Here is a 57546-nt window from a genome sequence, read left to right as displayed (position 1 = left end):
CTGCATGCCCACGATCCCCGGCGCGGTCGGGGCGTTCCGCCGCGACGCGCTGAACCGGATCGGCGGCATGAGCGAGGACACCCTCGCCGAGGACACCGACGTCACGATGGCCCTGCACCGGGACGGCTGGCGCGTCGTGTACGCGGAGAACGCCCGTGCCTGGACCGAGGCGCCGGAGTCCGTGCAGCAGCTCTGGTCGCAGCGCTACCGGTGGTCGTACGGCACGATGCAGGCCATCTGGAAGCACCGCCGCGCGGTGATCGAGCGCGGCCCGTCCGGCCGCTTCGGACGTGTCGGGCTGCCGTTCGTCGCCCTGTTCATGGTCGTCGCCCCGCTGCTCGCCCCGCTCATCGACGTCTTCCTGCTCTACGGGCTGGTCTTCGGCCCGACCGGGCAGACGGTGGTCGCCTGGCTCGGCGTTCTCGCGGTGCAGGCCGTCTGCGCCGCGTACGCCTTCCGGCTCGACCGGGAGCGCATGACCCATCTGCTCTCGCTGCCCCTCCAGCAGGTCCTCTACCGGCAGCTCATGTACGTGGTGCTGCTCCAGTCCTGGATCACCGCTCTCACCGGCGGCCGGCTCCGCTGGCAGAAACTCCGCCGCACGGGGGCCGTGGAGGCGCCCGGTTCGATGCCGAGCCAGAGCCGGCGCAGCACCGACCGGAGGCCCGTCGCATGACCCGTCCCAGCCAGCCCTCCGCGTACCCGCAGCAGCCGCCGGAGCCGCACACGGTGCCGTTCCCGGTTCAGCCGCAGGCCGGGACGCCGCTGTCCGGCCAGGGGGAGTGGGCCCGGCCGACCGGACCGGTGCCCTGGACGCAGGCCCCCGCACCCGTGCCGCCCGCACCGGAGCCCGAAGCCGCGCCGCCCGCCGCGGCACCGGGCCGGGACCGCTATCTCGACCTGCTGCGCGCGGTGGCGCTCGTCCGCGTCGTCGTGTTCCACCTCTTCGGCTGGGCCTGGCTGACCGTCGTCTTCCCCTCCATGGGCGTCATGTTCGCCCTGGCCGGTTCGCTGATGGCCCGGTCGCTGGCGAGGCCCGCGTGGAGCGTCGTCCGCAGCCGGCTGCGGCGGCTGCTCCCGCCGATGTGGGCGTTCCTCGCGGTCGTCGTCCCCGTGGTCTTCCTGCTCGGCTGGAAACCGGTCCGCGAGGAGGGCATCTGGTGGTTCCTCAAACTGGGCTGCTACCTGCTCCCGGTAGGCACACCCCCCTTCCCGTGGGAGAACGGCTCCGAGGGCGGCTTCCTGGAGACCTCCTGGGCCGAGCAGGCGATGGGACCGCTCTGGTACATCCGCGCCTATCTGTGGTTCGTGCTGGCCTCACCGCTGTTGCTCAAGGCCTTCCGCAGGCTTCCCTGGGTGACGCTGCTCGCCCCCATCGGTCTCACCGCCGTGATCGGCACCGGACTGGTCACCGTGCCGGGCACCGCGGGCGAGGGGCTGGTCGACTTCGCCGTGTTCGGCTCCTGCTGGATCCTCGGCTTCGCGCACAACGACGGGCTGCTGCGGACCGTCCCGCGCTACCTCACCGTCTCGATGGCGACGTTCCTCATGGCCTTCGCGCTCTGGTGGGCCTCCGGGCACCTCACCGAGGAGGGCTGGAACCTCGACGAGATCCCGCTCGCCCAGGCCACCTGGTCGCTCGGCTTCTGCGTGATCCTCCTGCAGTACGCGCCCTCCTGGCGGCAGCTGCCGGGCCGGCTGGCCGGCTGGGACAGTCTGGTCACGCTCGCCAACAACCGGGCCGTGACCATCTACCTCTGGCACAACCTGCTGCTGATGGCCGGATTCCTGCTCATCGACCAGCTGTGGAGCGTGCCCTGGGTCGGCGACCACCTCGGCACCTACATCGAGGCCTCGGACAACGCGCTGGCGCTGATCGTCGTCTGGCCGCTGATCGGGCTGATGATCCTCTCCGTCGGCTGGGTCGAGGACGTCGCCGCCAAGCGCCGTCCGAGGCTCTGGCCCAACGGACAGTCGCGCAAGGCCGGTGCCGGGAGCCGCGCGGCCGCCGTGCCCGGTGGTACGCGCCGGCGCTGAGCCACGTCTCACCGGGCCCCTCCCGGCCCGGTGAGAGCAAGGTTGCGCACCGGTCACCTCGCGGCACCACACCGAAACGCGCGCTGACTAGCGTCGGGGACAACACCCCGACCACCCGTGGAGGCGCGTGATGGCTGGCCGTTGGATCGAGCACTGGGAACCCGAGGACGAGACGTTCTGGAAGGAGAAGGGCGAGCGGATCGCCCGCCGGAACCTCTGGTTCTCCGTACTCTCCGAGCACATCGGGTTCTCCATCTGGACCCTGTGGTCGGTGATGGTCCTGTTCATGGGGCCGGAGTACGGGGTGGACCCGGCCGGGAAGTTCTTCCTGATCTCCACCGCGACGCTGGTCGGGGCCCTCGTGCGGATCCCGTACACCTTCGCCGTGGCCAGGTTCGGCGGCCGGAACTGGACGGTGTTCAGCGCGTTCACCCTGCTGGTGCCGACGGTCGCCGCCTTCATGGTGATGGAGCCGGGGACCTCGTACACCACCTTCGTGGCCGTGGCCGCGCTGACCGGCATCGGCGGCGGCAACTTCGCCTCCTCCATGACGAACATCAACGCCTTCTTCCCGCTGCGCAAGAAGGGCTGGGCGCTCGGGCTGAACGCGGGCGGCGGCAACATCGGCGTGCCCGTCGTACAGCTCATCGGGCTGCTCGTGATCGGGACGGCGGGCGCCATGCACCCGCGGATCGTGCTCGGCGTGTACATCCCGCTGATCGTCGTCGCCGGACTGTGCGCCGCGAGGTTCATGGACAACCTGGCGCCCGTGCAGAACGACACCGGGGCCGCGAAGGACGCCGCCCGCGACCCGCACACCTGGATCATGGCGGTGCTCTACATCGGCACCTTCGGCTCCTTCATCGGCTACAGCTTCGCCTTCGGGCTCGTCCTGCAGACCCAGTTCGGCCGGACCCCGCTGCAGGCCGCCTCGCTCACCTTCATCGGCCCGCTGCTGGGCTCGCTCATCAGGCCGGTCGGCGGCTGGCTGGCCGACCGGTACGGCGGCGCCCGGATCACCCTGGCGAACTACGCGGCGATGGCCGTGGCGACCGGTGTCGTCGTCTACGCCTCCGGCATCGAATCGCTCACCGTGTTCCTGATCGGCTTCACCGCGCTGTTCGTCCTCACGGGGCTCGGCAACGGATCGACGTTCAAGATGATCCCCGGCATCTTCCACGCCAAGGCGATCGCCCAGGGGCTGCGCGGCGAGGAGGCGGCGGCCCAGGGGCGCCGGCTGTCCGGCGCGGCGATGGGGCTCATCGGCGCGGTCGGGGCGCTCGGCGGGCTCGCCATCAACCTCGCCTTCCGCCAGTCCTTCCAGACCTCGGGCACCGGAACGGCAGCCTTCTGGTCCTTCCTCGCCTTCTACGGAGTGTGCTTCGTGCTCACCTGGGCGGTATACCTTCGCCGCACCGCGGCCGTCCCGGCGAAGCCCCAGCTCAGCTACGCCGAAGTGTGATGATGGCCTTGCGATGTCGGGTGACGTAACGGGCGGGAAATACGGGTGAACCGAGCCTGTCACGCTTCGTTGGCAGGCTCGGACCTCCGCACCATTGAGCAGCAGCGGGACGAGAGCCGGGTAGACCATATGCACGACGACGAACAGCACGGGCCCCTCGCGGGCTTCACGGTCGGTGTCACCGCCGCACGCCGGGCGGAAGAGCTCTCCACCCTGCTGCGGCGGCGGGGCGCCACCGTGGTGCACGCGCCCGCCCTGCGGATCGTGCCGCTCGCCGACGACAGCGAACTGCTCGCCGCCACCAAGGAACTCATCGACACCGTCCCCGACGTGGTCCTCGCGACCACGGCGATCGGCTTCCGCGGCTGGATCGAGGCCGCCGACGGCTGGGGCATCGGGGAACAGCTGCTGGACACCCTGCGCGGCGTCGAACTGCTGGCCCGGGGCCCCAAGGTCAAGGGCGCGGTCCGCGCCGCCGGGCTGACCGAGACCTGGTCACCGGCGTCCGAATCCATGGCGGAGGTGCTGGAGCGGCTCCTGGAGGAAGGCGTCGAGGGCCGCCGCATCGCCCTCCAGCTGCACGGCGAACCCCTCCCCGGCTTCGTCGAGTCGCTGCGCGCGGCCGGCGGCGAGGTCGTCGGCGTCCCCGTCTACCGCTGGATGCCGCCCGAGGACATCGCCCCCCTCGACCGGCTCATCGACATCACCGTGGCGGGCGGCCTGGACGCGCTCACCTTCACCAGCGCCCCGGCAGCGGTCTCCCTGCTGCGCAGGGCCGAGGAACGCGGCCTGCTGAACGAGCTGACGGCCGCCCTGCAGGGCGACGTCCTCTCGGCCTGCGTCGGACCGGTCACCGCCCTCCCGTTGCAGGACCGCGGGATCGACACCGCCCAGCCGGAGCGCTTCCGGCTCGGCCCGCTCGTCCAGCTCATCTGCCGCGAACTCCCCTCCCGGGCGCGGACCCTGCCGGTCGCCGGCCACCGGGTCGAGATCCGCGGCCACGCCGTCCTGGTCGACGACGAACTGCGGGCGGTACCGCCCGCCGGCATGGCCCTGCTGCACACCCTGGCCCGCAGGCCCGGCTGGGTGGTGGCCCGCGCCGACCTGCTGCGCGCTCTGCCCGGCAGCGGCACGGACGAGCACGCGGTGGAGACGGCGATGGCCCGGCTGCGCACCGCGCTCGGGGTGCCACGGCTGATCCAGACGGTCGTCAAGCGCGGCTACCGGCTGGCCCTGGACCCGGCGTCCGACGCCAAGTACGCGGACTCCTGAGGGCGCCGGCGAGCCATCAGGTACGAGGCCCGCAGCAGGAGCACGAGGGCGGCGGTGCACAGGACCGCCCGTACGGCGTTCCAGGCGACCCACGCGTCCTCGAACCGGTCGCGTACGGCGGCCGGGTCGGCGATGCGTGCCGGGTTCCCGGCCCGCGCGAGCTCCTCGTTGAGCGGCACGTTGACGCCCGAGGTGAGCAGGAAGGCCACGGCGTACACCGCGAGCGCGGCGAGGATCCAGCGGCGGGGAACGGGGGACCGGCGCTGTTGCCAGGCGGCGGCCGCGGTGAGGAACAGCGCGCCGAGGAAGCCGGCGAAGAAGACCGGGTTCTCGATGACGTCGTTGATGTTCTGCATCACCTCGACGAAGGTCCGGTCGTCGCTGCGGCCGAGCGCGGGCATCACCGCGCACGAGAAGACGTAGAAGGTGCCCGCCATCAGGCCGGTGGCGACGGCGGCGGCACCGAGGACGAGGTGGTGGAGCGCGGAGATCGGCCGGTCGGGCCCGCTGGTTGTCATGGACCCAGTCAAGTGGCCCGGCCCGGCCCGCTCCATGGTCCAGACGCGCAGTTGCCTTCGCGGGCGTCCAGGCGGCGTCCGGCGTCCGGACGCCGTGCCGCGCCGGATAGCGTGCGGAGATGAGCGACGACATCCACCGGGTCGACGCGGAGGTGCGGCTGCGCTCCGCGGCCCTCACCGACGCCCGGTCCCTCGCCGAATCGCTGAGCCGCAGCCGCACGTACATGCGCCCCTGGGAGCCCGTGCGTCCCGACGCCTTCTACACCGAGGAGGGGCAGCGCGAGCGGCTGGCCGGTGCGCTGGCGGACCGTGACGCGGGGCGCGCGATGCCCTGGGTGCTCTGCGACGCGCAGGACCGGGCGATCGGCACGTTCACGCTCAACGGCGTGGTGCTCGGGCCGTTCCGCAGCGCCGCCCTCGGCTACTGGGTGGACGTGGACTTCGCGGGGCGCGGGCTGGCCACCGCCGCGGTGCGGCTGATCTGCGAACTGGCCCGGGACGAGCTGCGGTTGCACCGGATCGAGGCCGCCACGCTGCCGTACAACGAGGCGTCGCAGCGCGTGCTCGCCACATGCGGCTTCGAGGAGATCGGCCTGGCCCCGGGCTATCTCCACATCGACGGCGAGTGGCGTGACCACCGGCTCTTCCAGCGCGTCCTGCACGACGGCCCGGTGACCGGGGCGCCGGCGGTGTCCGGAGCCTCTTGAGGCTGTCGGGTCGGGGCCGCAGCCGGGTCCGGTGTCTGTTGAGGCTGTGGGGTGGGGCGGCAGGCGGGTCCGGTGCCTGTTGAGGCTGGTCGGGTCGGGCCGGGCCGCAGGTGGGTCTGGTGCCTGTCGAGGCTGTCGGGTCGGGTCGGGTCGGGTCGGGCCGGGCCGAGGCGGGTCCGGTGTCTGCTGAGGCCTGTGGGTCAGGCGGCCCGCCGCTCGTGGCGGTGGCCCCCCCGTGGCCACCGCACATGTGCGGGCAGCATCTCCGCGAAGCCGTACCCGGCCTTCTCCGCCACTCGGCACGACGCCTCGTTGTCCGCCCGGTGCAGCAGTTCCAGCGTGACGAGTCCGTCGGCGGCGAACGCCGTGAAAGCCCAGCCCGTCAGCGCTTCGAGAGCCTGCGGGGCGATGCCGCGGCCGCGTACCGGCGCCGCCGTCCAGTACCCGACCTCGGCTTTGTCCGAGTCCGGCGCGGGGCGCACAAGGACGACGTTGCCGACCGGCCGCTTGCCGAGCGCGACGTCCACCACGGCGAAGCTGTGGCGCAGCCCGGACGCCCGGCCCTCCTCCTGGTCCCGCAGCCAGCGCTCCGCCGCCGCCTCGTCCGCCACCGGGGCGCGCGACCCCGCCTGGATCGCCGGGTCTCGGTACGCCTCAAGCAGGGCCGGGAGGTCGCCCGGCACCCACGGGCGGAGCCTCAGGGAACCGGACATGAGGCGGGCGGCGCGTGACGGGTTGCTCATCGGCCCATCGTATGAGGGGAGTTGTCGCGGACCGCGCGCCAGGGGTTACGGCAGGGAGCCGCGCGGGGCACTCTGGTGGGGACGGCGACCGGACCCGAGGCGGGGGCATGCGCATGGCGACGCGCAAGGGCTCGTACGACTGGCGGTTCGACTCCGGACGGCTCTGCCTCGACCTGGTCGCGACGGGCGCCGGAGGCCCCGGCACCGCCGACCCGCTGGACCGGCCCGAGGGGCTCGCCGACTGGCTGGTGGCCGCCGGGGCCGTACCCCCGGGCACCCTGCTCGGCGGCGTGGACGACCACTGGCTCGTGCGGTTCCGGCAGCTGAGGAGCGCCGTCGACCGGCTGCTGACCGCGCAGCTCGGCGGACGGGGAGCCGACGGCGCGCTGGAGCGCGTCAACGCGCTCGCAGCGGGCGCACCGCCCGGCCTGTGCGCCGTGCGCGCCGGGAACGGCGCCCTGGTACGCGGCCTGAGCGCCGAGCCCGGCTGCGGCGCGCTGCTGGCCGCGGTGGCGCGGGACGCCGTGGAACTGCTCACCGATCCGGTCGCCCTGGCCGGACTGCGCCGCTGCGAGGGCGACCACTGCCGCCGCGTCTACCTGGACACATCCCGCGGCCGGCGCCGCCGCTGGTGCTCCAGCGAGGTCTGCGGCAACCGCGAACGGGTCGCCCGGCACCGCAGGCGCCACACCGAGCCGGCCGCTGTCTCCGCGGACCGCGAAGCCCCGGATCCGTAGGGCAGGCCCGGCCTCCGGGCGAAGGCCGGCCGAAAGAATCTTGGAGCCGCGTTGAATGGTTCGCCCCGCATCCCCGTATCGATGGCCAAGGAGCTCGACAGGGTCTCGACCGGGAGGTTCGGGTGCGCAAGGATGCGGCCGTGGCCGATGACCGTCCGCACAGGGCCCGGCATCGCAGTGGGCCGCCCCCGTCACCCTCCGCCGTCCCCGACGAGGAGCTGATGCGGGCGCTCTACCGCGAACACGCCGGACCTCTGCTCGCGTACGTACTGCGCCTCGTCGCCGGCGACCGCCAGCGCGCCGAGGACGTGGTGCAGGAGACGCTCATCCGTGCCTGGAAGAACGCCGGTTCGCTCAACAGGGCCACCGGTTCCGTCCGGCCCTGGCTGGTGACGGTCGCCCGGCGCATCGTCATCGATGGCCACCGCAGCCGGCAGGCCCGGCCGCACGAGGTCGACCCGTCGCCACTGGAGGTCATTCCCGCGGAGGACGAGATCGACAAGGCGCTGTGGCTGATGACGCTCTCCGACGCGCTCGACGATTTGACCCCGGCCCACCGGGAAGCATTGGTCGAGACCTACTTCAAGGGCCGCACGGTCAACGAGGCGGCCGAGGTGCTCGGCATCCCCAGTGGCACGGTGCGGTCCCGGGTCTTCTACGCACTGCGTTCCATGAAGCTCGCACTCGAAGAGAGGGGGATCACGGCATGAGCGACCAGGAATGGGAGCCCTTCGGGCCCCGGCCGGCCGGTCCCTCCGGCCCCACAGGGCCCCTCGCAGGCCCTTCCGGGCCCTCCTGGCCCGCCGGTCCCTTCGCCCCCGCCGACGGGGGCGTGGACGAGGCAGGACACGACGCGGCGGGGGCCTACGTCCTCGGCATCCTCGACGACGCCGAGAGCGCCGCCTTCGAGGCGCATCTGGCCCGTTGCGCCCGCTGCGCCGCCCACCTCGACGAGTTCGCCGGCCTGGAGCCCATGCTCGCGCTGCTCGCCGAGTCCCCGGCCGCCGTGTCCGGCGCCCGCCCGGTCCCGCACGTCCCCACTCCGCCGGGCCCCCGGGTGCTCGACACCCTGGTCGACGAGGTCGCCGCCGGGCGCGCCCGGCGCACGCGGCGCGCAAGGTATCTGGTGGCGGCGGCAGCGGCGCTGATCATCGGCGGCCCGGTGGCCGCGGTGCTGGCCACCGGCGGCGGCACCAGCAGCGTGGAGGCGGCCGACCCGCACCCCACCAGCCCCGCCGAGGACGCCTTCTTCCACCACATGAAGGAGAAGGCGCAGGCCACCGACCCCGTCACCGCGGTCGACGCCACGGTCGGCATGGAGCCGAAGGCCTGGGGCACGCACACCGTGCTGGAGCTGAAGAACGTGAAGGGCCCGCAGAAGTGCCGGCTGATCGCGGTCTCGAAGACCGGCGAGGAGGAGGTCGTCACCTCCTGGTCCGTACCGAAGTGGGGCTACGGCATCAAGGGCTCCAGTCACCCCTCCGCCGGATACCCGCTCTATGTACACGGCGGGGCGGCCATGGACCGGGCCGACATCGACCACTTCGACGTCCGTACGTTCGACGGCGAACGGCTGGTGAGCGTCGGCGTCTGACCGGTCCGCGGGGCCACCGACACGCAATCGATATCCCGGCGCGCGAGATCGATGCCTGCGGCAGGTGCGCGACGGCCCCCCTTCGCATAGGGTTGACGGCTGCCCAATGCACGTCAGAAGGGGGCCTCGGTGGCCGCGCAGGATGCCGCTGTCGATTCGTTGCGGGACCGGGAAATCGGTGTCGAGCAGGAACATCTCGACCGTGTTTACCACCGCCTTGAGGAGAAGATCCACGAGGCGGAATTTCTCATGAATGACGCCGTCAAGCGCGGCCAGGTGGGTACACCGGGAGCGCTCGCCGAACGTGACGCCCAGGTGTTCCGTGCCGGAATCCACCTCAACCGGCTGAACAGCGAGTTCGAGGACTTCCTCTTCGGAAGGATCGACCTGCTGCTCGGCAAGGACGGTGAGCGCGGCCCGGACGGCGCGTTCACCTCCGTCGAACCGGCCGACGACGCCGTACGGGAGGACAGCACCGCCGATATCGCCGAGACGCTGCACATCGGCCGGATCGGGGTCCTCGACTCCGACTACGCGCCGCTGGTCATCGACTGGCGCGCCCCGGCGGCCGCACCGTTCTACCGCTCGACGCCGAAGGAACCGGGCCGGGTCGTACGCCGCAGGGTCATCCGCTCCAAGGGCCGCCGGGTCCTCGGGGTCGAGGACGACCTGATGCGGCCCGAGCTGACCGCGTACCTGGGCGGCGACACGCTCCCCGTCATCGGGGACGGGGCGCTGATGGCGGCGCTCGGACAGGCCCGCAGCCACACCATGCGGGACATCGTCTCCTCCATCCAGGCCGAGCAGGACATGGTGATCAGGGCCCCCGCGGCCTCCGTCACCGAGGTCTCCGGAGGCCCCGGCACCGGCAAGACCGCGGTCGCCCTGCACCGGGCCGCGTACCTGCTCTACCAGGACCGGCGGCGGTACGCGGGCGGCATCCTCGTCGTCTCACCGACGCCGCTGCTCGTCGCGTACACCGAGGGCGTGCTGCCCTCGCTCGGCGAGGAGGGCCAGGTCGCGATCCGTGCGGTCGGCTCGCTCTCCGACGAGGCGGCCGGCACCGAGGGCGCCACCACCTACGACGAACCGGCCGTGGCGCGCATCAAGGGCTCCTCCCGGATGCTCCACGTGCTGCGCAAGGCGGCCCGCGGGGCGCTGGAACAGCCCGTGTCCCGCCCCGCCCCGTCGCAGGACGGCCAGCTGGCCTTCGGCGAGGCGGAGGAGGCCACTCAGGAGGCCGCTACCCCCACCCGGCTCAGGGTGGTGGCCTTCGGCGCCCGGGTCGAACTGCACGAGGACGAGCTCCGGCGCATCCGCAACAACGTGCTCAGCGGCACCGCACCGGTCAACCTGCTGCGTCCGCGCGCCCGCAAACTGCTGCTCGACGCGCTGTGGAACAGGTCGTCGGGCCGGGGCCGCTACACCGATCAGGAGCTGGCGGCCGAACTGCGTTCGTCGTTCGACGAGGACGTCTCCACCGAGACGCCGTTCATCGAGTTCCTGAACGCCTGGTGGCCCGAGCTCACCCCGCGCGGGGTGCTCGCGGCCATGGCCGACGAGAAGCGGCTCGCCCGGTGGGCGCGCCGCACCCTCAACCAGGGCGAGGTGCGCCGGCTCGCGCGCTCCCTGAAGCGTCTGGACGCGGAAGGCCGCGGTCCGCTGTCGGTCCACGACGTGGCGATCCTCGACGAGCTGCAGACGCTGCTCGGGGCGCCGCACCGGCCCAAGCGCAAGCGCGAGTTCGATCCGCTGGACCAGCTCACCGGTCTGGAGGAGCTGATGCCGCAGCGCGAGGAGACCCAGTGGGAGCGGGCCGAGCGGCTCGCGGCGGAGCGCACGGAGTACGCGCACGTCATCGTCGACGAGGCGCAGGACCTCACGCCGATGCAGTGGCGGATGGTCGGCCGCCGCGGCCGGCACGCCACCTGGACGATCGTCGGCGACCCGGCGCAGTCCTCCTGGTCCGATCCGGACGAGGCGTCGGCGGCCCGTGACGAGGCGCTGGGCAGCCGCCCGCGCCGGAACTTCACGCTGACCGTCAACTACCGCAACCCGGCGGAGATCGCCGAACTCGCCGCCAAGGTCCTGGCGCTCGCCATGCCGGGCATGGAGTCCCCGGCCGCGGTCCGCTCCACGGGCGTGAAGCCGCGCTTCGAGACCGTACGGGACGGAGATCTGGCCGGGACCGTGCGCGAGGAGGCGCGGCGGCTGCTCGGCGAGGTGGACGGCACGGTGGGTGTCGTCGTCGCGATGAACCGGCGGGCGCAGGCCCGTGGCTGGCTCGCGGAGCTCGGCGAGCGCGTGGTCGCGCTCGGCAGCCTGGAGGCCAAGGGCCTGGAGTACGACGCCACGGTGGTCGTCTCGCCCGCGGAGATCGCGGACGAGTCCCCGGCGGGGCTGCGGGTCCTGTACGTGGCGCTGACGCGGGCGACCCAGCAGCTCACGGTCGTCTCGGGGGAGCGGGACCTGCCGGACGAGGACGGGGTGCCGGACCTGCTCAGGGACTGACGGGCCCGGCACGGGAGCCTTTTTTCGGTCAACCCGCGCTGGGGGAATCACTTCTCCGGGGTCTTTGTTAGCCTGGAGTCGGCACCGGCTCGATCCAAGCCCCCGGGCCCAACCTTCGTCGCTTCGAGCGACCACTTGCCGCGAGGCGAGCATGGCGGGTCGGTGCCGCTCAACTGAAGAAGACAGACCCGCGTCACCCTCCGGTGGCGCGGGTCTGTTTCTGTTTACGGCTCCGGATCTTCCGTTTACGGCTCCGGATCCAGGCCCGGCAGGGGTTCCGCGACACCCCTCATATCTCGTATGGTGGAAAAAACTTTCCGAAACGTGGCAGTCATTAGCGGCTACCCGTCGGTAGGTGCGAATATCGGAAGGCGTGTCCGGCAGCGACAGATCCGGCTACGCATAGCAATGAAGCTAAGGAAAGCGAAGGACTCGGCCATGGCAACGGCGCCCAGCGTCTCGTACTCGATGACGGTCAGGCTGGAGGTGCCCGCGAGCGGCACAGCGGTCTCCCAGCTCACCACGGCCGTGGAGTCCTCCGGCGGTTCGGTCACCGGCCTCGACGTGACCGCTTCCGGCCACGACAAGCTGCGGATCGACGTCACGATCGCCGCTTCCTCCACCTCGCACGCGGACGAGATCGTCGAAGGTCTGCGGGACATCGAGGGCGTCGTCCTCGGCAAGGTCTCCGACCGTACGTTCCTGATGCACCTCGGCGGCAAGATCGAGATGGCGTCGAAGCACCCCATCCGCAACCGTGACGACCTCTCGATGATCTACACCCCCGGTGTGGCCCGGGTGTGCATGGCGATCGCCGAGAACCCCGAGGACGCCCGGCGCCTCACCATCAAGCGCAACTCCGTCGCAGTCGTGACGGACGGCTCCGCGGTGCTCGGCCTCGGCAACATCGGCCCGATGGCCGCGCTGCCCGTCATGGAGGGCAAGGCGGCCCTCTTCAAGCGCTTCGCCGGCATCGACGCCTGGCCGATCTGCCTGGACACCCAGGACACCGATGCCATCGTCGAGATCGTCAAGGCGATCGCCCCCGGCTTCGCGGGCATCAACCTGGAGGACATCTCCGCGCCGCGCTGCTTCGAGATCGAGGCCCGGCTGCGCGAGGCCCTCGACATCCCCGTCTTCCACGACGACCAGCACGGCACCGCCATCGTCGTCCTGGCCTCCCTGACCAACGCGCTGCGCGTGGTGGGCAAGGCGATCGGGGACGTACGGGTCGTCATGTCCGGTGCCGGAGCGGCCGGCACGGCCATTCTGAAGCTGCTCATCGCAGCGGGCGTCAAGCACGCCGTCGTCGCCGACATCCACGGTGTGGTGCACGCCGGCCGCGAGGACCTGGTCTCCGCCCAGGCCGACTCGCCGCTGCGCTGGATCGCCGACAACACCAACCCGGAGTCCGTCACCGGCACCCTCAAGCAGGCCGTCGTGGGTGCCGACGTCTTCATCGGCGTCTCCGCCCCGAACGTCCTGGACGGCGACGACGTGGCGGCCATGGCCGAGGGCGCGATCGTGTTCGCGCTTGCGAACCCGGACCCCGAGGTCGACCCGGCGATCGCGCGCCGGACGGCGGCCGTCGTGGCCACCGGCCGCTCCGACTTCCCCAACCAGATCAACAACGTCCTGGTCTTCCCGGGCGTCTTCCGCGGCCTGCTGGACGCTCAGTCCCGCACCGTCAACACGGAGATGATGCTCGCCGCCGCGCGCGCCCTCGCCGACGTCGTCGCCGAGGACGAGGTGAACGCGAACTACATCATCCCGTCCGTCTTCAACGACAAGGTCGCCGGAGCGGTCGCGGGAGCGGTCCGGGACGCCGCGAAGGCCGCCGGCTCGGCTGTGACGGGGCCCACGTCCGTCTGATGTCCGGCGCGTCGCGGGTCGCGGCGCCCCAAACGCCCCTTTAGGGTGGGCGGGCGACGCGTCCCGCGGAGCCCCGCATCAGGTGCGGACCGCTTTTGGGGAGTCGACGGAACGTCACCACGACGAGGCAGTGGTGCTTTTCGTGTGACTCCGGAGGGTGCCGGATTGGCTTTCCCGCCGCAGGTGGGGGCAGGATGCTTTCCCAAGGACTTCGTCCGGGGGAGACCCCACGGGGCGCGAACGTCTAAAAACGGACCCGGGTCCGGGGACTGTCCGAGGGCCCTGGCAGCATCGGCTTCGATCTCACGCCTCACAGGCAAGAAGAACACGGGAGTAACAACATGAACCGCAGTGAGCTGGTGGCCGCCCTGGCCGACCGCGCCGAGGTGACTCGCAAGGACGCCGACGCCGTGCTGGCCGCGCTCGCCGAGACCGTCGGTGAGATCGTCGCCAAGGGCGACGAGAAGGTCACCATCCCCGGTTTCCTGACCTTCGAGCGCACCCACCGTGCCGCTCGCACCGCTCGTAACCCGCAGACCGGCGACCCGATCAACATCCCGGCCGGCTACAGCGTGAAGGTCTCCGCGGGCTCGAAGCTCAAGGAAGCCGCCAAGGGTAAGTAACACCCCTGAGCACGACGAAGGGCGGTCACCCCGACCAGGGTGGCCGCCCTTCGGCGTACGGGCCGCAGAACGCCGTTCCGGGGCTCTTGGGGCCTTTCGTTTGGATCAGGCCGGATCCGAACGAAAGGCCCAGGGGCATCCCGGGGGCCGTGGACCCCCGGGAAGGAACCCCTCGTCAGACCAGCGAGCCGCCCGGCAGCTCCACCTTCGCGCCGAGCTTCTCCAGCTTGTCCATGAAGTTCTCGTAGCCGCGGTTGATCAGGTCGATCCCGTGCACCCGGGACGTCCCCTGGGCCGCCAGGGCGGCGATCAGGTACGAGAAACCGCCGCGCAGGTCCGGGATGACCAGATCCGCGCCCTGCAGCTTCGTCGGCCCGGACACGACCGCGGAGTGCAGGAAGTTGCGCTGGCCGAAGCGGCAGTCGGAGCCGCCCAGGCACTCGCGGTAGAGCTGGATGTGCGCGCCCATCTGGTTCAGCGCCGAGGTGAAGCCGAGCCGGGACTCGTACACCGTCTCGTGGACGATCGACAGGCCCGCGGCCTGCGTCAGCGCCACGACCAGCGGCTGCTGCCAGTCGGTCTGGAACCCGGGGTGCACGTCCGTCTCCAGCGCGATGGCGTTCAGCGCGCCGCCCGGGTGCCAGAAGCGGATGCCCTCGTCGTCGATCTCGAAGGCGCCGCCGACCCGGCGGAAGGTGTTCAGGAACGTCATCATCGAGCGCTGCTGGGCGCCGCGCACGTAGATGTTGCCCTCGGTCGCCAGCGCGGCGGACGCCCAGGAGGCGGCCTCCAGGCGGTCCGGGATCGCCCGGTGGGTGTACCCGTCGAGGCGGTCGACACCGGTGATCCGGATGGTCCGGTCGGTGTCCATGGAGATGATCGCGCCCATCTTCTGCAGTACGCAGATGAGGTCCTCGATCTCCGGCTCCACGGCCGCGTTCGACAGCTCGGTGACACCCTCGGCGAGCACCGCGGTCAGCAGCACCTGCTCGGTGGAGCCGACCGACGGGTACGGCAGCCGGATCTTGGTGCCGCGCAGCCGCTGCGGGGCCTCCAGGTACTGACCGTCCGCCCGCTTCTCGATCGTGGCGCCGAACTGCCGGAGCACGTCGAAGTGGAAGTCGATCGGCCGGCCGCCGATGTCGCAGCCGCCGAGTCCCGGGATGAACGCGTGGCCCAGCCGGTGCAGCAGCGGGCCGCAGAAGAGGATCGGAATGCGCGACGAGCCCGCGTGGGCGTCGATGTCGGCGACGTTCGCACTCTCGACGTGGGTGGGGTCGAGGATCAGCTCGCCCGGTTCGTCACCCGGACGGACCGTCACACCGTGCAGCTGCAGCAGCCCGCGCACGACCCGCACATCGCGGATGTCGGGCACGTTGCGCAGCCGGCTGGGCCCGCTGCCGAGCAGCGCGGCGACCATTGCCTTCGGCACCAGGTTCTTGGCGCCTCGGACGCGGATCTCGCCCTCCAGCGGGGTTCCGCCGTGGACAAGCAGGACATCGTCTGTGCCGGTCATGAATCTCGCGTTCCGGAGTGGTCGGGCAGGGGGCCAACCGAAAGGGTAATGGCCAGGCACCCCCCTTCCGTAAGGGAACGGGGGGTGTACGAACGTCATGAATCCGCCACAACACGCTGTGCTGCCCGGATCTTGCGGAGGGTTACCGTCCGGATCGGCCGTCCCGCCGTGCGCTCCTCGTGCACCCGTGCGCCCTGAGCTGCGCTCGGGCACCCAGGGCGACGACCGGGTCACTTGGCCCCCACGGAGGACGAAGATGCGGGATCATTTCTGCCATGACCGAGGTGTCCTCGCTCACAGGGCGGCTGCTCGTGGCCACACCCGCCCTGGCGGACCCGAATTTCGACCGCGCGGTGGTGCTGCTCCTCGACCACGACGAGGAGGGCTCGCTCGGCGTGGTCCTGAACCGCCCGACCCCGGTCGGCGTCGGCGACATCCTCGCGTCCTGGGCGGAGCTGACCGGTGAGCCGGACGTCGTCTTCCAGGGCGGCCCCGTCTCACTGGACTCGGCGCTCGGCGTGGCGGTGATCCCCGGCGACGAGGGACCTCTGGGCTGGCGCCGGGTGTACGGGGCGATCGGCCTGGTGGACCTGGAGACGCCTCCGGAGCTGCTGGCCGCCGCGCTCGGCTCGCTGCGGATCTTCGCCGGTTACGCGGGCTGGGGCCCCGGCCAGCTGGAGGCGGAGCTGTCCGAGGGGGCCTGGTACGTCGTCGATTCGGAACCCGGCGACGTCTCCTCACCCCGTCCGGAAAGTCTCTGGCGGGCGGTCCTGCGCCGTCAGCGCAGCGAACTGGCCATGATCGCCACCTATCCGGACGACCCTTCGCTGAACTGATGCCCGGGCTTTCAGTACGCTTGGCGGTTATGAGCACTCTTGAGCCCGAGCGCGGGTCAGGCACCGGAACCCTCGTGGAGCCGACACCGCAGGTGTCGAACGGCGACGGCGACCACGAGCGCTACGCCCATTACGTTCAGAAGGACAAGATCATGGCGAGTGCCCTGGAGGGCACCCCCGTGGTCGCACTGTGCGGCAAGGTCTGGGTACCGGGGCGCGACCCCAAGAAGTACCCGGTCTGCCCCATGTGCAAGGAGATCTACGAGTCCATGGGCGCCGGCGGCGACAAGGACAAGGGCAAGGGCGGCAAGGACAAGAAGTAGTCCCACCCGCGCCACGGAACAGCCCGGAAGAGCCCCCGGGGCACGCAGTCGCGTGCCCCGGGGGCTCTTCCGCGTGCGGGGCCGTGGCTCTTCTCCGTACGGGACCGCCGGCGTTGCACGGGGTGCGTCCGCGGGTCACAGAGTGGTGGAGACCACTTGTCGGCGCCCTGGTCCGGACCTACGCTCCTGCGAGTTGTGCAGAACGAAACGTGCGTTGCACATGACGCAACGCCTACCGGTAGGGGTTCCGGATGAAGTTTTCTGCCCGCATTGCCGCCCCGGCCGCGGCCCTCGTGCTGGCCGGCCTGACCGCCACCGCCTGCGGTGCGCCGCAGACCTCGGACAGTGGCACCGGGAAGGACGAGAAGACCGGCACGCTGCGTGTCTGGCTGTTCCAGGAGGTCGGCAACAAGCCCAAGGAGAAGGTCGTCGACGCCGCGGTCGCCGGGTTCACGAAGGACCACAAGGGCGCCAAGGTCGAGATCGAGTACATCCCGGTCGAGACCCGCGCCCAGCGCGTCAAGGCGGCGTTCAACGACCCGAAGAGCGCCCCCGACCTCATCGAGTACGGCAACACGGACACCGCCGGCTACGTCAAGGACGGCGGACTGGCCGATGTGAGCGCGGAGTTCGCCGCCTGGGACGACGCCGAGGACACCGACCCGACGGCCAAGGAGTCCGTGACGGTCGGCGGAAAGGTCTACGGGGCCCCGCTCTTCGTCGGCGTACGGGCGCTGTACTACCGCACCGACGTCTTCGCGGAGCTGGGGATCGAGGCCCCCAAGTCCCAGGCCGAGCTGATATCCACGGCGAGGAAGATCCACGAGAAGAAGCCGGACCTGTACGGGCTCGCCGTCGGCGGCGCCTACACCTACGGCGCGATGCCGTTCATCTGGGCCAACGGCGGCGAACTGGCCGACGGGAGCGGGTCCGCGTACAAGGCGGCCATCAACAGCGACAAGGCCCGCAAGGGCATCGAGGCCTACACCTCGCTCTTCGGCGACACCAACTGCCCGGCCGCCAAGTGCGCCGCCATGGGCGGCAACGCGACCGTCACCGCCTTCGCCGCCGGCAAGGCCGCGATGGCCATCGGCGGAGACTTCAGCCACACCGCCGTCGAGGCCGGCACGGTGAAGGGCAAGTACGCAGTCGTCCCGCTGCCGGGCCTGGCCGAGGGTTCCGTCGCCCCGGCGTTCGCGGGCGGGAACAACATCGGAGTGCTGAAGAGCACCGGGCACCGCACCCTGGCCGTCGACCTGATGAAGGCGCTCACCGGCAAGGAGACCCAGGCGAAGATGTTCGACGCGATGGGCTTCCTGCCGACGTACGCGGACGTGCGGGCCGACGCGGCCAGGCGCGAGCCGTTCGTCGGACCCTTCGTCGAAACGCTCGGCGCGGGCACCAAGTTCGTCCCCGCCTCACCGGCCTGGGGGCAGATCGACTCCTCGCTGATCCTGCCGACGATGTTCCAGGAGATCGTCAGCGGCCGTAAGGACGTGGCGAAGGCCTCGGACGACGCGGCGAAGAAGATGGACGCGGCGTTCGCCGACGCGGGCTGACGATGACGGCGAACAGCACGGCGTACAAGGCGCCCACCGCACCCGGCACGGACGGCCCCCCTCTCCGCCCGCTCCGGCGCCGCCGCCGCCCGGCCTCACCCGCCGGGCGGCCGGGCTGGACCCCCTGGCTCTATCTGCTGCCCGCACTCGTCCTGCTCGGCGGGCTGCTGGTCTACCCGATCTACCAACTGGGCCTGATCTCCTTCCTGGAGTACACCCAGGCGCAGGTCAGCGGCGGCGAACCCGCCACCTTCCAGGGGTTCGGCAACTACGCCACGCTCTTCCGGGACAGCCAGTTCTGGCAGGTGCTCCTGGCCACCGTGGTCTTCGCCGCGGCCTGCGTGCTGGCCACCCTGTTCACCGGATGCGCGCTGGCCGTCCTGCTGACCCGGGTACGGGCGGTGCCCCGGCTCGCGCTGATGATGGCCGCGCTCGGCGCCTGGGCGACACCCGCGATCACCGGATCGACCGTCTGGGTCTTCCTCTTCGACGCCGACTTCGGACCGGTCAACCGGGTGCTCGGGCTCGGCGACTTCTCCTGGACGTACGGGCGCTACAGCGCCTTCGCGCTGGTGCTCCTCGAAGTCCTGTGGTGCTCGTTCCCGTTCGTGATGGTGACCGTGTACGCGGGAATCAGGGCGATCCCCGCCGAGGTGCTGGAGGCGGCCGCGCTGGACGGCGCCTCGCAGTGGCGGATCTGGCGGTCGGTCATGGCGCCGATGCTGCGGCCGATCCTGGTCGTCGTCACCATCCAGTCGGTCATCTGGGACTTCAAGGTCTTCACCCAGATCTACGTCATGACGAACGGAGGCGGCATCGCCGGCCAGAACCTGGTGCTCAACGTGTACGCGTACCAGAAGGCGTTCGCGTCCTCGCAGTACAGCCTCGGCTCGGCGATCGGCGTCGTGATGCTGGTGATCCTGCTGGCCGTCACGCTCGTGTATCTGCGCCTGATGCGGCGCCAGGGGGAGGAACTGTGAGCCTGCCGTCCGTGTTGCGCGTCCGCCGGCCGGGCCGGCTCGCCGCCGAGGCCGCTGCGCTGCTGATCGCCGCCGCCGTCGCCTTCCCGCTGTACTGGATGGTGCTCTCCGCCCTCAAGCCGGCGGGCGAGATCCAGTCCGCGCATCCGCGGCCGTGGACCCTGTCACCGTCCCTGGACTCCTTCCGCCGGGTCTTCCAGCAGCAGGACTTCGGGCGCTACTTCCTCAACAGCCTGCTCGTCGCCGGGACGGTCGTCATCGCCTCCGCGCTGATCGCCTTCCTGGCGGCGACGGCCGTCACCCGGTTCAGATTCCGCTTCCGCACCACGCTGCTGATCATGTTCCTGGTCGCGCAGATGGTGCCGGTCGAGGCACTGACGATCCCGCTGTTCTTCCTGATGCGGGACTTCGGCCAGCTGAACACGCTCGGTTCGCTGATCCTGCCCCACCTCGCCTTCTCGCTGCCGTTCGCGATCTGGATGCTGCGCGGCTTCGTCAAGGCGGTCCCCGAGGCCCTGGAGGAGGCCGCGTACATCGACGGGGCGAGCCGTACCCGCTTCCTGTGGCAGATCCTCTTCCCGCTGGTCTTCCCCGGCCTGGTGGCGACCAGTGTCTTCTCGTTCATCTCCACCTGGAACGACTTCCTCTTCGCGAAGTCCTTCCTCATCAGCGACACCTCCCAGTCGACGCTCCCGATGGCGCTGCTGGTCTTCTTCAAACCCGATGAGAACGACTGGGGCGGGATCATGGCTGCCTCGACGGTGATGACCGTCCCCGTGCTGGTCTTCTTCGTACTCGTACAGCGACGCCTGGTCTCGGGACTGGGCGGAGCGGTTAAGGACTGACGTCATGAACTTGGATCTGATCCCGGCCCCCGTGCGCGCCGGCGACCGGGGCCGGTGCGGCTTCGTGCTGGATGCGTCCACCACCATCACGGCGGCTCCCGGCACGGGGTCCACCGAGCGCTGGCTGCGCACCACGCTCGGCGCGGCCTTCGGTCTGCCGCTCGCGCCGGGCGGCGAGGGGACGGCGCGCGCCATCCGGTTGCGCGTCGACCCGTCGTTGGCGTCCGAGGGCTACCGGCTGACCACCACGCCCGACGAGAGCGTCGAGATCACCGGCGGCGGCCCCGCCGGGGTGTTCTGGGGTGCGCAGACGCTGCGTCAGCTGCTCGGGCCCGATGCCTTCCGCCGGGCGCCGGCGGGCGGCTCCACGGCCGCGTTCGGGTTCACGGACATCGAGGACCGGCCCCGCTTCGGCTGGCGCGGCCTGATGCTCGACGTGTCACGGCACTTCCTGCCGAAGGACGACGTCCTGCGCTACCTCGACCTCCTCGCCGCCCACAAGCTGAACGTCTTCCACTTCCACCTCACCGACGACCAGGGCTGGCGTGTCGAGATCAAGCGCCACCCGCGCCTGACCGAGGTGGGCGCGTGGCGTTCGCGTACGAAGTACGGCCACCGGGCCTCCGAGCTCTGGGACGAGACTCCGCACGGCGGTTACTACACCCAGGACGACATCCGCGAGATCGTGGCGTACGCCGCCGAGCGGCACATCCGGGTCGTCCCCGAGATCGACATCCCGGGCCACTCGCAGGCCGCCATCAGCGCCTATCCGGAGCTGGGCAACACCGACGTCGTCGACACCGCCGCCCTGACCGTCTGGGACAACTGGGGCGTCAACCCGAACGTGCTCGCGCCCTCCGACCACACCCTGCGCTTCTTCGAGGGCGTCTTCGAGGAACTGCTGGAGCTCTTCCCCGCGGAGACCTCGCCGTTCATCCACGTCGGCGGCGACGAGTGCCCGAAGGACCAGTGGAAGCAGTCGCCGGCCGCCCAGGCCCGCATCAAGGAACTCGGGCTGGCCGACGAGGACGAGCTCCAGTCCTGGTTCATCCGGCACTTCGACGGCTGGCTCACCGCGCGCGGCCGGCGGCTCATCGGCTGGGACGAGATCCTGGAGGGCGGTCTCGCCGAGGGCGCGGCCGTCTCCTCGTGGCGGGGGTACGCGGGCGGCATCGCGGCCGCCGAGGCCGGGCACGACGTGGTGATGTGCCCGGAGCAGCAGGTGTACCTGGACCACCGTCAGCACGGCGGCCCCGACGAGCCGATGCCCATCGGGTACGTCCGCACGCTGGAGGACGTCTACCGCTTCGAACCCGTACCGCCGGCCCTCTCCGACGAGGCGGCCCGGCATGTGCTCGGCACCCAGGCCAACGTGTGGACCGAGGTCATGCAGAACCGGGCCCGTGTCGACTACCAGGTCTTCCCCCGCCTCGCGGCCTTCGCCGAGGTCGCCTGGTCGGCCCTGCCCGCCCCCGCGGACCGGGACTTCGCGGACTTCGAGCGCCGGATGGCCACGCACTACGCGCGACTTGACGCGCTCGGTGTCGACTACCGGCCGCAGAGCGGCCCGTTGCCGTGGCAGCGGCGCCCCGGAGTCCTCGGACGCCCGATCGAGGGAACACCCCCGAACGTGTGAGTCCGGACGCGGTCCGGCTGCCGCCACCACGGTCCCCGGGGACCGTGGTGGCGGTGCCGTTCGCGGCGGAAGATCCCCTCGGGGAGCCGTCACTCACCGGGGGCGGACAAGTCGTACAAGAACGTGGAACAGTGGCAATACGCGCTCTGTGCCGAAGAGGTGCGAAAAGGGACCATTCCCCTGACCGGGGACGGATATGCCCTTCGCGGACCCTCGCGTCGGACCGGTCCGAAGATGTGCCAGAGTTGCCACGTCCGGGCTCTGAGCACGTACCGTACGGCGAAACAGGCCGGACGCCGGGACACCGGGAAGGGGCAGCTGGGTTGACCACGCACGCACCGCAGGCGACGCAGTCCGTCACGCTGCCTGCCTCGCTGGACGAGGCCGTGGCGGCACTCGGCGCCATGCCCGCCGCCGTCCCCGTGGCAGGCGGCACGGACCTGATGGCGGCCGTCAACAAGGGGCTCCTGCGCCCCTCCGGACTGGTCGGCCTCGGCAGGATCAGCGAGCTCCGCGGCTGGCACTACCAGGACGGCCACGCCCTGCTGGGCGCCGGCCTCACCCACGCGCGCATGGGGCGGCCCGACTTCGCCGCCCTCATCCCCGCGCTCGCCGCGTCCGCGCGCGCGGCCGGCCCGCCCCAGATCCGCAACGCCGGGACGCTCGGCGGCAACATCGCGACCGCCGCGCCGACCGGTGACGCCCTGCCGGTGCTCGCCGCCCTGGAGGCCGAGCTCGTCATCGCCGGTCCCGACGGCGCACGCCGCGAGATCCCGGTCTCGCACCTGCTGGCGGGCCGCGAGATGCTGGAGCCCGCCGAGCTGATCGGCTTCGTCCGCGTCCCGCTGCTGCACGCCCCGCAGGTCTTCCTCAAGGCGACCGGACGGACCGGCCCCGGCCGTGCCACCGCCTCCGTCGCGATCGTGCTCGACCCGGCCCGGCGGGGAGTGCGCTGCGCGGTCGGCGCCATCGCGCCGATGCCGCTGCGGCCGCTGGAGGCCGAGCGCTGGATCGCCTCGCTGATCGACTGGGACGGCGAACGCGGCCTGGCCCCCGACGCGCTGGCCGCCTTCGGCGAGTACGTCGCCGCGGCCTGCATCCCGGACCAGGCACCACCTGCCGACGGGGGAGAGGCGCCACCGCTGCCCCCCGCCGTACTGCACCTGCGGCGCACCGTCGCCGCGCTGGCCCGACGAGCGCTGGGGAGGGCACTGTCATGAGCAACGAGGACCACGCCGACCGGCGCGGGGGCTGGGAACCGACCCCGCAGGGCGGTGAGTACGACGCCGAGGCGACCGCCTTCGTCCACCTGCCGCCCGAGGACCTGGCGAACGTCCCGCTGGCCGCGCCCGGCCAGGGGTACGTGCCGCCGATGATCCTGCCGCTGACCCCCGCGGCCGGCCTCGACCCGGCGGCCACCGGCGGCTGGGTCGTCCAGACGCCGAACCACCAGGACCAGCCGAACCACCAGGACCACCAGGACCAGCAGGACCGGCACGGCCGGCCCGACGGTCAGGAGCCCGGTGCCGAGCCCGCGCCCGCCGCGGTGCACTGGCCCGACCCGAACCAGCAGCAGACGCCGTACGGATACCCGCAGCCCGGCCCGCAGGCGGCTCAGGAGTACCCGGACCAGGCGTACCCGGACCAGTACCCCGGGACCCCGGCCGACACCGGCCAGTGGGACTTCGCCGAGTCCGGCGCCCCCGCCGAGGCGGCCGGTCACACCGGACAGTGGACGATCCCGGTCGCCGACGGCGAGCTCCCGGAGGAGTCGGGCGAGTTCTCGGCCTCCGCGCTGGCCGCCGGCTGGTACGCGGACCGCACCCCGCCGGCCACGCTGCCGGGCGGCGCGCCCGCGCCGTGGGCGACGCAGGAGCCGCGGCCCGGTGCCGGGGACACCCCGGCGCTGGGGACGGACCTCGGCCCGCTGCCGGAGCCCGCCGCCGAGGCGCCGGCCGAAGCACAAGCCGACGAACCGGCGGACGAGCCCGGCACGGACCCGGCCGCCGACGGCATCGCGGCCGGCTCCCCGGACGCGCCGGACATGGCGACCGAGCCCGAGGACGCACCGCAGACCGACCCGGAGCAGCCCGAAGCGGCGGCCCCGGACGACGTGATCCCGGACGGTCTGGCACCGGACGACGTGGTTCCGGACGAGCTGGTCGTGGACGCCCCGCCCGCCCCCGCGCTCGACCTGCCCAGCGAGCACCCCGCCACCTCCTACGTGCTGCACGTGAACGGCGCCGACCGGCCCGTCACCGACGCCTGGATCGGCGAGTCGCTGCTCTACGTGCTGCGCGAGCGCCTCGGCCTCGCCGGTGCCAAGGACGGCTGCTCGCAGGGCGAGTGCGGTGCCTGCAACGTCCAGGTGGACGGCCGTCTCGTCGCCTCCTGCCTGGTTCCCGCGGCCACGGCCGCGGGCAGCGAGGTCCGTACGGTCGAGGGCCTGGCCGTCGACGGTGAGCCGTCCGACGTCCAGCGCGCGCTGGCCGAGTGCGGCGCCGTCCAGTGCGGATTCTGTATCCCCGGCATGGCGATGACCGTCCACGACCTGCTGGAGGGCAACCACGCCCCCAGCGAGCTGGAGACCCGCCAGGCGCTCTGCGGCAACCTCTGCCGCTGCTCCGGCTACCGCGGCGTGCTCGACGCCGTGAACGAGGTCATCGCGGGCCGCGAGGCCGCCTCCGAGGCGGCCTCGGCGCCCGCGCAGGAATCCGCCGAGGCGGACGAGGCCCGCATCCCGCACCAGGCGGCGCCGGGCGCGGGTAGTGTGCAGGCCCATCTGCAGGACGGAGGCCTGGCGTGAGCGACGCAGCCACCGCGGCGGGCGCGACCCACACGGCGATCAGCATCCCGTCACTGGACGGCCCGGGCGGCCCCGGAACCGAGCAGCCGCTGCTCGGCCTCGGCGCCTCCCTGCCGCCCGCCGACGCCCGCGCCAAGACCGAGGGCACGTTCCCGTACGCCGCCGACCTGTGGGCCGAGGGACTGCTCTGGGCGGCCGTGCTCCGCTCCCCGCACCCGCACGCCCGCATCCTGTCCATCGACACCTCGGCCGCCGCCGAGATGCCCGGTGTGCGCGCGGTCGTCACCCACGAGGACGTCCCCGGCGACAGCGCCTACGGCCGCCGCGTCGTCGACCGCCCCGTCTTCGCGTCCGAGCTGGTCCGCCACCACGGCGAACCGATCGCCGCCGTCGCCGCCGACCACCCGGACACCGCCCGGCTGGCCGCCGCCGCGATCACCGTCGAGTACGAGGTGCTGGAACCGGTCACCGACCCGGAGAAGGCCTTCGCCGCCGAGCCGCTGCACCCCGACGGCAACCTGATCCGCCACATCCCGCTGCGCTACGGCGACCCCGAGATCACCGGCGAGGTCGTCGTCGAGGGCCTGTACCGCATCGGCCGGCAGGACCCGGCGCCCATCGGCGCCGAGGCCGGACTCGCCGTGCCCCGCCCCGACGGCGGCGTGGAGATCTACACCGCGTCCACCGACCCGCACACCGACCGGGACCTCGCCGCCGCCTGCTTCGGCCTGGAACCCGACCGGGTGAAGGTCGTCGTCACCGGGGTGCCCGGCGCCACCGGCGACCGCGAGGACCCCGGCTTCCAGCTCCCGCTCGGCCTGCTCGCCCTGCGCACCGGCTGCCCGGTCAAGCTGGCCGCCACCCGCGAGGAGTCCTTCCTCGGCCACGCGCACCGCCACCCCACGCTGCTCCGCTACCGCCACCACGCGGACGCCGAGGGCCGGCTGGTCAAGGTCGAGGCCCAGATCCTCCTGGACGCGGGCGCCTACGCGGACGCCTCCTCGGAGTCCCTGGCCGCCGCGGTCGCCTTCGCCTGCGGTCCGTACGTCGTGCCGCACGCCTTCATCGAGGGCTGGGCGGTCCGGACGAACAACCCGCCCTCCGGCCATGTCCGGGGCGAGGGCGCGATGCAGGTCTGTGCCGCGTACGAGGGCCAGATGGACAAGCTCGCGGCCAAGCTCGGCATCGAGCCGGCCGAGCTGCGGATGCGCAACGTGCTGTCCACCGGCGACATCCTGCCCACCGGGCAGACGGTCACCTGCCCCGCCCCGGTCGCGGAGCTCCTGCGTTCCGTACGGGACTTCCCGCTGCCCTCGCTGCCCAAGGACTCCCCGGAGGACGACTGGCTGCTGCCCGGCGGCCCCGAGGGCGCGGGTGAACCCGGCGCCGTGCGGCGCGGGGTCGGGTACGCGCTGGGCATGGTCCACATGCTCGGCGCCGAGGGCACCGACGAGGTCTCCACGGCCACCGTCCGGGTCCACGACGGCGTCGCCACCGTCATCTGCGCCGCCGTCGAGACCGGGCAGGGCTTCACCACGCTGGCCCGTCAGGTCGTGCAGGAGACGCTCGGCATCGAAGAGGTGCACGTCGCGTCCGTCGACACCGACCAGCCCCCGGCCGGTCCCGCGACGCACGGCCGCCACACCTGGGTCTCCGCCGGAGCGGTCGAACGCGCGGCAAAGATGGTCCGCACGCAGCTGCTCCAGCCGCTGGCCCACAAGTTCGGCATGTCGACCGAGCTCCTCCAGATCGCCGACGGCAAGATCACCAGCTACGACGGAGTGCTCTCCACGACCGTCACGGAGGCGATGGACGGCAAGGAACTCTGGGCCACCGCCCAGTGCCGCCCCCACCCCACCGAACCGCTCGACGAGACCGGCCAGGGCGATGCCTTCGTCGGCCTCGCGTTCTGCGCCATCCGTGCGGTCGTGGACGTCGACATCGAGCTCGGTTCGGTCCGTGTCGTGGAGATGGCGGTCGCCCAGGACGTCGGCCGGGTCCTCAACCCGTCCCAGCTGGCGACCCGGATCGAGGCGGGCGTCACCCAGGGCATCGGGGCCGCTCTGACGGAGAACCTCCGCAGCGCCCGCGGTCTCGTCCGCCACCCCGACCTGACGGGCTACGCCCTGCCGACGGCGCTGGACGCTCCGGACATCCGCATCGTCAAGCTCGTCGAGGAACGCGACGTGGTGGCCCCCTTCGGCGCCAAGCCCGCCTCGGCGGTCCCGGTCGTGACGTCGCCGGCCGCGGTCGCCGCGGCGGTCCGCTCGGCCACCGGACGCCCGGTCAACCGCCTCCCGATCAGACCGCAGGCGGCCGTCGCCGCTCCCAAGTCCTGATCCCGGCCCCGGCGCAGTGACGCAGGGCATGGCCGCGCCGGGCCGGTCAGGGTCACTATGTGCGGATGCACCCCTTTGAAGCGGACCGGTCCGAAAGCGAAGCGGACCGGTCCGAAAGCGGCCCCACCCTGGCGCAGCTCCTCGCGCTGATCGCCGCCGGGACGCTCGACGTCGTCGTGGCACCGCACGGCACCGGTGTGCGCGTCCGCGACGTGGTGCTGCACGACCCGGGCGAGGAGCGGGACGAGGAGGCGTGGACGGCCACCGGCACGGTCCTGCTGGCCGTCGGTGTGGAGGTCGCCTCGCCCGATGCGGTCGACGTGCTGCGCGCCGCGGACCGCGCCGGGGCCGCGGCCGTGGTGATGCGGCGCGGCACCAGGGGGCCCCGGACGGCCCTGCTGGAGGCGGCGGAGCGGGGGCGCACGGCCTTGCTGACCCGGCGGCCGGAGCAGGGCTGGACCGAGGTGCTCGGCCGGCTGCGGACGGCGCTGGTGCACAGCGTCCCCGACCGGTCCGCGGGCACGGCCGGGGTGGACGGTCTGCGACTGGGCGATCTGTCGGGCCTGGCCAACACCGTGGCGGACCTCGTCGGCGGCGCGATCACGATCGAGGACCCGCAGTCCCGGGTGCTGGCGTACTCACGCATGGACCATGAGCCCGATCCGATGCGCAGGCTCACGATCCTGGGCCAGGAGGTGCCCCGCTGGCGGGTCGCCGAACTGCGGGAGAGCGGCTTCTTCCAGGCCCTGTGGAACACCGACGACGTGGTGCGGCTCCCCGCCGACGACCGGTACGCCGAGCGGCTGGCCGTCGCGGTGCGGCACGGATCCGAGGTCCTCGGCTCGATCTGGGCCGCAACGGACGGGCGCCCGCTGGCCGAGGACGCGGGCGCCGCGCTGCGGACGGCGGGCCGGGCCGCGGTCCCGCACCTGTCGCACCACCGGACGTGGGGCCGGGCCGCGGCCCGGGCGCGTGAGGGCGCGGTGCACGCGCTCCTGGCGGGCAGCGCGCAGGCGGCGCACGACGTCGGGATCGTGCGGGGCCGGCCGTACGCGGTGATGGTGGCGGAGGCGCACGACGGCCCGGAGCCCGCGCCGGGCGACGTGGGACAACGGGTGCTGGACGTACTCGCGTTGCAGGCCGCCGCCTACCGCCCGGGGTGTGTGACCGCGCGGTCGGGGCAGCGGCTGTACGCCCTGGTGCCGGCCGTGGACGGCGAGACGGATCCCGCCCGCACCCTGCTGGCGACGGCCCGCGGCGTGCCGCGCGGCGTCGTCTTCGCCGGCGCCGGACCCGTGGTGGAGGACCTGGCGGAGCTGCCCGCCTCCCGTGACGCGGCGGAGCTGGTGGTACGGGTGCTGAGGGAGCGGGCCGCCCGCCTGCCCGCCGGCGGAACCGCCTCGGCGGTGGCGTCGTACGCGGAGGTGGCGGCCGAGGCCGCGGTGCTGCGGCTGCTGGACCGGGTGGAGCCGCTGTGGGGGGCGATGGAGGGGCCGGTGCACGCGATGACCGCGCACGACCGGGCGCACGGATCGCGGTACGCCGAATCGGTCGCCGCGCACCTCGACGCCTTCGGCGACACGGCCGCCGCCGCACGGCGCCTCAACGTGCACCCCAACACGCTGCGGTACCGGCTGCGCCGGGCCAGGGACCTGTTCGGGGTCGACCTGGCGGACCCGGCCGTACGGCTGCTGGCGGACGTGGGACTGCGCCTGGACAGGCGTACCGGCTGAGGCGTCGTCAGGGACGGCACGCCCTCTCATGATCATTCAGTTGTCGTCCCGGACAGCGCAACCGGCCAGGCATGGTCGTGGCCGACGAAGACATGCCGGGCTCCGCACCCCGAAGCTGGGCACAACGGCCCGCGGCCGCACGAGCGCGGCGCACGAGCGATCCCTCAGGAGTGTGGTTCAGGTGACATCCGGTTCGGTCCCCCAGCGCAAGCGGGCCCGCGAGGCGGCGCTCGCGCATGCCGTCGAGGAGGGGCTGCTCGGCCCCGGCGCGCCCCTGGTCGGCCTCCTCGACGTCGACGGGGTACTGGCCGCGGTGGACGCGTTGAACGAGGCGTTCGAGGGACCGGCCACGGTCCACCACACGTTCGCGGCCAAGGCATGCGGACTGGTGCCGGTACTGCGGCTGCTCGCCGAGGCCGGCATGGGCTGCGAGGTCGCCTCGCCCGGCGAGCTGGAGCAGGCCCTCGCCGCCGGCTTCAGCCCTGACCGGCTGGTCTTCGACAGCCCGGCGAAGACGGTCGAGGAGCTGGAGTTCGCGCTGGAGCACGGCATCGCGATCAACCTGGACAACTTCCAGGAGCTGGAGCGCGTCGACCGTCTGCTGGCCGGCCGTGAGCCGTCCGGACCCATCGGGCTGCGGGTGAACCCCCAGGTCGGCGCCGGCGCCATCGGCGCGATGAGCACCGCCACGGCGACCTCCAAGTTCGGCGTCGCGCTGCGCGATCCGGGCGCCGTGGACGCCGTGATCGACGCCTTCACCCGGCGCCCCTGGCTCAACCGCCTGCACGCACACGTCGGCTCGCAGGGCTGCCCGCTGCCGCTCATCGCGCAGGGTGTCAGCGCCGCGTACGACCTCGCGGAGCGGATCAACGGTCTGCTGGGGCGCGCTCAGATCACCGGCCTGGACATCGGCGGCGGCCTGCCCGTCAACTTCGACACCGAGGACGACCGCCCCACCTTCTCCGACTACGTGGCCGAGCTGCGCAACGCCGCCCCCGGGCTCTTCGACGGCCGCTACACACTCGTCACCGAGTTCGGCCGCTCGCTGCTGGCGAAGAGCGGCACCATCGGCTCGGTCGTCGAGTACACCAAGTCCGCCGGCGGCCGGCGCATCGCCGTCACCCACGCCGGCGCCCAGGTGGCCACCCGCACCGTGTTCATGCCGGACGCCTGGCCCCTGCGCGTCGGCGTGTTCGACGCCGGGGGCCGCGCCAAGGACGGCCCGCTCCAGGTCGTGGACATCGCGGGACCGTGCTGCTTCGCCGGGGACCTGACCGCGACCGCCCGCGAACTCCCGGCCATCGAGCCCGGTGACGTGGTGGCGCTGTACGACACCGGCGCGTACTACTTCTCCTCGCACTTCTCGTACAACTCCCTGCCCAGACCCGCCGTGTACGGCTACCGCACGGACGCGGCCGGACAGGTCCGCCTCGCCATGGTCCGCGAGGCCCAGAGCATCCGCGAGGTCGTCGAGGAGAGCGGCCTCTCCCACGCGGACGCCCTCGTGGCGCTGTGCGAGGACGGAGCGAAGCAGGAGGCGGCGGGATGAAGCGCGTCCTCATATCCGCCGACATGGAAGGGGCGACGGGCACCGTCTCCCCGGCGGACGTCACCACGGGGACACCGCGCTACGAACGTTTCCGCCGGCTGCTCACCCAGGACGTCAACGCCGCCGTCGCCGGGTTCGCCGACGCCGGAGCGGACGAGATCGTCGTCAATGACGCGCACTGCGGCATGGACAACGTCCTCATCGAGGAACTCGACCCCCGCGCCGTCCTGATCGTCGGCCGGCACAAGCCGCTCGGGATGCTGGAAGGACTGGAGGAGGGCATCGACGCCGTCGCGTTCGTCGGCTACCACACCGGCGCCGGCGAACAGGGCGTCCTCGCTCACACCTATCTCTCGCACAGCATCCTCGGCGTCCGTATCGACGGCGAGCCCGTCGGCGAGGGCGGGTTCAACGCCCTGGTCGCCGCCGAGGCGGGCGTCCCGGTCGTCCTCGTCACCGGCGACGACGTGACCTGCCGCGAAGCCGCCGCGTACGCCCCCGGCTGCCGGACCGTCACCGTCAAGAAGGCGATCTCCCGGCATGCGGCCGTCTGCCGCACCCCGGCCGTCACGACGGCCGACATCCGCCGCGAGGCCGCGGCGGCGCTCTCCTCGCCCCCGCCCCGGCCCGCCGCGCGCCCCGCACCGCACGTGGTGGAGGTCGACGTGGACAGCCCGCACCTCGCGGACCGCGCGAGCGCACTGTCCGGAGTCGAACTCTCCGGCCCCCGGACCGTCCGCATCCGGACCTCCGACGCCGTGACGGCGCTGCGCCGCTTCCGGTCGCTCAGCTGGGTGATCGGCGGCGGCCGCGAGGGCGACTGGACCTGAGAGCAACCGCGGCCCCGGCCGGAACCCGTTCCGCCCGCCGGGGCCGCCGCTTCCCGACGGCGCGCCCGCACCCGCCCGAGGGGTTTCCCCGCCCCCTTGTACGACTTGTACGACGTTGCCCCCGACTGGAGCTGCCATGACTTCCTCCGTACCGCAGAAAGAACCGCAGAGCCCGCAACCGGAACTCAGCCGCTCCCTGCGCAACCGCCACATGTCGATGATCGCGATCGGTGGCGCGATAGGCGCCGGCCTGTTCGTCGGCAGCGGCTCGGTGATCAAGACAGCGGGCCCCGCCGCGATCGTGTCCTACTGCCTGGCCGGCGCGCTCGTGCTGTGCACCATGCGGATGCTCGGCGAGATGGTCGTCGCGAAGCCGTCCGCGGGCTCCTTCGCCGACTACGCCCGCACCGCCATCGGGCCGTGGGCGGGCTTCACCATCGGATGGCTGTACTGGTACTACTACGTCATCATCGTGGCCGTGGAGGCCGTCGCGGGCGCGGCGATCCTGCACGCGTGGCTCGACCTGCCGCTCTGGGTCCTGGCCATGGGCCTGATGGTCGTGATGACCGCGACCAATCTGCTCTCCGTGAAGTCGTTCGGCGAGTTCGAGTTCTGGTTCTCCTCCGTCAAGGTCGCCGCGATCGTGGCCTTCCTGATCGTCGGCGGCCTCTACGTCTTCGGCGCCTGGCCGGACTCGTCCTTCGACTTCTCCAACCTGACCGCGCACGGCGGCTTCACCCCGAACGGCTTCACCGCGATCTTCTCCGCGATCGTCGTCGTCATCTTCGCGTTCGGCGGGGCCGAGATCGTCACCATCGCCGCCGCCGAGAGCAAGGAGCCCGAGCGTTCGGTGGCCCGGGCCACCACCGGGATCATCTGGCGGATCATCCTCTTCTACGTCGGCTCCATCGTCCTGGTGGTCACCATCGTGCCGTGGGACAGCGCCCAGGTCCTGGCCAGTCCGTACGTCGCGGCCTGGAAGATCATCGGGCTGCCGGGTGCGGGCGTCGTGATGGACATCGTGATCCTGACGGCCGTGCTGAGCGTGCTCAACTCCTCGGTGTACGTCTCCTCGCGGATGCTGCGGGCGCTTGCCACCCACGGCGACGCCCCCACCTGGCTGGTGGCCACGAACAAGCGCCAGGTCCCGGCCCGCGCGATCCTCGCCGGAACCGTGGTCGGCTGGATCTCGGTGCTCCTGGCCTATCTGTCCCCGGACACCGTCTTCACCTACCTGGTGAACTCCTCGGGCGCGATCGCCATCTTCATGTACCTGATGATCGGCGTGTCCCAGCTGCGCATGCGGCGCCGGCTGGAGCGCGAGGCGCCCGAGCGGCTGACCCTGCGGATGTGGCTCTTCCCGTACCTCACCTGGGTGGTGATGGCCGGTTTCGGGGCGGTGCTGGTGGCCATGGCGGTCATCGCCGACCAGCGCACCCAGCTGATGACGAGTCTCGGCAGTCTGGCCGTCGTCCTCATCGCGTACGCGGTGCGCAAGGCGCGCGGCCGGAGCGCGGAGCCCGCCGGGCCGGCGGTCGCGGGCGACCGGGAGCCGGACGCGGTGTCCGGCCGCTGACCCTGCCGGAACGACGGTCCGCCCGCCCCTCGTCGTGAGGGGCGGGCGGACCGGTGTGGAGACCGTGACCGGATTCGAACCGGTGTAACTCGAGTTGCAGTCGAGCCCCTGAGCCTCTCGGGCACACGGTCGTGCGGGTGATGCCGTGCTGCTGTGGATCGACCGTATTCCCGTGGCGGCCGGGCGGACAAGGGCGCGTGCCGCCGTGCAACGCGACTGCCATACGGCGTTCACGATGGCCGGCGGTCCCGCCCGTCCCGGTCCTACGACCAACGGACGAGAACCGGAGCGACCCACGACAGGTCCCATGCCGGATTTCGCCCCTTACCCTTGGGCTCATGACCGCCCTGGAACCGCGTGACGCCGATGTCTCGCCCCGCACCGAAGACACCGACGACATACCGGGGGCAGCGGTCGCCACGGCGCCCGAAGGCGTCCTCGGGCGGACCTACCGGGCGCTGAGCATCGGCATCGTCTCCGTCGTCTTCCTGATCGCCTTCGAGGCGACGGCGGTCGGGACCGCGATGCCGGTCGCGGCCCGTGAGCTGCACGGCATCCCGCTGTACGCGTTCGCGTTCTCGGCGTACTTCACCACCAGCCTCTTCGCCATGGTGCTGTCCGGCCAGTGGGCGGACCGGCGTGGGCCGCTCGCACCGCTCGCCGCCGGGATCAGTGCCTTCGGGGCGGGGCTGCTGCTGTCCGGGACCGCGGGCACCATGTGGATGTTCATCGCGGGCCGGGCCGTGCAGGGGCTCGGCGGCGGGCTGGTGATCGTCGCGCTGTACGTGGTGATCAGCCGGGCCTACCCGGAGCGTCTGCGGCCGGCGATCCTGGCCGCGTTCGCCGCGAGCTGGGTGATCCCGTCCGTCGTCGGGCCGCTGGCCGCCGGAAGCGTGACCGAGCACCTGGGCTGGCGCTGGGTCTTCGTCGGCATCCCCGTGCTGGTCGTCTTCCCGCTGGTGCTCGCGCTCCCCGCGATCCGGCGGATGGCGTCCGGCCCCGCCGACGCGGCCGCGCCCGTGGAGCCGTACGACCGCCGGCGCATCGCGCTGGCCCTTGGCATCTCGCTGGGCGCCGGTCTGCTCCAGTACGCCGGGCAGGAGCGGAACTGGTTCTCCCTGCTGCCGGCCGCCGCCGGTGTCGCCCTGCTCGTCCCGGCGATCCGCGGCCTCCTGCCCCCGGGCACCGGTCGCGCGGCGCGCGGGCTGCCCGCGGTGGTGCTGCTGCGCGGGGTGGCGGCCGGATCGTTCATCGCCGCCGAGTCGTTCGTCCCGCTGATGCTGGTCACCCAGCGCGGCCTGTCCCCGACGCTGGCCGGTTTCTCGCTCGCCGCCGGCGGCCTGACGTGGGCGCTGGGCTCGTACGTACAGTCACGGCCGCGCTTCGAACCGCACCGCGAGCGGCTGATGGTGGGCGGCATGGTGCTGGTCGCCGCGGCGATAGCTGCGGCTCCGGCGGTGCTGATCGACGGCGTGCCGGTCTGGACGGTCGCCGTGGCCTGGGCCTTCGGCTGCTTCGGCATGGGCATGGTGATCGCCTCGACGAGCGTGCTGCTGCTGAAGCTGTCGGCGCCGGAGGAGGCGGGCGCGAACTCCGCCGCCCTGCAGATCTCCGACGGCCTCTCCAATGTCCTGCTGCTGGCCGCGGGCGGCGCGGCGTTCGCGGCGCTCGGCGGGGGAGCGGTGGGCGCGGTGCACGAGGCGGTGGAGGCGGGCGCGTCCGGCTCGCACCCGGGGGCGTTCGCGGTGGTGTTCCTGCCGATGGCGGGGGTGGCGCTGGTGGGGGCCTGGGTGGCTACGCGGGTGCGGACGTCCTAACTGGTACTGATCTGGCCCCATGCGGTGGTACCGTTCTGGTATGGCCATGAACCTGCGTCTTCGTGACGACCAGACCGAAGCACTCAAGCAGCGCGCCGAGCAGGAGGGCACGAGCATGCACGCCATATTGCTCCAGGCGGTGGACGACTACCTGGCCCGGACCGCCCAGCAGGCCATCGTCCGCAAGACGGCCAAGGAACAGGCCGCCAAGTGGAGCGAGCTCATGGAGCGGCTGAAGTGAGCTGTGTTTACCTGAGCTCGGAAGACATCCTCGTCATCGCGGATCACGCCTGCCCGGACATGCAGATCGTGGTCCGCGACGCCGGGCTCCTGGAGTCGGCCGCCCATCGGCCGTCCGCGGCCATGTTCGGCGAGGAGGCGTATCCGGACATCATCGACAAGGCAGCCGCGCTCCTCCAGTCCCTGGCCATCAACCACCCGCTCTTCGACGGCAACAAGCGGACTGCCTGGCTGTCGTGCATGACCTTCCTGGCGATGAACGGGGTCGATCTCCGGCCCGACATCGACGCGGCCGAACGCCTGGTCATCGCGGTCGCCACGGGCGAAATGGACGAAGTCAAGGCGATCTCCCAGGGGCTGCGCGACCTGGTCGCCGACGCGGTGTGAGAGCCGTCGCAATTCCGTGCGGGGCGGGCCGGTCCGAGGCCGATCGCACCCCGCCCCCCGGTAAGGTGGCCCGGTTGTCGTATCGCGTACGGGCCCGTCCCGGTCCGTGCGGACAGCACCACACGTACCCGAGAGACCCGAACCGGAGACCGTGACTACTACCGCCTCCCACCACCTCTCACCCGCCTTTCCCGGCCGCGCCCCCTGGGGCACGGCCGGCAAGCTGCGAGCCTGGCAGCAGGGCGCCCTCGAGAGGTACATCCAGGAGCAGCCGCGCGACTTCCTCGCCGTCGCGACCCCCGGCGCCGGGAAGACCACCTTCGCGCTGACCCTCGCCTCATGGCTGCTCCACCACCACGTCGTGCAGCAGATCACCGTCGTCGCGCCCACCGAGCACCTGAAGAAGCAGTGGGCGGAGGCGGCCGCCCGGATAGGGATCAAGCTCGACCCCGAGTACAGCGCGGGTCCCGTGAGCAAGGAGTACCACGGGGTCGCGGTCACGTACGCGGGCGTCGGAGTCCGCCCGATGCTGCACCGCAACCGGTGCGAGCAGCGCAAGACCCTGGTGATCCTCGACGAGATCCACCACGCCGGTGACTCGAAGTCCTGGGGCGAGGCGTGCCAGGAGGCGTTCGACCCGGCGACCCGCCGGCTCGCCCTCACCGGCACACCCTTCCGCTCGGACACCAACCCGATCCCCTTCGTCGCGTACGAGGAGGGCAACGACGGCATCCGGCGTTCCTCGGCCGACTACACCTACGGCTACGGCAACGCGCTCGCCGACGGCGTCGTCCGCCCCGTCATCTTCCTCAGCTACAGCGGCAACATGCGCTGGCGCACCAAGGCCGGTGACGAGATCGCCGCCCGGCTCGGCGAGCCGATGACCAAGGACGCCATCGGGCAGGCCTGGCGCACCGCGCTCTCGCCCACGGGTGACTGGATCCCCAACGTCCTCAGCGCCGCCGACAAGCGGCTCACCGAGGTCCGCAAGGGCATCCCGGACGCGGGCGGGCTCGTCATCGCGACCGACCAGGAGTCGGCGCGCGAGTACGCCAAGATCCTCAAGAAGGTCACCGGCGAGAAGCCCACCGTCGTCCTCTCCGACGAGAAGGCCGCGTCGAAGAAGATCGACACGTTCACCGAGGACGGATCGCGCTGGATGGTCGCCGTCCGCATGGTGTCGGAGGGCGTCGACGTGCCGCGCCTGGCCGTCGGCGTGTACGCCACCACCATCTCGACGCCGCTCTTCTTCGCCCAGGCCGTCGGCCGCTTCGTGCGCTCCCGCAGGCGCGGCGAGACCGCCTCCGTCTTCGTGCCCACCATCCCGATGCTCCTCGACTTCGCCAACGAGATGGAGGTCGAACGGGACCACGTCCTCGACAAGCCCAAGAAGGGCAGTGACGAGGAGAACCCGTTCTCCGAGGAGGACAAGCTCCTCGCCGACGCCGAGAAGCTGGAGGACGAGGAGACCGAGGAGCAGCTGCCCTTCGAGGCGCTGGAGTCCGACGCGGTCTTCGACCGGGTGCTGTACGACGGTGCCGAGTTCGGCATGCAGGCGCACCCGGGCAGCGAGGAGGAGCAGGACTACCTCGGCATCCCCGGGCTGCTGGAACCCGACCAGGTGCAGCTGCTGCTCCAGAAGCGCCAGACCCGGCAGATCGCGCACAGCCGGCAGAAGCCGGCCTCGGAGGCCGACCTGCTGGAGAAGCCGGCCGAGGACCGGCCGGTGGTCACGCACAAGCAGCTGCTCGGGCTGCGCAAGCAGCTGAACACCATGGTGTCCGCCTACACGCACCAGAGCGGCAAGCCGCACGGGGTCATCCACACCGAGCTGCGCCGGGTGTGCGGCGGGCCGCCGAGCGCGGAGGCCACGGCCGGGCAGATCGAGCAGCGGATCAAGAAGGTCCAGGAGTGGGCCACCCGCATGACGTGAGTCCGCGACGGCACTCCGGCGCACCGGCCCGGAGCGGGGAACAACGGTTCCCCGCTCCGGGCCGGCGTCATGCGGGGGCCGCTACCAGACGAACGGAGCGGACAGGGCAGACGTCGCCACACACGGCACGGTGGCGGACGTCGGGGACGAGGCCACGATCTGCAGTGACCAGTTGGTGGCGCTCGGGGGAGTGGGCAGCACCACGGTGTTGGTGCTGTCCCCGGCCGCGAGCGTGCCGGAGGTGAGTTTCAGCGGCCCCAGGGTGATCGGGTTTCCGCCGCTCATACCGGGGTTGAGCTTCGCTGAGAACTGGACCTGACTGGTGACGCCGCCCGAGGTCTTGGTCATCTTGAGCGTCGTCGTGATGCTGTTCGGGTCGGCACTCGTGCCGGCCGGCATCGTGATGGCCGAGGACGTGATCTTGATGGACTTGACCGTGCCGCTGTCGGCGGCGGTCAGCGTCGCGAGACCGCTGCCCCACGAGCCGCAGTTGAAGGTGGCCGTCGCGGTGAGCGGGGCCACCGCGGACGCGGTCGGGGACGACAGGGCGAGCAGGGCGCCGGCCGAACACGCCGCCGCCAGGACCAGCGGCAGGCGTCTTCGGTGCGACGTGCGGGTGGAAGAGATCGACATGACGGGTGGAACTCCTTCCGGTTTGAATTCCGTGGATCCGCCGTCTCGCTGCACTCGGTGCATTTCGCTGAACGTGCGGATCTGCGTGCCGGGCCCGGCATGTCGGCAGCAGTGAAACGGTGATCTTCGAAGAAGTCAACAGGTATGTGAGGAACGTCTTCCAAAATCCCTTTAGGGCATTTCCGAAAGGATCAATTGGCTCTCTCTTGACTTCTCTGCACGTGACCTCCTCAATGTGCGCAATCAATGGTCCATGAAAGGGTGTCAGGTGATCCGACGACGAAGACCCGGTGTGACCGGTCTGCTCGCGGCCTGCTTCGTACTGTCACTGGGCTGCGTCGGGGCGACGGCCGCACCGTCCCCGCCCGACATTCCGGCGGCCGCGGCCGCGGCCGGGACGGTGACCCCGACCGTGCACTGCGTCCTGCCCGCGGGACAGGGCGAGGCGACGGGGCCGCAGGAGATGACCGTCGACCTGTCGCCGGCCGTCGTCGAACCGGGCGGCAAGGTGCACGCGAAGGTGACGCTGGGCCCGTCCCCGGCCACCAGCCAAATCGCCCTGGAGGACGTGCCGACCACCATCAGCCTCGACCTGGCGATGTCCGGCGGAGCCACGGGCACCGTCACGGTGCGGGGCGCCGAGTTCTCCATGAACGTCCCGGTCAACACGCCCATGGAGTTCCCTCCGTTCGAAGGTGACTTCCTGCTTCCGGCGGACGCCTCGGGCGAGATCTCACTGGCTCCGATCCGCACGCTGACGCAGACCAAGGTGTTCGGATCGGTCTTCGAGACACCCTGCGACATCGTCGACGGCGGCGGCTCCATCGGCACGGTCACCGCGGAGGGCTCCGCGGCGGAGCCCGCCGACCTGACCGCGCCCGCCGACCCGGTACGCCCGAACACCGCAGTGAAGCTGGGCGGTTCCGGATGGACCCCGGACGCGGCCCCCGTGCCGTCGCTGTGCGCGGAGGGCGGTGGCGGCTGCGATCCGCTGAAGTTCACCTCGCACACCCTGAGGATCGACTCCTACGGCACACTCACCGGCACCGCGACCCTCGGCGAGGCCGGAGCCGTGCCCGACGGCCGGTACCAGGTGAAGGTCAACGACGGCACCAAGGAGGCCACCGCCCCCCTCACCGTCGAAGCCGTCGCGGCCGGCAACCGGGAGATAGCGCTGTCGTCCGACAGCGGTCCCGTCGGCAGCGTGATCACCGTCAGCGGCCGGAACTACAACCCGGACCGCTGGATCAACGTCATCGGCCTCGACGCCTCGGGCACCACGCTCGACGACAGCGCGGTCTATGTGAAGAGCGGCGCGGACGGCACCTTCGCCGTCGAGTTCACCGTCATCTCCGACGCCGTCGCCGCCGTCCAGGCCGACGAGGGCAACGACCCGGCGACCGTACGCACCCTCCCGTTCACCGTCACCACCGGTGGCGGCGGGGGCGGCAGCACGGCCGAGCAGCAACTGTCCACCCAGGTCAGGGCGGGGACGCTGTCCATGACGCAGGACGGCGACACCGTCGACTTCGGTGAGACGGTCCTGGGCACGGACAGCGGAGTGCAGCGCGCCCACCTCAACCGGGTGGAGGTGCAGGACGCCCGCGGCGTCAACAGCGGCTGGTCCCTGACCGCCACCCTCACCGGCTTCACGAGCGCCGACGGGAGCACCATCCCGGCCGGAGCGGTGCGGTGGGCACCGGCCTGCACGGCACAGGACGGGAGCGTGGGGGCGCCGGTCGCCGGATCACCCACCGTGCTCGGGAGCGAGGCGGCGAGCCTCTGCCGGATGAATCCGGACGGATCACGTCCGTTCACCGGCGGGAAGTTCGACGCAGAGGCGGGGCTGGCCCTCACGGTGCCCGAATTCACCCGGCCCGGAGATTACAGCGCCACCCTCACGCTGACCCTGCTGTAAAGGGTCGCGAGAGAAAGCACCAAGGACGCCCGTCTGTTCCGTACGGCAATGGAGCAGACGGGCGTCGTCCATTCCGCATTCGGATCAGTCGCATTCCGTTTCCTTTGGAGGAGCCGCATGTTCGCGCATCGCAGACCCACCGGAAGACCGGGTAGCCCGGCATGGCGCCGCGCCGTCGCCCTCGGTGCCGGAGCCGTACTCGCCTGGACCGGCGGAACCGTCGCGCTCGCCCCCCTCGCCCACGCCGGCACGATCACCCCGACCGTCCACTGCGTCCTGCCCGCCGGCCAGGGCGAGGCGACCGGGCCGCAGCAGTTCGGCATCGAACTGACCCCCGACGTCGTCGACCCGGGCGGCAAGGTGCACGCCAAGGTGACGCTCGGCCCGTCCCCCGCCACCAGCGGAATCGGCCTCAACGACGTGCCCACCACCCCGAGCGTCGACCTCGCCATGTCCGGCGGCGCCACCGGCACGGTCACCGTCACCGGACCCGAGGTCGCCCTCGACGTCCCGTCCGGGCAGCCGATCGAGATCCCGCCGTACGAGGGGGACTTCCTCATCCCCGCCAACGCGAGCGGCCCGATCACCTTCACCCCGCTGCGCAACATCACCCGCACGAAGGTGCTCGGCTCCAACTACACGACCACCTGTGAGATCACCGCGGGCGGCGGCTCCATCGGCACCGTGACGGCCGAGGGCAGCGCCGGCCAGCCGGCCACCCTCATCGCCCCCACCGCGGCGGTCAGGCCTTCCACCTCGGTCGCCCTGTCGGGCAGCCGCTGGACCGTCGGCGCCACCCCCGTGCCCTCGCTCTGCGCGGCGGACGGCGGCGGCTGCGACGCGGGGAAGTTCGCGAGCAGCTCCCTCGCGATCAACGGCTCCGGGCAGCTGACCGGCAGCGCCGTGCTCGCCGCGGCCGGCACGGTGCCGGACGGCTCGTACCTCGTGAAGGTCGGCGACGGTACGAAGGAGGCGACCGCACCCCTGACCGTCCAGGCCTTCGTCCCCGCCGGCCCCCGGGCGATCGCCCTGTCCCGCGCCAGCGGGCCCGTCGGCAGCGTCATCACCGTCACCGGCAGCGACTACTACCAGGACCGGTGGATCAACACCGTCGGCCTCGACGCCGGCGGAGCGACACTCGACGAAACCGCCGTCTACGTGAAGAGCCGGCCCGACGGCACGTTCTCCGTCGACTTCACCGTCTCGGACCCGGCGATCGCCTCGATCCAGGTCGACGAGGCCAACGACCCGGCGACCCTGCTGACCACGCCCTTCACCGTCACCGAGGCCACCGCGACACTCTCCGCGGGCACCGCCAAGGTCAAGCCGGGCGGCTCGATAGCCGTCTCCGGTGACGGCTGGCCCTCCGGCGTCACCCCCGCCGCCGCCCTGTGCGCCGCCGACGGCACCGGCTGCAACGCCGCCGGCATCAGCGCCTCCACCCTGCGGATCACCGCCGACGGCACCCTCGCCGGTACGGTCACGGCCGCCGGATCCACGGCCCGAGGCGTCTACGCACTCCAGGTCACCGCGGGCGGACAGCAGGCCCTCACCGAGCTGACCGTCTCCCCGACCTTCATCGTCCTCACCCCGGCGTCCGGCCCGAGGGGCACCGCGGTCACCGTCCTCGGCCAGGGCTTCGCGAAGGTGGCGACCGTGTCCATCACCGGGCTGCGGGCGGACGGTTCGAAGACGTCCGACGCCGTACGCACCAAGGTGGTCGGCCTCGACGGCGCGTTCTCCCAGACCTTCACCGTCAACGCGGCCGACACCGTCGCCCTCCGCGTCCGCGAGGTCCTCGTCAACCCGCGTACGGAAACAGCCGCCTTCACCGTCCAGGACGGCACCACCCCGGCCGGCGCCTCCTTCGCGCTCTCGCCGCCCGAAGGCCCGCCCGGCACGGTGGTCCAGGTGACCGGCCGGGGCTTCGCACCCGTCGCCACGGTGTCCGTCACCGGACGCACCGCGGACGGGAAGCAGACCGCCGACTCCTACGTCACCCGGGTCATCGGACTCGACGGCACGTTCGCCCTCAACTTCACCGTCCGGGACCCGGCGACGAAGGCGATCCGGGCCTGCGAGGTGCTCGTGAACGGAAAATCTGTGCAGCAATTGTTCACGGTGAGTTAACGCCGGTTCACATCCGGTGCACGGAGCGTCGCGAGGGAGTCGGCCGACCTGGACGCGCGTAGATGCGCGCCGTTCGGCCGACGCCCCGCTGACCGGCACTTATGTGTTTCCGGCGCAAGCGCGTTTTCTTGAACGCCCGGATTCTGGACGAGGTCTTCCGCTGAGCGGACTGGCTCGCTACTGTCCCAAAAATGTGAACGCCCCGTGGCAGCGCCGCCGCGGAGCGCAGCCGGTGCCTTGGCCAGGCCGGCGGCCTCTCCGTGCGTCGCCGCTGGGACCGGCGGCGCACAACCCGTGGGAACAGCCGCCGCCGCTCACCCCAAAGAGGAGAGGGCGTCGTGACCGCGGAGACCTCCCAGACGCTCGACCGAGGACTGCGTGTCCTCAAACTGCTCGCCGACACCGACCACGGCCTGACGGTCACCGAGTTGTCCAACAAACTCGGCGTGAACCGCACCGTGGTCTACCGTCTGCTCGCCACACTGGAACAGCACACTCTGATACGCCGGGACCTGGGCGGCCGGGCGCGCGTCGGGCTGGGCGTGCTGCGCCTGAGCCGCCAGGTCCATCCGCTCGTCCGCGAGGCCGCGCTGCCGGCGCTGCGCTCGCTGGCCGAGGACATCGGGGCCACCGCGCACCTCACGCTGGTCGACGGCACGGACGCGCTCGCCGTCGCGGTCGTCGAACCCACCTGGACGGACTACCACGTGGCCTACCGGGCCGGCTTCCGCCACCCGCTCGACCGGGGTGCCGCGGGCCGGGCGATCCTCGCCGCCCGGGCGAAGCCGGTGGGCGAGACGGCGTTCACGCTCACCCAGGGAGAGCTCGAAGCGGGGGCGAGCGGGGCCGCGGCCGCGCTGATGGGGGTGACGGGGGTCGAGGGCAGCGTCGGCGTGGTGATGCTCGCCGACGCGGTCCCGGAACGGGTGGGACCGCGGGTGGTGGACGCGGCACGCGAGGTCGCGGACGCGCTTCGCTGACGCGGGGCGGGGCCCTCGGCCGGGCGGGCGCGCGGGGTTCCTGGGCGCGGGGCCCGTCGGCCTTGCCCCGCGTCCCTGGCGCGGGGTTCCGTCCTCAAGCGCCGGACGGGCTTGATGGGGTGCGGGTGCCCCGCGGGGTGCGCCTTGACCCCCGGGTGGGGGTCCGGTGCCCCTCCGGGGCGTCTCCTCAGACGACGAACGTTTCCAGTCCCACGCAGCGGACCCCGGTATTTGTTCGTCGTCCTGCGGGGACTCCCCTGCACGGCCCCGGACCGGCCGTCTCGCGTCTGCGGCAGCAGTCCCACCGGCGTGCAGACGCAGGCGATGCCGGGTGGGGGCGTGCAGGGGAGTCCCCGCAGAAAATGGCGTACGACCCGGGTCGTCTACGTACCGGGGTGCACACGCCATTTTTGAGGAGTCTCCCCGGAGGGACCCCACCCCCACCCACCGGACAGGTGCGCACCCCGCGGCGGGGCCGCAGAAAAGCCTGTCCGGCGATTGAGGACGGAAGCCGGGCGGTGGTGGCGCCGAGCCCACACGCGCGGGCCGTTAGATTGGGTGGGTGTTCACACGCCACTCGCGCCCCCGCACCCTCGCCCTGTGCGCCCTCCCGGTCCTCGCCCTCTTCGGCGTCGCCGCCTTCGCGCCGCTGCCGTTCACGCTGGCGCAGCCGGGGACGACGGCGAACGTGCTCGGGGACGACCACGGCACCCCCGTGATCAGCATCGAGGGCGCCCCGACCCGGCCCACCGAGGGCCAGCTGCGGATGACGACGATCGTGGCCACCGGGCCCACCGCCGACGTGGGGATCGGTGACGTGATCGACAGCTGGTTCCGCACGGACCGGGCGGTCATGCCGCGCGACTCCGTCTACCCGTCGGGCGGCTCCGAGAAGGAGATCGAGAAGCACAACCTCGACGACATGGCCCGGTCGCAGGACTCCGCGGTCGACGCCGCCCTGGACTACCTCGGCAAGAAGCCCGGCTCGGTCGACGTGACCCTGCACCTGGCCGACGTGGGCGGCCCCAGTGCCGGACTGTTCTTCGCGCTCGGCATCGTCGACAAGCTCGACGGCGACGGCTCCGGCGGCGATCTCACCGGCGGCCGCACCATCGCCGGTACGGGCACCATCGAGGCGGACGGCGACGTCGGCGCGGTCGGCGGTGTCTCGCTCAAGACGCAGGCGGCCCGACGGGACGGGGCGACCGTCTTCCTCGTACCGAAGGCCGAGTGCAAGGAGGCGAAGTCCGAACTGCCGAAGGGGCTCCGGCTGATCCCGGTCACGACCCTGAAGGGCGCGGTGGACTCGCTGCGGGCGCTGGACCACGGAGGGAAGATCCCGAGCTGCTGACCGGTTCCGGCGCAGCCCCCGTCACCCCGCCTTGATGAACCCCTCCTCGATCAGCCAGTCCTTCGCCACCTCGTGCGGGTCCTCGCCCTCCACGTCCACCTTGGCGTTCAGCACCTGCGCGACCTCCGTCGTCAGACGGGCGCTGAGTGGGTCCAACAGGGCGGCGATCACCGGGTACTTGTCGAACGTCGCGGTGTGGATGACGGGCGCCGCGTTGTAGTTGGGGAAGAAGTGCTTGTTGTCCGTCAGCACGTCCAGGTCCATTGCCTTGATGCGCCCGTCCGTGGTGAACACCTCGCCCAGCAGGCAGGAGTCGGACTTCGACACCTGGGTGTAGACGATGCCCGCGTCCATCTTCTTGATGTTGGCGGCGGGGATCGACATCCCGTACGCCTTCTCCATGCCGGGCAGGCCGTCGTTGCGCGAGGCGAACTCGTTCTCCACGCAGATCGTCACCGCCGAGGGGCTCTTCCTCGCCAGCGCGGCGACGTCGGAGAGCGTCTTCAGGTGGTACTTCGCGTTGTTCTTCTTGCTGATGGCCAGTGCGTACGTGTTGTTCAGGGTGGACTGCGGCAGCCATGTCACCCCGTTCCTCCGGTCCTCGGCGCGTACCGCCTGCCACTGCTCCAGGGGGTCGGTGATCGGCTTGGCGTGGCCCAGGTACGTGATCCAGCCGGTTCCCGTGTACTCGTACATCGCGTCGGCGTCGCCCTGCACGATCGCCTCACGGGCGCTGATGGAGCCCGGCAGGTTCGTCCGGTCCAGGACCTCCGCCCCCGCGGCCTTGAAGATCAGCCCGATCATCTGGCCCAGGATGATGTTCTCGCTGAAGTTCTTCGAGGTGACGGTCAGCGAGGCGCCGTCCAGCGGCTGCCCCAGCCCGGCCGAACCCGGCACCACGTCGTCCACCATCGGGGAACCGCTCTTCAGCCCGCACCCCGCCATCACCAGGGCCAGGGCGGCCGCGCCCGCCAGGGCCGTACGCATGCGTCCGGTCCTCATCGCTCCACCTCGAGTCCGCGCGGCGTCAGCGCCACCTCGACCAGGGACGCCAGCCAGTCCACCAGCAGGGCCAGCACCACCGTCAGCACGGAGCCGAGCACCAGCACCGGCATGCGCTGGGTCTGGATACCGGAGGTGATCAGGTCACCGAGCCCGCCGCCACCGCCGAACGTGGCCAGGGTCGCCGTGCCCACGTTCAGCACCAGCGCGGTCCGTACGCCCGCCAGGATCAGCGGGACGGCGAGCGGGAGTTCGACCTTCCTGAGCGTTCCCATCGCCGACATGCCGATGCCGCGCGAGGCCTCCACCAGGGTCGGTTCGATCGCCTTCAGGCCGGCCACCGTGTTGGAGAGCACCGGCAGGACCGCGTAGATCACCATGCCGGTGATGGCGGTCGACGGGCCGATGCCCAGCCAGATCACCAGCAGCGCCAGCAGACCGATCGCGGGTGTCGCCTGCCCGATGTTGGCGAGGGCGGTGACCAGCGGTGCGGCCTTGCTCAGACCGCGCCGGGTCAGCGCGATGCCCAGCGGAATGGCGATGATCAGCACCCAGAACGTCGAGATGGCCGTGAGCCTGACGTGCTGCCACCAGCGCAGCTGGACCGTGTCACCGGCCAGGGAGTTCTCCGCGATCGAGTCGAGGTCCACGTTCGTGATCCACACGTACGTGATGACCAGCACCACCGCGAGCGCGGCGGGGACGATCACCAGCTTGCGCCAGGTGAGGCGGCGCGGCGGTCGGGCCGGTGGCGGGGACGGTTCCTCCTCCTCGTCATGGAAGGCGAGGCCCTTGACGTCGTGCTCGCCCGGCGGACGGTCCCGGCCGGACGCGGGGGCCGGCCCGTTGGAGCGGGGGCCGGTCGGGGAGTGAGGAGTCATGCGCCCGCACCGCCCTCCAGCTCCTGGACGGTCTGATGGGTGCGCAGCTCCTCCAGATCGTGCTGGTGCTCGATGGCGGTCAGCCGGTCGGCCTCCAGGAGCTCGTGCACGGAGTTCATCAGGGTGTGCATGTCGACGACGCCGATGAACTCACCGCGCCGCCCCGTCACCGCGACCCGCCCGCCGCTGTCGATCAGCACCGCCTCCAGCGCGTCGTGCAGCGTCGCGTCCCTGGTCACCGTGTCGTGCACCAGCTGCCCGGCGCGCGCCAGCGACCCTCGGGCCCGCATCAGGTCGCCGCGCCGCAGCCACTTGTACGGGCGGTTCCTGCGGTCCAGCATCAGCAGCTCGTTGTGCGGGCCGCTGCGCAGTTTGTTGAAGATGGACTGGAGCGGGTCGTCGACCGTCACCGTCGGAAACTCGGCGATCTCCACGTCCCGTACGCGGGTGAGGTTGAGCCGCTTCAGTGCCGCACCGGCGCCGACGAAGCCGGAGACGAAGTCGTCCGTCGGGTTGGTGAGGATGGCCTCCGGGGTGTCGAACTGCGCGATGTGCGAGTGCTCGCGCAGTACGGCGATCCGGTCGCCCAGCTTGATCGCCTCGTCGAAGTCGTGCGTGACGAAGACGATCGTCTTGTGGAGTTCGTGCTGGAGCCGGATCAGTTCGTCCTGGAGGTGGTCGCGGGTGATCGGGTCCACCGCGCCGAACGGTTCGTCCATCAGCAGCACCGGCGGATCGGCGGCCAGCGCCCGTGCCACGCCCACGCGTTGCTGCTGACCACCGGAGAGCGCGCGCGGATAGCGGCCGTGGAACTCGCGCGGGTCGAGCCCGACCAGGTCGAGCATCTCCTCGACCCGGTCCTTCACCTTCGACTTCGACCAGCCCACCATCTTCGGTACGAGGGCGATGTTCTCGGCGACCGTCATGTGCGGGAAGAGCCCGGACGACTGGATCGCGTACCCGATCTTCCGGCGCAGCTTCACCGGGTCGATGTCGGTGACGTCCTCGTCGCCGATCCTGATCCGGCCGGAGGTCGGCTCGATCAGCCGGTTGATCATCTTCAGCGTGGTCGACTTCCCGCAGCCGGACGGGCCCACGAAGATGACGGTCTCGCCGGCCTTGATGTCCATCGACACGTTGTCCACGGCCGGGCTGGGGTTGCCCGGATAGATCTTGCTCAGGTCCTCCAGCTGGATGGTCGCGCCGGAGGTGGCGTTGACGGCCGGCTCCGGTTCGGTCGCCTCGACGGTCTCAGACACGGATCCCCCTCGGGATGGTGAGCCGCCCCAGCAGCACGTACGCGGCGTCGAAGAGCAGGGCGAGGATGACGATGCCGAGCGTGCCCGCGAGCACCGAGTTGATGGCGTTGGCACTGCCCAGCGAGGCGATTCCGCGGAAGATCTCGTTGCCGAGGCCGGGCCCGGAGGCGTACGCGGCGATGGCGGCGATCCCCATCAGCATCTGGGTGGAGACCCGGATGCCGGTGAGGATCGGCGGCCAGGCCAGCGGCAGTTCCACCTTGCGGAGCCGGGTGATCCGCGACATCCCGATGCCCTTCGCCGCGTCCACGAGCGAAGGATCGACGCCGCGCAGGCCGACGATGGCGTTACGGACGATGGGCAGCAGCCCGTACAGCGTCAGGGTGATCACCGTCGGCGCCACCCCGAGTCCGACCAGCGGGATCAGCAGACCGATCGCGGCGAGGGACGGAATGGTCAGGACGGTCGCCGTCGAGGTGATCGCCACCGAGGAGCCCCAGCCGCTGCGATAGCTGACCACTCCGATCAGGACGCCGAGGACGGTGGCGATGACCATGCACTGGAAGACGGCGCTGGCGTGCTGGAACGCGTCGGTGAGCAACTGCTGGTGCCGATTTCCGAGGTACTCCCAGAAGCTCACACGTCACTCCTCGGCTCAGTCGGTGTCCTGCGCCGCCTGTTCGACGAGCGGGATGATGCGCAGGGGCACGGGGTTCTCCATGACGATGGCCGTGGAGGCCCGGACAATGCCATCAAATCCGACAACCCGGTCGATCACCCGCTGAAGGTCGGCGTTGGAACGGGCCACGAGACGGCAGAACATGTCGCCGTGCCCGGTGGTGGTGTGCAGCTCCAGAACCTCCGGTACGCCACCCAAGTGGGCCCGTACATCGGCGCCTTGGCCCTGTTTGATCTCCAGCGTCGCGAACGCGGTCACCGGATAGCCGAGCGCCGCCGGGTCGACGTCCGGGCCGAAGCCGCGGATGACGCCATTCGACTGAAGGCGGTCCAGCCGGGCCTGCACCGTGCCGCGCGCCACGCCGAGCCGGCGCGACGCCTCCAGGACGCCTATCCGGGGTTCGCGGGCCAGCAGCACGATCAGCCGCCCGTCCAGATGATCGATTGCCACAGCCGGCCTCCGAGGGGTCCTGTGATGGTCATCATGTACAGATCGCCCGCTCATCATGGCCACGTGGTGAACAGATTGCCCAGTGAATTCACGAACTGTTGCGCACCTTGCGAAGCGGCGAGAACCTTCGGGCATGACTGAGACGATGCACAGCACCCCCGAGACAGCGCGGCAGGCCGATCCCTTCCCGGTCAAGGGAATGGACGCGGTCGTCTTCGCCGTCGGCAACGCCAAGCAGGCCGCGCACTACTACTCGACGGCCTTCGGCATGAAGCTGGTCGCCTACTCCGGACCGGAGAACGGCAGCCGCGAGACCGCCAGTTACGTCCTGACCAACGGCTCCGCCCGCTTCGTCTTCACCTCCGTCATCAAGGCGTCCACGGACCACGGCCGCTTCCTCGCCGACCATGTGGCCGAGCACGGCGACGGCGTCGTCGACCTGGCCATCGAGGTCCCCGACGCCCGCGCCGCGTACGCCTACGCGGTCGAGCACGGCGCCCTCGGCCTCGCCGAGCCGCACGAGGTGAAGGACGAGCACGGCACGGTCGTCCTGGCCGCCATCGCCACGTACGGCAAGACCCGCCACACCCTCGTCGAGCGCACCGGCTACGAAGGCCCCTACCTCCCGGGCTTCGCCGCCGCCGACCCGATCGTCGAGCCCCCGGCCAAGCGGACCTTCCAGGCCGTCGACCACTGCGTCGGCAACGTCGAGCTCGGCCGGATGAACGAGTGGGTCGGCTTCTACAACAAGGTCATGGGCTTCACCAACATGAAGGAGTTCGTGGGCGACGACATCGCCACCGAGTACTCCGCGCTCATGTCCAAGGTCGTCGCCGACGGCACGCTCAAGGTCAAGTTCCCGATCAACGAGCCGGCCGTGGCCAAGAAGAAGTCCCAGATCGACGAGTACCTGGAGTTCTACGGCGGCGCCGGCGTCCAGCACATCGCGCTCGCCACGAACGACATCGTCGCCTCCGTGAAGGCGATGCGTGCGGCCGGTGTCCAGTTCCTCGACACCCCGGACTCCTACTACGACACCCTCGGCGAGTGGGCGGGCGAGACCCGGGTGCCCGTGGAGACCCTGCGCGAGCTGAAGATCCTCGTCGACCGCGACGAGGACGGCTATCTGCTGCAGATCTTCACCAAGCCGGTCCAGGACCGGCCGACCGTCTTCTTCGAGATGATCGAGCGCCACGGCTCGATGGGCTTCGGCAAGGGCAACTTCAAGGCCCTGTTCGAGGCGATCGAGCGCGAGCAGGAGAAGCGCGGCAACCTCTGATCCACCGGGGGACACGAGACGGGCGGGCCGGATGTCTCCGGCCCGCCCGTCGTGTCACCCGACGCGCCCTACTTCTTCACGGGGTTCAGGCAGAGGACGAACTTGTCGGCGTCCCACTCCTGCGCGAGCGCGGCCTCGCCGACCGTGCAGGAGTTGATGTCGAAGGTGTTCTCGATGACCTTGACGACCTTGTAGTTGGCGTCTGCGTCCTCGCAGCCCTTGGTCTCGACCTCGGGGCTGTTCTCGGCACCGGTGACCTGGACGCAGTCGCCGACCTCGGCGCGCACCGGTGAGTCGCCGAAGGCGTAACCGATGCCGAGCTTCACCACCACCGCGACGACGATCATGACGACGACGCCGAGAATCTTCTTCAGCGTGTTCTTCTTCGGGGGCGCGGCGGGCGGCGCGGGCACGGCCCCCTGCGTGGGCTGCCCCTGCGGGAACTGCGGGTACTGCGGGGCGGCGGGGGGCGTCGGAACGCTCATCGGTGGTTCTTCCTTGAGTCTGCAAGAAGTTCGAACGCGCGCACGATACATGATAATGTAAGGATCAGATAAAAGCTGCGACGGTGGTCCGCCATGTGCGGCGAAGGGGCCCGGCCCTGCGCGTCGGGCCGCTGTGGGCGGACACGGTTCCCTCAGCGAAAAGGGGGCGGGCCGGATATCCGGCCCGCCCCCTCCTGTCGTGCGGTACGGGGCGTCAGCGACCCGCCGGTGACTGCGGGGCCGACGGCTTCGCCGGGGTCCGCGCGGCAGCGGCCTTCGACTCCGCCGGCCCGGCCTTCTTCCCCGGCGGACCGGCCGCCGGGGCCGGCGCCTCGCCCGGAGCCTGCGCGGCCTCCCCGGCCGGCGCCTCGGGCGCCACCGGAGCGGGCTCCGGATCCGTGGCCGGTGACGGCTCCCGCGACGGCTCGGGCGCAGGCGGCGCGGTCGGCTGCATGTCCTGCGGACCTCCCGCCGGGGGCAGTCCCAGCGTGTCCAGCGCCTCCTGCGCCAGGGGCGCGTCCAGCGGCGAGAACTGCGGGTTGGTGCGCAGCGCCTCCTCCAGATGGCGGCGGGCCGGACCGAAGTCCCGCAACGCCCGCTGGACCATGCCCAGGTGATACGCGTACGACGCGTTCTGACCGCCGGAGTCGACCGCCTGCTCCGCGTACTCCAGCGCCGCGTCCGGATCGCCCGAGCGGTGCAGCGCCCAGCCCAGCGCATCGGCCACCGCCGCGCTGTGGTGGCCGCGGTCCCACTCCGCCCGCAGCAGCTCCACCGCCGCGGCCGCGTCCCCGTGGGCGGCCTCGAAACGGCCCAGGAGCAGCGATTCGTCCACGCCCCGCGCCTTGCTGCCGGCCAGGGCCGCCCGCAGCTTCGTGTACTGGTTGACCGAGTCGCCGTCCAGACCGAGCGACTCGTACAGCTCGCCCAGCTCCAGCAGATAGGCCGGACGCGGCGACTTCTTCAGAGCGGCCTGGTAGTCGCGCTGCGCCTCGTCCGTGCGGCCCAGGGCCGCCAGTGCCCGCGCCCGGCCGGCGAGGGACGCGTGATGGGCGGGATCGGTGCGCAGCGCGGCCCCGTACTGGGCCACCGCCTCCTCCGGCTCACCCCGCTCCCACGCCAGCTCGCCCAGCCGGGACAGACAGGCCGCCTTCTCCGCCGGAGTCCTCGCCCGGTTCGCGGCGTCCTGGGCGGTGGCCAGCGCGTCCTCGCGCCAGCCCCGGTCCCGGTACATCTCCGCCGTCAGACCCAGCGACGGGACACCGGACCGCAGCGTCGCGTACTTCTCCACCGCCTTCGTCGCCGACTTGTAGTCGCCGAGGCCGTTGTACGCGTCGATCAGCTCCGGGTACACGGCCCACTGCTTGGGCTGCCGAGCCCGTACGGTCTCGCCCCACTTCTTCGCCGAGGTGTAGTCGTGCCGGGCGTTGGCGAGCGAGGCGAGGCCCACCCAGGCCGCCTCGTTGCCCCGCTCACCCGGCTGCACGTTCAGGGACCGCTTCAGCGCCTGCTCGGCCCGGGTGTAGTACGCCGCGTCCGAGGCCCGCCGCCCCCACTCCACGTACGCCGAACCGAGCACCGCCCACGACCGCGCGTCCGAGGGATGCGTGCCGACCCACTTCTGCCGGTCCCCGATGAGCGCCGTCAGATCGGAGAGCGAGGCGGGGGAGCCCGCGGCCGTCGCGCTCATCGCCCGCGACACCGGGCCCGGCAGCGGCGCCGCGCCATCGTCGTCGTCGGGCACCGCGACCACCGCACCCGTCACCAGCACCGCCCCCGCCACCACACCGAACGCGGCCCTGCGCAGCGTCGTGCGCAAGGAGGCGGGCGGCGGCTCGGCCAGGGACACGGGGTCCGGCGGGGGAGCGTAGGGCGCGGTGGCGGGAGAGTCGAGGTCGTGGTCCGGCCCGTGGGCCGTCGGGGTCTGCTGTGGCGTGACGTCCATGTCGATCACTCTGCGTCAGTACGAAGATCACACCGTGCCTTGCGAACGCTGCCGCATACGGGTTCACACCAATGGGCCCGGGTGCCAGTCTTGGATCATGGACGATCTTCTCGAACTACTGCGTGCGGGTCTGCCGGCCGAGGCACTGATCACCGATCCGGACATCACCGCCTCCTACGCCAACGACATGGCGAGCTTCTGCGAAGCGGGCACACCCGCCGTCGTCACGCTGCCCCGTACCGTCGAGCAGGTCCAGCACATCATGCGCACGGCCACCGCGCTGCGCGTCCCGGTCGTCCCCCAGGGCGCCCGCACGGGCCTGTCCGGCGCGGCCAACGCCTCGGACGGCTGCATCGTGCTCTCCCTGGTGAAGATGGACCGGATCCTGGAGATCAGCCCCGTCGACCGCATCGCCGTGGTGGAGCCGGGCGTCATCAACGCCGTCCTGTCCCGCGCGGTCAACGAGCACGGGCTGTACTACCCGCCGGACCCCTCCAGCTGGGAGATGTGCACCATCGGCGGCAACATCGGCACCGCCTCCGGCGGCCTGTGCTGCGTGAAGTACGGGGTCACCGCCGAATACGTCCTGGGCCTCGACATCGTCCTCGCCGACGGACGCCTGCTCACCACTGGCCGCCGCACCGCCAAGGGCGTCGCCGGATACGACCTCACCCGGCTCTTCGTCGGCTCCGAGGGCAGCCTCGGCATCGTCGTCAAGGCCGTGCTCGCGCTCAAACCGCAACCGCCCCAGCAGCTCGTCCTGGCCGCCGAGTTCCCCAGCGCGGCGAGCGCCTGCGACGCCGTCTGCCGCATCATGGAACGCGGCCACACCCCGTCACTCCTCGAACTGATGGACCGTACAACAGTCCAGGCGGTCAACAAGATGGCGAACATGGGCCTCCCCGAGTCCACCGAGGCCCTCCTGCTCGCCGCCTTCGACACCCCGGACCCCTCCGCCGACCTCGCCGCCGTCGCCGAGCTGTGCACCGCCGCCGGAGCCACCGAGGTCGTCCCCGCCGAGAACGCCGCCGAGTCCGAAATGCTGCTCCAGGCCCGGCGCATGTCGCTCACCGCGCTGGAGACCGTCAAGTCGGCGACCATGATCGACGACGTGTGCGTACCCCGCTCACAGCTCGGCGCCATGCTCGAAGGCACGGCCGCCGTCGCCGAGAAGTACGACCTCACCATCGGCGTCTGCGCGCACGCCGGCGACGGCAACACCCACCCCGTCGTCTGCTTCGACCACACCGACGCCGACGAGTCCCGGCGGGCCCGCGAGTCCTTCGACGAGATCATGGCCCTCGGCCTCGAACTCGGCGGCACGATCACCGGCGAACACGGCGTGGGCGTCCTCAAGAAGGAGTGGCTCGCCCGGGAACTCGGCGAGGTGAGCGTGGAACTGCACCGAGGCATCAAGCAGGCCTTCGACCCCCTGGGCCTCCTCAACCCGGGCAAGGTCTTCTGACGCCCCGGCCGACCCCCCTGCCCTCTCAACTCTCCCCGTCCTGCGACTCGTCCGACGGCCACGGGTCGCTCATCCACAGGTCGTCGGCCGGCAGCGGCGCGAGCAGCTCGGCCAGCGCCTCGTCGATGCCGAGCCGCTCGGACTCCGTACCCGGCGCGACGGCGTACAGCGTCCGCTCCACCCAGGTGGCCACCGCGGCGGACGGCACCTCCAGCAGGGCGTTGCCGTCCGGCGAGGTCAGCGCCACGCAGATGACGCTGCGCCCCTCGACCTTGGTGGGCCAGATCCGCACGTCCCCGTGCCCGCACGGCCGGAACACCCCCTCGACCAGCAGATCGCGGGCGAAGGTCCAGTGCACGGGGGCGTCGGAGCCGATGTGGAAGGTGATGTGCACGGCGTAGGGGTCCTCGGTGCGATACGTCAGCCGGGCGGGCACGGGGATGCTGCGCTCGGGCGACAGGACGAGCTTGAGCTCCAGCTCTCGTTCCACGACGGTGTTCATGAGGTGCGTCCTTTCGATGCCTGTGGGCCGGTCGCACGACCGCCCGCACAGGGAGAGAGCGCCCTCCCCGCCATTCATTACGCGACTTCGGGAAAAATATTTCGGAGAGACCGGAAAGTGGTCCAAACACCGGGACCGGCCCGGTGACAGGCGACTGTCTGATAGATGTGGACCCTTGTATGAGGACCGGTCGTTCCCCCATCGCCGGCCGGTCCCAGGCCTCGAAGAGATACGGGACCACGGTGATGAGCGCCCCAACCCCGGCACCCGGTGACGACCGACCCCGCGAGGGGTACTACCCCGACCCGTCCATTCCCGGATACGTCCGGTACTGGAACGGCGCCTCCTGGGTGCCCGGCACCAGCCGGCCCGCCCCTCAGCAGGGCGAACCCATGCCCGCCGCACCCGCCGGGGAGGAGGCCGCGCCGCACACCCCCGCCCCCGGACCCGCCGCGGTGGACGAGACCGGCCCGGTCTTCTTCGACGAGGAACCGTACGAGGGGAACCGCCCCGAACCCGCCACCGCCTGGCAGGCCGACGCCTCCCGGCAGACCGGCTTCGGCGGCGAGCGCGACCGACGGGTCTCCTGGGGCGGACAGCCCGAACCGCAGGAAGGCACGGCCGAAGCCGATCCGCGGACGCCCGCGGCCGGTTCCCCCGAGGCCGCTCCCGCGGACCGGGCCCCCGCCGACCCCCGCAGCCCCGCGCCCGCGGACCCCACCGGCGGCGCGCTGCCCGGCATGCGCGACGGCGGCGGCCAGGCCCCCGAGCACACGGTCGCCATCCGGGTCGGCCGCCCGGGTCGCCCCGCCACGAGCGGCGACACGCCGGAACCGCCCTCCGACGGCACCGTCACGATGCGCGCCCTGGGATCCGGTGGCAGGACGCCCGGCCCGCGCGACGCACAGCAGCCTCCCGCCGACGGCACGATGACGATCCGGGCGGTCGGCCCCGGCACCGCACCCGCCGCCCCGCAGCCCGTCCCTCAGCCCTCCACACCCGCCGTACAGCCCCCCGCGCCCACCCCGCGGCCCGCCCAGTCCGCCCCGGCCCCCGCGGAGCTCAACAGCCCGCTCACGCCAGGCCCCGGCGGCGGCTCCACCTCCTGGGCGCAGCAGGTCCACCAACTGGCCAGGCCCGAACCAGCCCCCCGGCCGCAGCCGCAGGCGCCCGCACAGCAGCAACGGCCCGCGTTCCCGCAGCAGTCCCAGCAGGCGCCGCGGCCCGATCAGCCCGTCGTGCCCTGGAAGCCCCCGGTGGACGACCACTTCCAGCAGCTCGCCGCGGCCCGGACAGCGGCCCGACCGGCGGCGCTCGGCAAGCGGTTCGCCGCCCGGCTCATCGACACGGTGGTGCTCGGCGCCCTCGTCGGCGCCGTCGCCGTACCGCTCGTGTCCCGCGCCGCGGACCACGTCAACGAGAAGATCGACGCGGCCAAGCTGTCGGGCGAGACGGTCACGGTCTGGCTGGTGGACTCCACCACGGCCTCCCTGGCCGGCGCGGTCCTCGGCGTCTTCCTGGTGCTGGGCATCCTCCTGGAGGCGCTGCCGACCGCGAAGTGGGGCCGTACGCTCGGCAAGAAGCTCTGCGGTCTCGACGTACGCGACATCGAGTCCCACGACGCGCCCGGCTTCGGTGCCGCCCTGCGCCGCTGGCTGGTCTACGGGGTGCTGGGTCTTCTGGTGATCGGCGTGGTCAACGTGCTCTGGTGCCTGGTCGACCGGCCGTGGCGCCAGTGCTGGCACGACAAGGCGGCCCGCACCTTCGTCGCGGGCTGAGCAGCGGTCCGCGTCCCCGGTCGCGTTTCCGGGGCGGCGGGAGCGACCCGCACGGCTGACGGCCCTTCGGGTGAGGGCCGTCGGACGGATTCCGTTCCCCCGAACGCACCTGAGCCGTTGCGGGCGCCCGTGGGGCGGGGTGCACTGCCCGCATGAGCAACGATCAGCCGACGTCCGGTCAGCCGCCCGAGGACGACCCGTTCTCCAAGAAGCCGCCCGGGTCCCAGCCGCCGCCGTCCTCGGGCTCGCCCTACGGCAGCGCGCCGCCGCCCCCGCCCCCGTACGATCCGGGTCCTTACGGCGGCGGTCAGTACGGCGGAACGGATCCTCTGGCGGGCATGCCGCCGCTCGCCGAACCCGGCAAGCGCATCCTGGCCCGGCTGATCGACTTCCTGATCATCTCGATCCCGCTGTATCTGATCTCGCTGCCCTGGGGCGGCGCGGTGATGTCGGACAGCAACAACGACGACGACGTCGGCGATGTCTTCGCCCAGACCTACAGCGGGCATCAGCTGCTCTGGTCGCTGATCGCCCTGGTGATCTACGTCGGGTACGACACGTACTTCACGCACAAGGACGGCCGCACCCTGGGCAAGCGGCTGCTGAAGCTGCGGGTCGCGATGCTCAACGACGGCAGGGTGCCGGACACCGGCAGCGCCTTCATGCGGGCCGTCGTGCTGTGGGTCCCGGCGCTGCTGTGCTGCCCGTGCCTGTGGTGGCTGATCAACATCGTGCTGATGTTCACCGACAAGCCGTACAAGCAGGGGCTCCAGGACAAGGCGGCCAAGACCGTGGTGGTGGTCACCAACTGACGGACGGCCGGGAGGGTGTCGGCACCCTTCCGGCCGTTTCGGCCGTCAGCGCCTCAGCGAGTGCTCGCCCACCCGCTCCGATGCGGCGCGTGCGGCCGGGATCCTGCTCTGTACGGGGTCGAGGGTGCGACCCTCGGGTTCGGCAGCGGCGGGGACGGTGTCACGGTGTACGGACACCGCGGCCCCTGTCCTCGCCGCTTTCGCTGTGTTCCTGCGCGCCGGAAGCGGAACGGTGACGGCCACCAGCAGACCGAGCGCGAGCGCGGCCGTGCCGATGACGGCGATGCCGATGCCCGTTTCGGTACGGGACAGCAGCAGCATGGCGAGGGTCGAGAAGACGACGGTCACCGAACCGTAGGAGAGCTGTGCAGCAGTGGGACGCGGCATGGCGGTATCCGTCCTCGGGACGTCGGATGGGCAGTCTCTCGACACGGTTTCGCTGTCAAGTGACTCTACGACGGTGAATGCCCGAGCGGAACGGGTAGTAAGCGTCACCTAACCCACGGTACCGGTGCACGGGGGGCGCACGGAGTCATGTCGCAAGCCCCCGGGGGCCTTTGGCGCGCCGGTCCGGCGCGGAGCGATCGTCCGGATAGCGGAAATGAACTCCTGCATAGTGCACTTGGCCTGTTCAAGTCAAGGTCTGTCTTTTCTTCCGTAACTCCGGTCGAATGTCGTCACTTGTGACGCGTTTCCGCGCGCGGCCCCTTCACACCTCCAAGGTCGCAGTCGCGGGCGTCGGGGAGGACTGCATCACGTGATCATTAAAAGACGGGCGCTTCGCACCGGAGCGGTTGTCGTGGCCATGGCCGCAACTGCCGCCACCGCATCCGCCTTCGCCACCGCTCAGGCAGATGACCAGGCGTCAAGCAGCGCCGCCGCCAGTGTCGACCGCCGGGACCCGGGGTCGGCCAAGGGTGACGCGCACAACCTGGAAGGCCCGTTCAGCAAGCAGCAGGACGCCCAGCGTCAGGCCGCCCTCGAACAGGTCATATCCGGCGACAAGAAGACGCTGT

General features: G+C 71.6%; 50 protein-coding genes and 1 tRNA gene (2 of these 51 running past the window's edge). 37 read left to right on the top strand and 14 right to left on the bottom strand.

Annotated elements, in window-relative coordinates; all coding sequences use genetic code 11:
* The 4 genes from OG446_RS13555 to OG446_RS13540 form a co-directional block, all read left to right on the top strand.
* Positions 1-676 carry the final stretch of a glycosyltransferase gene (locus OG446_RS13555; protein WP_328894278.1) on the top strand. 1517 nt of this gene lie to the left of the window's left edge, so the window shows 676 of its 2193 coding nt (coding positions 1518-2193); its start codon lies beyond the left edge, outside the window; its stop codon occupies positions 674-676.
* Positions 673-2037, top strand: a complete 1365-nt coding sequence (locus tag OG446_RS13550) for an acyltransferase family protein (protein ID WP_328894277.1) — start codon at positions 673-675, stop codon at positions 2035-2037. Before OG446_RS13555 ends, OG446_RS13550 begins: the two co-directional genes overlap by 4 nt.
* Positions 2038-2167: 130 nt before the next feature.
* Positions 2168-3499, top strand: coding sequence for a nitrate/nitrite transporter (locus OG446_RS13545; protein ID WP_328894276.1), 1332 nt, complete (start codon positions 2168-2170; stop codon positions 3497-3499).
* Between the two features lie 129 nt (positions 3500-3628).
* Positions 3629-4771, top strand: a complete 1143-nt coding sequence (locus OG446_RS13540) for a uroporphyrinogen-III synthase (protein ID WP_328894275.1) — start codon at positions 3629-3631, stop codon at positions 4769-4771.
* On the opposite strand, the gene OG446_RS13535 is transcribed toward OG446_RS13540, so the two are convergent.
* The gene (locus OG446_RS13535; protein WP_328894274.1) at positions 4720-5289 is read right to left on the bottom strand and encodes an anthrone oxygenase family protein; all 570 of its coding nucleotides are present in this window, start codon (positions 5287-5289) and stop codon (positions 4720-4722) included. The two genes, OG446_RS13540 and OG446_RS13535, sit on opposite strands and share 52 nt — an antisense overlap.
* Positions 5290-5408: 119 nt before the next feature.
* Here OG446_RS13535 and OG446_RS13530 point away from each other — a divergent pair, with 119 nt between their 5' ends.
* On the top strand, positions 5409-5996 hold the full coding sequence (locus tag OG446_RS13530) for a GNAT family N-acetyltransferase (protein WP_328894273.1): 588 nt from the start codon (positions 5409-5411) through the stop codon (positions 5994-5996).
* Between the two features lie 200 nt (positions 5997-6196).
* Here the strand turns inward: OG446_RS13530 and OG446_RS13525 are convergent, their stop codons facing one another.
* A complete protein-coding gene (locus OG446_RS13525) occupies positions 6197-6739 on the bottom strand; it encodes a GNAT family N-acetyltransferase (RefSeq protein ID WP_328894272.1) in 543 nt (180 codons plus the stop codon).
* A gap of 113 nt (positions 6740-6852) precedes the next feature.
* Here OG446_RS13525 and OG446_RS13520 point away from each other — a divergent pair, with 113 nt between their 5' ends.
* The 6 genes from OG446_RS13520 to OG446_RS13495 all read left to right on the top strand — a co-directional run bounded on the left by OG446_RS13520 (position 6853) and on the right by OG446_RS13495 (position 14076).
* The gene (locus tag OG446_RS13520) at positions 6853-7476 is read left to right on the top strand and encodes a CGNR zinc finger domain-containing protein (protein ID WP_328898288.1); all 624 of its coding nucleotides are present in this window, start codon (positions 6853-6855) and stop codon (positions 7474-7476) included.
* A 122-nt stretch (positions 7477-7598) separates the two neighbouring features.
* A complete protein-coding gene (locus OG446_RS13515) occupies positions 7599-8186 on the top strand; it encodes a sigma-70 family RNA polymerase sigma factor (protein WP_266779397.1) in 588 nt (195 codons plus the stop codon).
* Complete coding sequence (locus tag OG446_RS13510) at positions 8183-9070, top strand: zf-HC2 domain-containing protein (RefSeq protein WP_328894271.1); 888 nt, start codon at positions 8183-8185, stop codon at positions 9068-9070. The genes OG446_RS13515 and OG446_RS13510 overlap by 4 nt, the downstream gene beginning before the upstream one ends.
* Positions 9071-9199: 129 nt before the next feature.
* Positions 9200-11581, top strand: coding sequence for a HelD family protein (locus tag OG446_RS13505; protein ID WP_328894270.1), 2382 nt, complete (start codon positions 9200-9202; stop codon positions 11579-11581).
* Between the two features lie 438 nt (positions 11582-12019).
* Positions 12020-13453, top strand: a complete 1434-nt coding sequence (locus tag OG446_RS13500) for an NAD-dependent malic enzyme (protein WP_328894269.1) — start codon at positions 12020-12022, stop codon at positions 13451-13453.
* Between the two features lie 341 nt (positions 13454-13794).
* Positions 13795-14076, top strand: a complete 282-nt coding sequence (locus tag OG446_RS13495; protein ID WP_003968811.1) for an HU family DNA-binding protein — start codon at positions 13795-13797, stop codon at positions 14074-14076.
* A gap of 175 nt (positions 14077-14251) precedes the next feature.
* Here OG446_RS13495 and murA read toward each other — a convergent pair whose 3' ends face one another.
* Positions 14252-15592, bottom strand: coding sequence for a UDP-N-acetylglucosamine 1-carboxyvinyltransferase (murA, locus tag OG446_RS13490; RefSeq protein WP_030922987.1), 1341 nt, complete (start codon positions 15590-15592; stop codon positions 14252-14254).
* A gap of 275 nt (positions 15593-15867) precedes the next feature.
* On the opposite strand from murA, the gene OG446_RS13485 reads away from it, so the two are divergent.
* The 13 genes from OG446_RS13485 (at position 15868) to OG446_RS13425 (ending at position 32604) form a co-directional block, all read left to right on the top strand.
* Positions 15868-16428: a YqgE/AlgH family protein gene (locus tag OG446_RS13485; RefSeq protein ID WP_328894268.1), complete on the top strand. Its 561-nt coding sequence runs from the start codon at positions 15868-15870 to the stop codon at positions 16426-16428.
* Positions 16429-16457: 29 nt separating this feature from the next.
* Complete coding sequence (locus OG446_RS13480; RefSeq protein WP_148018922.1) at positions 16458-16751, top strand: DUF3039 domain-containing protein; 294 nt, start codon at positions 16458-16460, stop codon at positions 16749-16751.
* A 251-nt stretch (positions 16752-17002) separates the two neighbouring features.
* Positions 17003-18310, top strand: coding sequence for an extracellular solute-binding protein (locus OG446_RS13475; RefSeq protein ID WP_328894267.1), 1308 nt, complete (start codon positions 17003-17005; stop codon positions 18308-18310).
* A 2-nt stretch (positions 18311-18312) separates the two neighbouring features.
* Positions 18313-19290, top strand: a complete 978-nt coding sequence (locus OG446_RS13470; protein WP_328894266.1) for a carbohydrate ABC transporter permease — start codon at positions 18313-18315, stop codon at positions 19288-19290.
* Positions 19287-20135 carry a carbohydrate ABC transporter permease gene (locus tag OG446_RS13465; protein ID WP_328894265.1) on the top strand — a complete coding sequence of 283 codons (849 nt, stop codon included), beginning with the start codon at positions 19287-19289 and terminating at the stop codon, positions 20133-20135. Before OG446_RS13470 ends, OG446_RS13465 begins: the two co-directional genes overlap by 4 nt.
* Positions 20136-20139: 4 nt before the next feature.
* Complete coding sequence (locus tag OG446_RS13460) at positions 20140-21771, top strand: beta-N-acetylhexosaminidase (protein ID WP_328894264.1); 1632 nt, start codon at positions 20140-20142, stop codon at positions 21769-21771.
* Positions 21772-22094: 323 nt separating this feature from the next.
* On the top strand, positions 22095-22991 hold the full coding sequence (locus OG446_RS13455; protein ID WP_328894263.1) for an FAD binding domain-containing protein: 897 nt from the start codon (positions 22095-22097) through the stop codon (positions 22989-22991).
* The gene (locus OG446_RS13450; protein ID WP_328894262.1) at positions 22988-24577 is read left to right on the top strand and encodes a 2Fe-2S iron-sulfur cluster-binding protein; all 1590 of its coding nucleotides are present in this window, start codon (positions 22988-22990) and stop codon (positions 24575-24577) included. Before OG446_RS13455 ends, OG446_RS13450 begins: the two co-directional genes overlap by 4 nt.
* Positions 24574-26916 (top strand): xanthine dehydrogenase family protein molybdopterin-binding subunit, encoded by a 2343-nt coding sequence (locus OG446_RS13445; protein ID WP_328894261.1) that lies wholly within the window; start codon positions 24574-24576, stop codon positions 26914-26916. Before OG446_RS13450 ends, OG446_RS13445 begins: the two co-directional genes overlap by 4 nt.
* Positions 26917-26981: 65 nt before the next feature.
* A complete protein-coding gene (locus OG446_RS13440; RefSeq protein ID WP_328894260.1) occupies positions 26982-28649 on the top strand; it encodes a PucR family transcriptional regulator in 1668 nt (555 codons plus the stop codon).
* Positions 28650-28830: 181 nt separating this feature from the next.
* Entirely contained in the window at positions 28831-30198 is a 1368-nt protein-coding gene (locus OG446_RS13435; RefSeq protein WP_328894259.1) for a diaminopimelate decarboxylase, read from the top strand.
* On the top strand, positions 30195-31028 hold the full coding sequence (locus tag OG446_RS13430) for a M55 family metallopeptidase (RefSeq protein WP_328894258.1): 834 nt from the start codon (positions 30195-30197) through the stop codon (positions 31026-31028). Before OG446_RS13435 ends, OG446_RS13430 begins: the two co-directional genes overlap by 4 nt.
* A gap of 136 nt (positions 31029-31164) precedes the next feature.
* A complete protein-coding gene (locus OG446_RS13425) occupies positions 31165-32604 on the top strand; it encodes an amino acid permease (protein ID WP_328894257.1) in 1440 nt (479 codons plus the stop codon).
* Between the two features lie 56 nt (positions 32605-32660).
* Here OG446_RS13425 and OG446_RS13420 read toward each other — a convergent pair.
* A tRNA-Cys gene (locus tag OG446_RS13420) sits at positions 32661-32735 on the bottom strand.
* Between the two features lie 207 nt (positions 32736-32942).
* Here OG446_RS13420 and OG446_RS13415 point away from each other — a divergent pair.
* The 4 genes from OG446_RS13415 (at position 32943) to OG446_RS13400 (ending at position 36981) form a co-directional block, all read left to right on the top strand.
* Complete coding sequence (locus tag OG446_RS13415; protein ID WP_328894256.1) at positions 32943-34421, top strand: MFS transporter; 1479 nt, start codon at positions 32943-32945, stop codon at positions 34419-34421.
* A 40-nt stretch (positions 34422-34461) separates the two neighbouring features.
* Complete coding sequence (locus OG446_RS13410) at positions 34462-34662, top strand: ribbon-helix-helix protein, CopG family (RefSeq protein ID WP_026290595.1); 201 nt, start codon at positions 34462-34464, stop codon at positions 34660-34662.
* Entirely contained in the window at positions 34659-35048 is a 390-nt protein-coding gene (locus OG446_RS13405; protein WP_328894255.1) for a type II toxin-antitoxin system death-on-curing family toxin, read from the top strand. Before OG446_RS13410 ends, OG446_RS13405 begins: the two co-directional genes overlap by 4 nt.
* Before the next feature lie 151 nt (positions 35049-35199).
* Positions 35200-36981: a DEAD/DEAH box helicase gene (locus OG446_RS13400; RefSeq protein ID WP_326736443.1), complete on the top strand. Its 1782-nt coding sequence runs from the start codon at positions 35200-35202 to the stop codon at positions 36979-36981.
* Between the two features lie 81 nt (positions 36982-37062).
* Here the strand turns inward: OG446_RS13400 and OG446_RS13395 are convergent, their stop codons facing one another.
* Entirely contained in the window at positions 37063-37614 is a 552-nt protein-coding gene (locus tag OG446_RS13395; protein ID WP_328894254.1) for a hypothetical protein, read from the bottom strand.
* Between the two features lie 292 nt (positions 37615-37906).
* Here OG446_RS13395 and OG446_RS13390 point away from each other — a divergent pair, with 292 nt between their 5' ends.
* From OG446_RS13390 to OG446_RS13375, 4 genes are all read left to right on the top strand, one after another.
* Entirely contained in the window at positions 37907-39532 is a 1626-nt protein-coding gene (locus tag OG446_RS13390) for a WxL domain-containing protein (RefSeq protein WP_328894253.1), read from the top strand.
* Between the two features lie 117 nt (positions 39533-39649).
* Positions 39650-41662 (top strand): hypothetical protein, encoded by a 2013-nt coding sequence (locus tag OG446_RS13385; RefSeq protein WP_328894252.1) that lies wholly within the window; start codon positions 39650-39652, stop codon positions 41660-41662.
* 338 nt (positions 41663-42000) lie between these two features.
* Positions 42001-42642: an IclR family transcriptional regulator gene (locus tag OG446_RS13380; protein ID WP_328894251.1), complete on the top strand. Its 642-nt coding sequence runs from the start codon at positions 42001-42003 to the stop codon at positions 42640-42642.
* A gap of 562 nt (positions 42643-43204) precedes the next feature.
* The gene (locus OG446_RS13375) at positions 43205-43993 is read left to right on the top strand and encodes a S16 family serine protease (RefSeq protein ID WP_328894250.1); all 789 of its coding nucleotides are present in this window, start codon (positions 43205-43207) and stop codon (positions 43991-43993) included.
* A gap of 21 nt (positions 43994-44014) precedes the next feature.
* On the opposite strand, the gene OG446_RS13370 is transcribed toward OG446_RS13375, so the two are convergent.
* From OG446_RS13370 to OG446_RS13350, 5 genes are read right to left on the bottom strand one after another with little or no spacing between them, the layout of a single operon-like run.
* Positions 44015-44980, bottom strand: a complete 966-nt coding sequence (locus OG446_RS13370) for a glycine betaine ABC transporter substrate-binding protein (RefSeq protein ID WP_328894249.1) — start codon at positions 44978-44980, stop codon at positions 44015-44017.
* An 11-nt stretch (positions 44981-44991) separates the two neighbouring features.
* Positions 44992-45876: an ABC transporter permease gene (locus OG446_RS13365; protein WP_328894248.1), complete on the bottom strand. Its 885-nt coding sequence runs from the start codon at positions 45874-45876 to the stop codon at positions 44992-44994.
* Entirely contained in the window at positions 45873-47135 is a 1263-nt protein-coding gene (locus OG446_RS13360; RefSeq protein ID WP_328894247.1) for an ABC transporter ATP-binding protein, read from the bottom strand. The genes OG446_RS13365 and OG446_RS13360 overlap by 4 nt, the downstream gene beginning before the upstream one ends.
* Positions 47128-47775, bottom strand: a complete 648-nt coding sequence (locus OG446_RS13355; protein ID WP_328894246.1) for an ABC transporter permease — start codon at positions 47773-47775, stop codon at positions 47128-47130. Before OG446_RS13355 ends, OG446_RS13360 begins: the two co-directional genes overlap by 8 nt.
* 15 nt (positions 47776-47790) lie before the next feature.
* Positions 47791-48264, bottom strand: a complete 474-nt coding sequence (locus tag OG446_RS13350) for an Lrp/AsnC family transcriptional regulator (protein ID WP_026241547.1) — start codon at positions 48262-48264, stop codon at positions 47791-47793.
* Between the two features lie 133 nt (positions 48265-48397).
* Between OG446_RS13350 and hppD the strand changes: the two genes are divergently transcribed.
* On the top strand, positions 48398-49543 hold the full coding sequence (gene hppD / locus OG446_RS13345; RefSeq protein ID WP_328894245.1) for a 4-hydroxyphenylpyruvate dioxygenase: 1146 nt from the start codon (positions 48398-48400) through the stop codon (positions 49541-49543).
* A 68-nt stretch (positions 49544-49611) separates the two neighbouring features.
* Here hppD and OG446_RS13340 read toward each other — a convergent pair whose 3' ends face one another.
* Together OG446_RS13340 and OG446_RS13335 are read right to left on the bottom strand one after the other, a co-directional pair.
* Positions 49612-50028, bottom strand: a complete 417-nt coding sequence (locus OG446_RS13340) for an LppU/SCO3897 family protein (RefSeq protein WP_328894244.1) — start codon at positions 50026-50028, stop codon at positions 49612-49614.
* Positions 50029-50242: 214 nt separating this feature from the next.
* The gene (locus tag OG446_RS13335) at positions 50243-51973 is read right to left on the bottom strand and encodes a tetratricopeptide repeat protein (RefSeq protein ID WP_328894243.1); all 1731 of its coding nucleotides are present in this window, start codon (positions 51971-51973) and stop codon (positions 50243-50245) included.
* 97 nt (positions 51974-52070) lie between these two features.
* Here OG446_RS13335 and OG446_RS13330 point away from each other — a divergent pair, with 97 nt between their 5' ends.
* Positions 52071-53438, top strand: a complete 1368-nt coding sequence (locus OG446_RS13330; RefSeq protein WP_328894242.1) for an FAD-binding oxidoreductase — start codon at positions 52071-52073, stop codon at positions 53436-53438.
* A gap of 25 nt (positions 53439-53463) precedes the next feature.
* Here OG446_RS13330 and OG446_RS13325 read toward each other — a convergent pair whose 3' ends face one another.
* The gene (locus OG446_RS13325) at positions 53464-53940 is read right to left on the bottom strand and encodes an SsgA family sporulation/cell division regulator (RefSeq protein ID WP_328894241.1); all 477 of its coding nucleotides are present in this window, start codon (positions 53938-53940) and stop codon (positions 53464-53466) included.
* A 245-nt stretch (positions 53941-54185) separates the two neighbouring features.
* Here OG446_RS13325 and OG446_RS13320 point away from each other — a divergent pair, with 245 nt between their 5' ends.
* On the top strand, positions 54186-55718 hold the full coding sequence (locus OG446_RS13320) for an RDD family protein (RefSeq protein ID WP_328894240.1): 1533 nt from the start codon (positions 54186-54188) through the stop codon (positions 55716-55718).
* Between the two features lie 152 nt (positions 55719-55870).
* On the top strand, positions 55871-56530 hold the full coding sequence (locus tag OG446_RS13315) for an RDD family protein (RefSeq protein WP_328894239.1): 660 nt from the start codon (positions 55871-55873) through the stop codon (positions 56528-56530).
* Between the two features lie 45 nt (positions 56531-56575).
* On the opposite strand, the gene OG446_RS13310 is transcribed toward OG446_RS13315, so the two are convergent.
* Positions 56576-56917: a hypothetical protein gene (locus tag OG446_RS13310; RefSeq protein ID WP_328894238.1), complete on the bottom strand. Its 342-nt coding sequence runs from the start codon at positions 56915-56917 to the stop codon at positions 56576-56578.
* A gap of 370 nt (positions 56918-57287) precedes the next feature.
* On the opposite strand from OG446_RS13310, the gene OG446_RS13305 reads away from it, so the two are divergent.
* A protein-coding gene (locus OG446_RS13305) for an immune inhibitor A domain-containing protein (RefSeq protein ID WP_328894237.1) crosses the window boundary here: on the top strand, positions 57288-57546 show its start. The gene runs 2141 nt beyond the window's last position; only the first 259 of its 2400 coding nucleotides appear in the window; the start codon lies at positions 57288-57290; the stop codon falls past the right edge of the window.

The organism is Streptomyces sp. NBC_00236 (assembly GCF_036195045.1).
GTDB lineage: Bacteria > Actinomycetota > Actinomycetes > Streptomycetales > Streptomycetaceae > Streptomyces.
Note: the sequence above shows the minus strand (reverse complement) of the source record. Positions and strands in the feature narration are given on the sequence as shown.

Excerpts from the sequence above, each read along its gene's own strand:
- OG446_RS13550 (WP_328894277.1), top strand. The coding sequence starts at position 673 with ATGACCCGTCCCAGCCAGCCCTCCGCGTACCCGCAGCAGCCGCCGGAG.
- OG446_RS13545 (WP_328894276.1), top strand. The coding sequence starts at position 2,168 with ATGGCTGGCCGTTGGATCGAGCACTGGGAACCCGAGGACGAGACGTTC.
- OG446_RS13540 (WP_328894275.1), top strand. The coding sequence starts at position 3,629 with ATGCACGACGACGAACAGCACGGGCCCCTCGCGGGCTTCACGGTCGGT.
- OG446_RS13535 (WP_328894274.1), bottom strand. The coding sequence starts at position 5,289 with ATGACAACCAGCGGGCCCGACCGGCCGATCTCCGCGCTCCACCACCTC.
- OG446_RS13530 (WP_328894273.1), top strand. The coding sequence starts at position 5,409 with ATGAGCGACGACATCCACCGGGTCGACGCGGAGGTGCGGCTGCGCTCC.
- OG446_RS13525 (WP_328894272.1), bottom strand. The coding sequence starts at position 6,739 with ATGAGCAACCCGTCACGCGCCGCCCGCCTCATGTCCGGTTCCCTGAGG.
- OG446_RS13520 (WP_328898288.1), top strand. The coding sequence starts at position 6,853 with ATGGCGACGCGCAAGGGCTCGTACGACTGGCGGTTCGACTCCGGACGG.
- OG446_RS13510 (WP_328894271.1), top strand. The coding sequence starts at position 8,183 with ATGAGCGACCAGGAATGGGAGCCCTTCGGGCCCCGGCCGGCCGGTCCC.
- OG446_RS13500 (WP_328894269.1), top strand. The coding sequence starts at position 12,020 with ATGGCAACGGCGCCCAGCGTCTCGTACTCGATGACGGTCAGGCTGGAG.
- OG446_RS13495 (WP_003968811.1), top strand. The coding sequence starts at position 13,795 with ATGAACCGCAGTGAGCTGGTGGCCGCCCTGGCCGACCGCGCCGAGGTG.
- murA (WP_030922987.1), bottom strand. The coding sequence starts at position 15,592 with ATGACCGGCACAGACGATGTCCTGCTTGTCCACGGCGGAACCCCGCTG.
- OG446_RS13485 (WP_328894268.1), top strand. The coding sequence starts at position 15,868 with ATGACCGAGGTGTCCTCGCTCACAGGGCGGCTGCTCGTGGCCACACCC.
- OG446_RS13480 (WP_148018922.1), top strand. The coding sequence starts at position 16,458 with ATGAGCACTCTTGAGCCCGAGCGCGGGTCAGGCACCGGAACCCTCGTG.
- OG446_RS13475 (WP_328894267.1), top strand. The coding sequence starts at position 17,003 with ATGAAGTTTTCTGCCCGCATTGCCGCCCCGGCCGCGGCCCTCGTGCTG.
- OG446_RS13470 (WP_328894266.1), top strand. The coding sequence starts at position 18,313 with ATGACGGCGAACAGCACGGCGTACAAGGCGCCCACCGCACCCGGCACG.
- OG446_RS13460 (WP_328894264.1), top strand. The coding sequence starts at position 20,140 with ATGAACTTGGATCTGATCCCGGCCCCCGTGCGCGCCGGCGACCGGGGC.
- OG446_RS13450 (WP_328894262.1), top strand. The coding sequence starts at position 22,988 with ATGAGCAACGAGGACCACGCCGACCGGCGCGGGGGCTGGGAACCGACC.
- OG446_RS13440 (WP_328894260.1), top strand. The coding sequence starts at position 26,982 with ATGCACCCCTTTGAAGCGGACCGGTCCGAAAGCGAAGCGGACCGGTCC.
- OG446_RS13430 (WP_328894258.1), top strand. The coding sequence starts at position 30,195 with ATGAAGCGCGTCCTCATATCCGCCGACATGGAAGGGGCGACGGGCACC.
- OG446_RS13425 (WP_328894257.1), top strand. The coding sequence starts at position 31,165 with ATGACTTCCTCCGTACCGCAGAAAGAACCGCAGAGCCCGCAACCGGAA.
- OG446_RS13415 (WP_328894256.1), top strand. The coding sequence starts at position 32,943 with ATGACCGCCCTGGAACCGCGTGACGCCGATGTCTCGCCCCGCACCGAA.
- OG446_RS13410 (WP_026290595.1), top strand. The coding sequence starts at position 34,462 with ATGGCCATGAACCTGCGTCTTCGTGACGACCAGACCGAAGCACTCAAG.
- OG446_RS13395 (WP_328894254.1), bottom strand. The coding sequence starts at position 37,614 with ATGTCGATCTCTTCCACCCGCACGTCGCACCGAAGACGCCTGCCGCTG.
- OG446_RS13385 (WP_328894252.1), top strand. The coding sequence starts at position 39,650 with ATGTTCGCGCATCGCAGACCCACCGGAAGACCGGGTAGCCCGGCATGG.
- OG446_RS13370 (WP_328894249.1), bottom strand. The coding sequence starts at position 44,980 with ATGCGTACGGCCCTGGCGGGCGCGGCCGCCCTGGCCCTGGTGATGGCG.
- OG446_RS13365 (WP_328894248.1), bottom strand. The coding sequence starts at position 45,876 with ATGACTCCTCACTCCCCGACCGGCCCCCGCTCCAACGGGCCGGCCCCC.
- hppD (WP_328894245.1), top strand. The coding sequence starts at position 48,398 with ATGACTGAGACGATGCACAGCACCCCCGAGACAGCGCGGCAGGCCGAT.
- OG446_RS13340 (WP_328894244.1), bottom strand. The coding sequence starts at position 50,028 with ATGAGCGTTCCGACGCCCCCCGCCGCCCCGCAGTACCCGCAGTTCCCG.
- OG446_RS13335 (WP_328894243.1), bottom strand. The coding sequence starts at position 51,973 with ATGGACGTCACGCCACAGCAGACCCCGACGGCCCACGGGCCGGACCAC.
- OG446_RS13330 (WP_328894242.1), top strand. The coding sequence starts at position 52,071 with ATGGACGATCTTCTCGAACTACTGCGTGCGGGTCTGCCGGCCGAGGCA.
- OG446_RS13325 (WP_328894241.1), bottom strand. The coding sequence starts at position 53,940 with ATGAACACCGTCGTGGAACGAGAGCTGGAGCTCAAGCTCGTCCTGTCG.
- OG446_RS13320 (WP_328894240.1), top strand. The coding sequence starts at position 54,186 with ATGAGCGCCCCAACCCCGGCACCCGGTGACGACCGACCCCGCGAGGGG.
- OG446_RS13315 (WP_328894239.1), top strand. The coding sequence starts at position 55,871 with ATGAGCAACGATCAGCCGACGTCCGGTCAGCCGCCCGAGGACGACCCG.
- OG446_RS13310 (WP_328894238.1), bottom strand. The coding sequence starts at position 56,917 with ATGCCGCGTCCCACTGCTGCACAGCTCTCCTACGGTTCGGTGACCGTC.